This is a genomic window from Actinosynnema sp. NPDC004786 (assembly GCF_053601135.1).
This window is the reverse complement of record NZ_JBSGBG010000043.1, coordinates 1-57,383: the sequence shown is the minus strand read 5'-3', so window position 1 is coordinate 57,383 and position 57,383 is coordinate 1. Positions and strand designations below refer to the sequence as shown.

Below are 57,383 nucleotides of genomic sequence, written 5' to 3'. Positions count from 1 at the left end.
CGCAGCAGCGCGGCACGTCCCCAGCGGTCGGCGGCGAAGGTGCTCGCGGTGTGGGCTTGTTCGAGGTAGTCGAGCGCGCTCACCAGGTCGCCTTGGTCGCGGTGGGCGTCGCTGATCTTGTCGAGCGCGCAGCTCTCGGCTTGGCGGTCGCCCAGGTCTCGAAGGGCCGCGACCGACAGGTCGAGCTGTTCGAGGGCGAGCCGGTGGTCGCCGAGGGCGCGGTGGGCGTCCGCGAGGTACGAGTTGGTGATGGCCCATGACCACCGGTCGCCCAGCTCGACGCAGATCGCCTGGGCCAGCCGGTAGTGCGCTGCCGCGTCCTCGTGTTCGTCTCTGGCCTGGTGCGCTCGGCCAACGCCGGTGTGGCTCCAGATCTGCCCGCTGCGGTCGTCGAGCCGCTGCCGAATCTCCAACGCCTCCGCGAAGCACGACATCGCCTCGTCGGGGCTGTGTTGCTTGAGGTGCGCGTTGCCGAGGTTGTTGAGGATCCAGCCTTGTGCGGTGAGGTCACCGTGCTCGCGTGCCGCGTCCAGGCTCGCCCGCAGCGGCACCATCCAGGTGCTCCACGGGTTGCGCCAGTAGAGGTAGTCGGTGAGCACCATCGGCAGGCCGAAGGCCACGGTGTGCGCGCCGATCGTGACCGCGTGCTGGACCGTCGCGGCGAGGTTGGCGAGCTCCGCTTCACACCATCGGAGCGCGTCGTTGGACGTCGCGAACGCGGGCGGGCCGCTCGGCTCCACGGTGACGGTCACCTGGACCTGCGGTCGGTTGGGCGACATCGCCAGGTTCGCGGCCGCGGCCGTCGCGAGGTACCACTGCAGCAGCCGCCGGGAGTGCCCGGCGGATTCCTCGGTCGGCTCGGCGGCGGCCAGCTCGGTCGCGTAGTCGCGCAGGAGGTCGTGAAAAGCGAACCGGTGGTGTCCCACCTCGTGGAGGAGGTGCACGCCGACAAGCTGGTCGAGCAGACGGGAGGCCGTGGCCGGCGCGTAGCCCGTGAGCACCGATGCCGAGTCGATGCCGAACTCCCGACCGGGGTGCAGGCTCAACAGCCGAAACATCCGTGCCGCGTCCGGTTCGAGCGCGCGGAACGACCAGGAGAACACCGCTCGCACCGCACCGTCGACATCAGCGGGCGAGAGCACGTTGAGACGCTGATCCACGGCCGACAGGTCCTCGGCCAAACCCGTCAGGGTCAGGTGCCGGCTCGCGGCGATCCGCTCGGCCGCGACGCGCACGGCCAGCGGGAGACCGCCGCACAACCGGACGATCTGCTCGGCGGCGTGCAGTTCCGCGTCGACCCGGGCGGACCCGACCACCTCGCGGAGCAACGCCAAGGCGTCGTGCTGCTCGAACGGCTCGACGCTCACGCAACGCGCCTCGTGCCGCACGGCCAGCGCGGAGAGGCGCTGCCTGCTCGTCACCAGCACCAGGCAGCCGGGAGCGGCCGGGATCAAGGACCGCACCTGCTCACCGCGCGCCGCGTTGTCCAGCACCAGCATGGTGCGGGTGCCGTCGAGCATGGACCTCAGCGCGGCGGACCGCCGTTCCAGGGTGGCGGGCATCGCCTCCGGTGAGACACCGAGGGCCTTGAGGATGTCTTCCAGCACCTCCCGGGTGTCGACCGGATCCCCGTCCGAGGAGTAGCCGCGCAGGTCGACGTAGAAGACGCCGTCGGGGAAGGCGCTCTTGATCCGGTGCGCCCACGCAACGGCCAGCGTGGTTTTCCCCACGCCCGCCTGGCCCTCCAACGCGATCACGGTCGCCGAGGCCGTCTCCGGCGGACGCCGGAGTTCACGGTCGAGCGCCTCCAAGACGGCGGCGCGGCCGACCAACCGCGGCGACGGAGGTAGTTGAGCCGGACGCGCGAACTTGTGGTGGCTGGGTCGGGCGGACGTGCGCGCGAACAGGGCGAGCAGCGTTCCGTTTGCGTTCAGGGCGAGGTCGCACGCCTTGGCGAACTCCTCCGTCGGGGGTTTCGTGCCGTTCTCGACGTTGCTGATGTGGCCGGAGCTGAAGTGGCTCAGCTCGGCGAGCCGTCGCACGGTCATCGTGCCGCGGAGCCTGCGCAACTCCTCGCCGAACGTGCGCACGGGAACCGGTGTCGCATGTCCTGTATTCGCTATTCCGTTCATTCGAATACACCTTCCCCCTTGTTCCCGCCCCTGGCCCGTCCCGACACTGAGCTTGCACCGGCGATCTTCCGGTGGTTGCTCGGAGGAGCTGAGGATATGTCCGACTTCGTGAACCGTGGGGCAGGTCGAGTGTCGGTACTCCCTGTTCAGGTGAAGATTCGACCATTCGAACGACTACTTGTGTCGGTGTGGTCACAGTTCGCACAGGAAGGCGGTGGCGATGTCCCTCGGCATGCTCTGGGCGTCGTTCGGGCTGGTCGGCGGAAGTTCCATGGTGTGGCTCGCGGCCTGGCTGAGTGGTCCCGAGTCCGTGGTTCTTCCGCAGGGCTGGAGGAGGCCGCTAACGCGAGAAGGATTCGCGGCAGGCTTCGTTCTTGGGGCTGGGACAGCCGTGCTCGCCTATCGCTTCGCCGGAACCGCGGACCTGCTCACCCTAGTGTGGTTCGTCGTGACCGGAGTGCCGCTCATGCTCATCGACTGGATTTGCCATCGGCTGCCGACCCGGCTCGTCGGCGCAATGTTCATCGGTGGAATCGTGAATCTCTCTTGCCTTGCCCTGGCTCGGGACGAGATGACCTCGTTGCTCCGGGCACTCGGGGCTGCGGCGGTGGTCTTCGGCGGCACGCTGGCAGCGGCAGTCGCCGCCCCGGCTTCGTTGGGCGGTGGCGACGTCAGGCTGCTGGGAACCGCCGCGCTGTACCTCGGCTGGATCGGCTGGGCGCACGTGGTGCGCGGCATCGTGCTCGCGCTGGTTCTGGCCGCTGCGGCGGGCGTCTTCCTGACCGCCACCGGGCGGCTGGAGGCGGGGGATCGCCTCGCGTTCGGCCCGGCGATCGTCGGGGCGACGCTCATCGTCCTCGTGCTGCCCTGATCACTTCTCATCCGGGTGGACTGCGATGTGCTTCCCGATTCGTCACCGTGACCACGACCTGAGGACGGACATGCAGATCTTCCACAGCACTGCCACGGCGCTGGTCGCCTTGATCGTGGTGACAGCATGCGGTCCGTCGGAATCCGCCTCGCCCGCGCAGTCGGGCGACCCGGCCGGTGTGGGCGGCTCTGCCCTCCCCGAGGCGTCCACACCGGCACCCAACCCGAGCTCGGAAGCCGGGAAGCGCGCGATGGACGCCTACCGTGGTATGTGGCTGAGCTTCGCCGAGGCCGCGACCACGTCGGACTGGCGGTCGCCGAAGCTGGCCGAGTACGCGACCGGTACGGCGTTGACGACGTTGAGCCGCGGGTTGTACGGCGACCACTACCGAGGCGTGGTCTCCCGCGGTCAGCCGGTCCTGAACCCCTCGGTGTCGTCGGCCGAACCGGCGCAGGCACCGACCAAGGTCGTCGTCACCGATTGCGGTGACTCGACGAACTGGACCAGCCACTACGCCGACAGCGGCCAGCCTGCGGACGAGCCTGGCGGCAGGCGGCACATCGACGCCATCGTGGAGAAGCAGGCGGACGGCACGTGGAAGGTCGTCGAGTTCGGCGTGCACGAGGTGGGGACATGCTGACGCGGACTACCACCGTTGTGGCGCTGGGGCTCCTCGCGGGTGCGGCGCCCGCCTCCGCGGAACCTTGGGGCAACGTGGCCTGTAACGAGGCACCCGCACCGGTCTGCGATCTCGCCGCTGGCAACAGCCACAGACCGGGCAGTGGAGTGCAGACCGGTAGCTCTTCGAGCAGCGAGCACACTTCAGGCGTCAGCGAGGATCCGTTCGTGGACTGCACCTACAAACCGGTGGACTACCAGGCGTCCGATGGGCAGACCCAGGAACCCGGCGGTTGGTTCATGGTGTTGTGCTCACCGGACGGCAAGGATCCGTTGTCCCACGGGCCGGTGTGGGTTGCCGAGGGCGGTACTCGGCCGTCGTCACCGGAGCAGGTGGCACAAATCGCGCGCAACCGTTTGCGCCTGCCGTCGGTGTCGATCGCGGCCAGTCCGGCCGGTGTGCAGTTGGTGAACCTGCCGACGTGGTTGTGGTTGTCGGGTGGTTGGAGCGAAGTCTCGGCGACGGCATCGGTGCCGGGTGTGTCGGTGACGGCGACCGCCAAGCCGATGTCGGTGTTCTGGTCGATGGGTGACGGCTCGACTGTGACGTGTACCGGTGCCGGAACGCCCTACAAGGCGGGAACAGACCCGAAGGTGCCGTCCCCGGACTGCGGCCACGTCTATCGCCGATCGTCGGCGAGCCAGTCCGGGCAGGCGTACCCGGTGGCGGCGACCGTGCACTGGACGGTGACCTGGTCCGGTGCGGGTCAGGGCGGGACATTCCGGGACATGACCACGACGGGCAACGCGACCTTCCGCGTGGCGGAGTCGCAGGCGCTCAACAACGGCGGCGGCTGACCAGCGCCACCGCCTCCTCGTGAGGCATCACCTCCCAGCCAACAAAGCGATGACCACCTGTTCCGCTCGCTGACGGTCCTCTGGCGACGCGGCGCACCACCCCATGCCCTTTTGGAGGTACCGACGTGAGCACCAACATCACGACCCGGCCCGACATCGACCGAGCCACGAACGCGGCCAACGGCCCCTGGATCAACGACAGGAAGAAACCTTCCGCCTCGCGGTCGCGCACCACCGGGCGCCGTCGAAGCGTGCCGTACCTGCTGCTCGGCGTGCTGCTTGTCCTGACGTGCGTGGGTGGCTTCGTGCTGATCTCGCTGAACTCCGGAGACCGGCAGGCCGTGCTCGCGCTGGCCCGCGGCGTGCCGGTCGGGCACGTGCTGACCACGCAGGATCTGCGGCAGGTCAACGTCGCGGTCGACCCCGGTGTCGCTGTCGTCGGCGCGGACCAGGTGGCCACCGTGGTCGGCAGGCCCATGGCCACCAGCCTGTCGGCCGGCGCGCTGCTGACCCCGGACGCCGTCGGCGCCGCCGCGCTCCCGGCCACTGGGCAGGCCATCGCCGCCCTCGTGCTCAAACCTGGCCAAGTCCCCAGGGAGGTCGGTCCGGGAGCGCGGGTGTCGGTGGTGTTCGTGCCCGGCCAGGCCGGAACCGCGACCAGTCCGCCCGCTGATGGCGGCATGGTCTGGCCGGCTGTGGTGACCAGCGTGACCACCCCGGCGAACGACCAGAACACCGTGGTGTCGGTGCAGCTGTCCGCGGCCGCCGCCCGTCAGGTCGCCGCGGTGCCGGCCGGTCAGTTGTCGATCGTGATGCTCTCCGCTGGAGGTCGCTGATGTTGATCTCGGTTCTGTCGCTGAAAGGCTCACCGGGCGCCACCACGCTGGCCGTGGCCTTGGCCGCCCGATGGCCCGCACCGGCGCGCGCACTCGTGGTCGAGACCGATCCTTCCGGTGGCGACCTCGGCCTGCGGTTCTCGCTCTTCTCGACCCCGGGCCTGGTCAGCCTGGCCGCCGCCGCGCGTCGGGGCGGCGACGCCGACCTGGTATGGGGACACATCCAGCAGCTTCCCGGCGGGCTGGCGGTGATCGCCGCCCCACCCGACGCCGACCAGGCATGCGCGGCGTTGGCGGCCTTGGCTCCCGACCCGCCCGGCGGGCTCGGGGTGCTGCGCGCGGCGGCCAACCAGCCGGGCACGGTGGTCATCGCCGACTGCGGGCGTGTGGACCCCGGCTCGCCCGCTTTGCCGATCGTGCGTTCCTCCGACGCGGTCGTGCTGCTGTCGCGAGCTCACGCCGACGACCTCGCGCACCTGCCGCGCCGGCTGCCCGTGGTCGGCGGTTGGAGCCCGAACCCGATGTTGCTGCTGGTCGGTGAGGGCTATGCCACCGCCGAGGTCGCCCGCGAACTCGGCGTCCCACCACTGGGGCGCGTGCCCGACGACCCGAACGGCGCGGCCGTGCTGTGCGGACGGCCGAACACGCTGCGCTGGGGTCGCAGCGGCCCCGCGCATTCGGCGCTCGGCCGGTTCGCCCACCGGGTCGCCACCGAACTCGCCACCCGCGAGCGCACACCGGCCGGCCCAGCACAGCCCCGGGCGGCCGCCGGACCGGTGAGGCAGGTCCCGCTCCTGCGCTCGGTTCCGGGTGTGACACCCGGCGCCGTCTTGTCCCACGGTGTCCGCGTCGCCCCGAGCCCAACCACCGACTACCTCGACCGGCAGGGAGGGCAGGCGTCGTGACGTACCCGACCGACCAGTACCCGGTGCCGATGCCGCTCCGCCCTTACCCACAGCCGCCAGGACCGGCCTCGTTCGGCGGCGCGGCACCTGGCCCCGACGCCGGTGTGCCGCCGCCGGGTCGGGGGCCCGACGAGGACACCGCTGACATGTCGGCCGCCACGGCACGGCTGCGGCAGCACCTGCGGGAGCGGTTGAACGCCGAGCTTCCGCGGCGGGTGGCCGATCGGCAGGACCGTACCGGGACGACCGCCAGCCGCGAGGCCCGGCGTGAGCTGGCGCGCGGCATCCTCGACGAAGGGCTGCGTGTGCACACCGAGATCGAGTTGGCCGCGGGCCGGCGGTTGCTGCCGCGCGAGGTGGAGCAGCGGGTCGTCGGGGAGGTCGTCAACGAGCTGTTCGGCATGGCCGGGCTTCAGCCGCTGCTGGACGACCCGAGCGTGGAGACGATCAACGCCAACCGCTTCGACCGGGTGTTCGTGCAGTACGACGACGGCCGCCGCGCCCCGGTCGGCCCGATCGCGGGCTCGAACGAGGAACTGACCGACCTGGTGCGGTTGCTCGCCGCCAGGGCATCGAGCCAGGAGCGGCGGTTCGACCAGGGCTCCCCGGCGGTCAACCTCCAGCTCCCCGGCGGTGAGCGGTTGTTCGCCGTGATGGGCCTGACCGCGGGCGGGGTGACGGCGCTGTCGATCCGTCGTCACGGCTACCTCACCGTCACTCTGCCCGAGCTGCGCCGCCGAGGAACCCTGGACTCCGGCTTGGAGGCGTTCCTGCGGGCGTTGGTGAAGGCCCGCAAGAACGTTTTGATCACCGGCGGAACCGGCGCGGGCAAGACCACCCTGCTGCGTGCGCTGGCCTCGGAGATGGACCCGTTGGAACGCATCGTCACCATTGAGGACACCGTCGAACTCGGCTTGGACCACGACCCGGATGTCCATGCCGACGTGACCGCCTTTCAGGCCCGCGAAGCCAACGTCGAGGGTGAGGGTGCGATCAGCCAGGGCGAGCTCGTCCGGTGGGGTCTGCGCATGTCGCCGGACCGGGTGATCGTCGGTGAGATCCGCGGGCCCGAGGTCATCCCGATGTGCAACGCCATGTCCCAGGGCAACGACGGCAGCATGGCCACACTGCACGCCTCCAGCTCCCGGATCGCCTTCACCCGCCTGGCGTCCTACGCCGCCCAGGGCGTCGAGCGGCTCCCGCTGGAGGCCACGAACCTGCTGGTCGCCTCGGCGGTGCACTTTGTGGTGCACCTGGCCCGCGCCGAGGACCGGCGCACCCGTGTCGTGTCCTCGATCCGCGAGGTCGTCGGCGCCGACGGCCCGCAGGTGATCTCCAACGAGGTCTACCGCCCCGGCCCCGACCGCCGCGCGCGCCCCGTGGCCGGAGCGCTGCGCCGCGACACCCTCGACGACCTGGTCGACGTCGGCTTCGACCCCGGCGTGCTGGAGAACCCCGAAGGCTGGTGGACGCCGTGAACGCCACCTTGAGCCCCACCACGGCCGCCGCGGCTCTGCTCGGCGTCGGCACCGGGCTCGGCCTGCTGCTGCTCGTCCTCGGCCGGCGCGGCACCGACCCCCGGCGCCGGCGCCGCACCCGGACCCGCGCCGCCCGGGCCATCGACCAGCACCGCGGCCTGCGGATCGCACTTGCCATCACCGCCGGGGTGGTGACCGGACTACTCACCGGCTGGGTCGTCGGCGCCGTCCTGGCCGGCCTCGCCGCCTGGGCACTCCCGCGGGTGCTGGGCCGCGACCCCGAGCACGCCCGCCGAGTCGCACGGATCGAGGCCATCGCCACCTGGACCGAGATGCTCCGCGACACCCTGTCGGCCGCCGCCGGGCTCGAGCAGGCCATCCTCGCCACGGCACCGCTGGCGCCGACGGCCATCCGCGGCGAGGTCGGCGAGCTCGCCGCCGGGATCGAGAACGGCGACCGGCTCGCGCCCGCCCTACGTCGCCTCGGTGAACACCTGGACGACCCGGTCGGCGACCTGGTCATCGCCGCCCTGCTGCTGGCCGCCGAACAACAGACCCGCCAGCTCGCCGACCTGCTCGGCTCGCTGGCCGACGCCGCCCGCGGGCAAGCCTCGATGCGGATGCGCGTCGAGGCCGGACGCACCCGCACCCGCACCTCGGTGCGCGTCATCGTCGGCACCACCCTGGCCTTCGCCGTCGCCGTGGTGCTGCTCAACCGCGACTACATGGACGCCTACGACAGCGCCGCCGGACAGATCGTGCTGCTGGGCATCGGAGCGCTCTTCGCCGCCGGGTTCGCGTGGCTCAACCGCATCGCCCGTGTCGCCCAGCCCGACCGCTTCCTCGCTGCCTTCGACCGGGACCCGGCGACCGGCCCGACACCGGTTCTTGTCACCGCGAGGCAGGAGTGAACCCGTGATCACCTTTATCGCCCTGGGCATCGGATCAGGGATCGGCCTGTGGGCCTTGACGGTCTACCTGTTCCCGCCACGACCGGCCCTCGGCGCGGTCCTGGCCCACGCCACCGCCGCACCCGCTCCGGCGCCCATCCTCGCCACCGACGACACCGGCTGGGCCGCGCGACTCGGCCGACCCGCGGTCGCCCCGCTGCGCGCGGTCGGGCTCCCCGGCCCACGGTTGGCCAAGGACCTGGCGGTCACCGGCCGCTCGACCTCGACCCACCTGGCGGAGAAAGCCACGCTCACCATCGTCGGCCTGCTGCTCCCGGTCCTGCCGGCCGTGGTCCTCACCGTGGCGAGACTCGGACCGGGCTTCGAGTTCCCGATCATCGCCGGACTAGTCCTGGCGGCCGTCGGGTTCGTCCTGCCGGACCTGCGGGCCCGCTCCGCCGCCGCGAAGCTGCGCACCGGGTTCCGCCACGCCCTCTCGGCCTACCTGGACCTGGTGTGGATCACCCTGGCCGGGGGAGCAGGGGTCGACAGCGCGCTGGGCGACTCGGTCACCATCGGACGAGGATGGGCGTTCGCGCAGCTCCACCGCGCTCTGGACACCGCCCGCCTCACGCGCACGACCCCGTGGGCGACGCTGCGCCGGCTGGGCGAGGAACTGGACGTCACCGAGCTCGCCGAGCTCGCGGCCTCGGTCAGCCTGGCCGGCACCGAGGGCGCCAAGGTCCGCGCTTCCCTGGCCGCCAAGGCCGGCGCACTGCGCACCCACCAGATCACCGAGGCCGAAGGCGACGCCCAAGCCGCCACCGAGCGCATGAGCCTGCCGGTGATGGCGCTGTTCCTCGGGTTCCTGGCCTTCATCGCCTACCCCGCGCTCACACAGGTCCTCAATGGACTCTGACATGGACTGTGACATCCGGCGCGGACAACGATCGAACCTGACCGACAAGGGAGGACAACACGATGCGCGCGCAAATGGAGGCATTGTGGACAGTGGTACGAGCACGGTGGGAGGAGCTGCGGCGTCAGCCGGACGCCGGGTACTCGACCGAAACCGTCCTGGTGACCGCGCTGCTGGTCGTGGCCGCGCTCGCGGTGATCGCGATCGTCATCGCGAAGGTCACCGAAAAGGCCAACGGCATCACCATGTGATCCCCATGAGCCACAAACACAACACTCGGTCACCAGCGACTCGCGCCGGACGGTGCCGGGTCCGTCGCGCGCTGCGCGGTGATCGTGGCTCGGTCAGCGCGGAACTGGTCATCGCGACACCCTTGTTGTTGCTGATGCTGCTGGCCATCGTGCAGTTCGCGCTCTGGTCACACGCCACCCACATCGCCCAGGCCGCCGCCTCGCAAGGGCTCGCCGTCGCACGATCCCAGAACGGGACCGCCGCGGCCGGCACGTCCAGCGCCCGGCAACTGCTCGACCAGCTCGCCAGCGGCCCGCTCACCGGCTCCACCGTCGCCTCCGATCGCAACGCCGCCTGGGCCTCGGTACGGGTCAGCGGCACCGCGACCCCGGTCGTGCCGTTCCTGAGCCTGCCGGTGCGCGCCGAAGCCGTCGGGCCCGTCGAACGCTTCGTCCCCGACCCGACAGGCCGGTGATCGCGATGGTCCGCCCGACGACGTCCCGTGCACCCGTCACCCGTCCACGCGGGCGTCACGACCGCACGCGCCCCGGCCGGCGGGAGTGGGTGGCCTGGTGGGGTGCCGATGACGGCTCGGTGGCCGCCGAAGTCACCATCGCCGCCCCGTTCCTGGTCATGCTGCTGGTGTTCGTCGGGGCGGTCATCCACCGAGGGGTGGACGCGCGAATCCGCATCGACGACGCCGCCCACCAGGCCGCTCGCGCCGCCAGCATCGAACGCACCCCAACGACCGCGACGACCGCGGCCCAGTCGGCCGCCGCGAGCGCCCTCTCGTCGGCGGGCGTGACGTGCGCGTCGTTGTCGGTGTCCACGTCGACCGGCGGCCTGCGTCCCGGCGGCACGGTCAGCGTGACCGTGTCCTGCACCGTCGACTTCGGCGACGCGCTCATCCTCGGCGTGCCCGGCGGCACGACCCTGTCGGCCACCTCCGTCGAACCCGTGGACCTCTGGCGCTCGACCCCCGACACCGGGGGCGAGACATGAACCGGCGAGACGGCCATGCCCGACGCAGCCGGTGGTCGACCTCGTGGTCGACGTGGTGGCGCACACGCCTGCGGCGGTGGCGCGCCGACGAGGGCGGGGTGACCGCGTTCGTCCTGGCGCTGACCGTCGGCATCCTGGCCTTGGCCGGCCTCACCCTCGACGGCGGCCTCGCGCTGGCCGCCAAAGTACGGGCCACCGGCCAGGCCGAGGCCGCCGCCCGCGCCGGCGCCCAGGCCATCGACCTCACCGCCTACCGCGGCAACGGCACCCTGCGGCTCGTGCCCGCCCAGGCGGTCGCCGACGCCCGGGCGCACCTGGCCGCCGAGGGCGCCACCGGCACGGTGACCGTCTCCGGCGACACCGTCACCGTCACCGTGACCGCCTCGCACACCACACAGCTGCTCGGCCTGGTCGGTATCGGATCGCTCCACGTGCACGGGCAGGGCAGCGCACACCCACAGCGCGGGGTGACCGCGATCGACCCATGACCACACGGTCACCTGTCGTGAACACGGCATCGCACAGAAGGGACAGCAGCATGGCAACCTCCGAGGAGATCCGCCAACGCGTCGAGAAGGCCGACACCGCCCGCAGCGCGCGGCGGGCCGCCGCCGCGCAGCAGGTCGGCGAACTCGCTCGACGCCAGGCCGAGATCGTCGCCCGGCTCGCCGAGGTCGAACGCGAGCTCGGCGAGGTGGTGGCCCGCGCCCAGGACGTCATCGACGTCGACGAGTTGGCGGCGTTCACCGACCTCAAGCCATCCGACCTCACCGGGTGGCTCGCAGGGCACAAGCCCGGCCGCGGCAGGCGAAGGAAGGCCGCGACCACCGGCGCGCAAGGTGACGTGCCCTCCTCGTCCGGATCGAGAGCACCGGCACCCGAGCAGAGGCACGGTGACGGCTCGGCCGCCGCCCGAACGGACACATCCGAGCCGCCCGTTGCCCGCGCGAGTTGATCCGTGCCCGCGTCCACGTCGCCGGTGAGGGGGCATCCACGGCACGGGGCCTCTACGCCGTCGCGTACCGGGACAGCACGCGACTACGTCCAAGCCTGTTAAGGAAACGAGCACGTCATGGCCGCAACCCCGCATCCCTCCCGCCGCACGCCGCATCGGCCACCGCGAGTTTGGACGTGGCCGGGCGCCGGGCGGGTACTGCGCGCGGTCGGGAGGCTGGTGCGCGGCGTGCTGGCGGCCACCGTGCTGGCCGCACTGCTGGCCGGGCCGCCATGGGCGTTGACGCACTTCGTCGGCCGGCCCCTGCCGCACCACCCGCCCTCCTGGGCAGAGGTCCAGGGTGTCCTGCTCGGCCCGATGACCCCCACGTTCCTGCTGGACTTCCTCGCCTGCCTGACCTGGCTGGTGTGGGCCATGTTCGCCCTCGACGTCGCCCGCTGTGCGATCGACGTCGTCCGCGACGCGCGGATGCCGGACCTGTCGGCGGCCGGACCGGTGCATCGGATCGCCGCCGCGCTCGTCGGGGCGGTCCTGATCTTTCTACTCGGCCAGCGAGCCGACCTCCCCGTCGCACCCGCGTCCTCCGCCGGGTCCGTCGGCGCCGATGTCGTCGCCGCGGCCTCGGCCTGGAATCCGGCACCCGAGCGGTCGGCGGTCCAGGTTCGTCCGGTGGTCTACACCGCGCCGCATCGGGCGGCACCCGGTGTCGCCGCCGAGCGGCCCGCCCGCGCCAAGTCCGCCGTGGTACTCGCCTACAACCCGCGAACCGGCGTCTACGACTCGCTGTGGCGGATGGCCCAACGCACCCTGGGAGACGGCAACCGCTGGCCGGAGATCTACGAGCTCAACAAGGGCAAACCACAGCCGGGCGGCGGCACCTTCACCCGGCCCAGCCTGGTGTTCCCCGGCGAGGAGATGGCCTTGCCCGACGACGCCACCGTGCCCGCGACACGTCCCGCCCAACCTCCTCCACAGCTCGTTCCGGCACCCCCGACCACCGCCACACCCCCTCCCGACAGCCCGCCGCACTCCACAACACAGCCACCTGCCACCATCCGAACTCCCCAACCCACCCAGGCGCCAGGCACCCAAGCGCCGAACGCCGGCGCCCCCGACGACCCGGCGTTCAGTTGGGGCACGGAGCTGTTCGTCGGCCTCGGCCTGGCCTCGGCGGTCAGTGCCGCCCTGGTCGCCGCGCGCCGCCACAACCGGCGCCGCTACCGGCCCGGCAGCGGCGAGCGCAGCGACCTCCCCGTCGCCCCGGTGGTCTACCGGCTGCGGCTGGCACACCTGCGCACCGACCACGAGGACCTTGAGCCCGACCTCGACGGCGACGACGAACCGGACCTCGACCGGCCGGGCGAGCGACCGCGGCGGGCACCGGAGCCGCGGGTCGTGCCCGGTGCTGACGACAACGTCCTCGACGACCGGACAGCAGTCCTGCCGGTCGGTGTGCGGGACGGCCGCGAGATCGCCCTCGACCTGGCCGCCGCGCGCGGACTCGGCCTGCTCGGTGCGGGCGCCACGACCGCAGTGCGCGCGCTGCTCGTCACCGCCCTGGCCACCCGAGAAGGGCAGGCCAGAGTGGTCGTCCCAGCCGGCGACCTCGAGGCGTTGCTGGCCCGGTCGCCGGCGAGGGCACCGCTTCCGACGAGCCTGCACGTGACCGACGACCTCGACGCCGCCCTGGACGTGCTCGAAGCCGAGACCCTGGTGCGCCTCGGCCAACACCGGTCCACCGGCCGCTCGCGGGGGCCGGTTGTGCTGGTGGCCCGCGCACCCGAACGGCAGTCCCGACGGCTGCAAGCGGTGTTGGACAACGGCTCGACCGTCGGCGTGACCGGACTGCTGCTGGGCCAGTGGAGCACCGGAGTGACCGCCTACGTCCGCGACGACGGCACCATCTCCACCACCAACCCCGGACTCGGCGAACCCCTGCGCGGCGCGCACGTGTTCCGGCTGGGCGACGATCACCTCGCCGACCTGCTGGACCTGCTGCGTCACGCCGACCCCGGCGACGAGCCCGAGCTCACCGGGACCGCCCTCGACGACCAGCGTCCGGCCGGCGTGGCGCGTCCCCGCGTCGTCGTGGACGCTCCCGGTCCCGTCACCGCCGAGCCTCCGGACACCGTGGCGGACCACGGCGCGAGCCCTGACGATCGCCGACCCGCGGGCAGCGAGAACACACGCGCCGGGAGCACCGTCCAGGCGCCGGTCGCCGACTCCGACCTGGAGGTACGGGCAGCGTCCAGCGATGACGGCCGGCGAAGCGACGGTGAGCTGGAGATCCTTCGACCGGAGCCCGCCCCGGCGACATCACTCGATCCTCGGCTACGCCCCGTCCAACCCGTTCCCTCCGACGACGACCCGGCAACCCAGGACGCCGGTGAAGCCCACCGACACGGCTTGTCGGCGGGGAACGAATCACAGGGCCCCGCCGAGTCGCGCAAGGCATCGTCCGCGCCGTTGCGCGTCAGCGTGCTCGGGCCGCCGCGGATGTGGTGGCGTCCCGCGTCGGCAACACCCGACGGCGAGACCTTCAAGATGGCCGAGCGCGAGATCACCTCGGCGTTCCAGCCGCGCCTGCGCGAACTGCTGGTCTTCCTCGCGCTGCACCCCGACGGCGCAACCCGGGAGGCGCTCATCGCCGCCCTGTGGGCCACGAGCCCACCGGAGCGGACCACCAACGCGATGAACACCGCGCTCTCGCGTCTACGCCGCTCCTTGGCCGCCGCAACGAGCAACGCGTTGTCGGACCTCGTGGTGGTCGGTGAGGGCCGCTACCGGCTGGACGCCGGCCTCGTGCGGGTCGACTACCACCACTTCGCCGCGGCCGTGGCAGCACGCCGCTCCGCCGTCACCGACACCGATCGCGTCGCGGCGTACCGGCGAATCGTCGACAGCTACACCGGCCCTCTGGCCGACGGACTTTCCACCGACTGGATCGAGACCGCCCGCGAGGCCATCCGCCGCGACGCCATCGACGCCGTCGCCGCCCTGGCCCGAGCCCTCGTCAAGGACGACCCGCAACAGACGCTGGACCTGCTCGAGATCGCGCGGGCGTTCGACCCGCACAACGAACTGATCTACCGCGACATCATGCGCCTGCAGGAACGCCTCGGACAGCTCGACGCCATCCCACGCACCCTGACCCTGCTCACCACACGACTCGCCGAAGTCGACGACCGGCCCACGCACCAGGCCGTCGACCTGGCCGACCGGCTACGTCGTCGCCACGATGCCCCCGGCGAACCGGGACGAGCCGACCGCGGGCACAGTCGATCGGGATGAACCCCGCCGGCGGCCTCGTGCGCGGCGTCGGGTCACCCGACGGCGCCACCGGCACGAAGGCGACGGTCGGAAGCGTGAAATCGACCGGCCCCGGCCGGGAAGTCGAGATTGACGACGTCATCGAGAATGGACGTCTCCAAGCCACTTCGACGGCTGTGCCCCCGCGCCTGCGAGAGCGATTCCGGATGCGCACGAGTCCACTCGATCAGAAGGCTCTGCCGGTCTCAACACCTCCGCGACCGCCGGGGGCAACGAGTATGCGGCTCCCCGAGAAAGACCCATCGCAACTCTCGCGAACGATGAGACCCGCTCGCGCATTCTTTTTCAGTGTGCGCGACAGAATGCTATCGTGCAGGACGGCGTGCTTGTCCGTCCAATCCTCGTCGATGAATACGAGTTGACCGTGGAAAGAACCTCTACGACGCAGCGGGCTGCCCCGGGGTGCCACCAGGATGGCGGATGCCCTCTTGTCCTTGCCCCCGAAAAGGCTTCTCATGTCATACAGTCCACGAAGGGGCCCTTCCGTCTCGACCCGTCACCGCGATTCCCCATGCTCACCGTCCGAGCCCTCTCTGCCGGCCCCGCTCGTCACGTCCTGCGACAGGCCCTTCACCGAGGCTGCCGTCGCGGCAATCGTGCCCGCTCGGCGCGATGGCTCCTTCATCCTCCGTCTCTCCTGGCGACGAGTATCGAGCTTCCACGCGCTACGTCGAACGGCCGAAGTCGCCCAGGCATTCTCGCTCAGCCCAACTCCGACGAAATGTCACTTTGTGTAATCAAGGTGGGGATCGACAGCGCGCATGGTCACTTCCGTTGGGGGTTCACACGGGGGATCACATTGGGGCTCAGGTTGGGGATCCTGCTAGAGCGCCACCCCCTCCGGCCCGCAAAGACACCGGTCAGAGGCTCCGTAGGGGATCCGCTGGTATCCCAGACTCGCTTGGCCACAAGCCGGTGAACACATCGGGGCGGACTGGTGGTCGGCTGCCCGCCGTCCCGGCTCCGCGGTCGCCCCTGTCTTCCTGCTTCTTTCCTTCTGCTTCAATTCCTTCCTTCTTGATGTCCTTCGACTTCTTCCTTTTCATTTCTCACGCGTGCCGCCGGTTTTCGTTTTACCGTTCGACTCCCTCGGCTTTGTTGCTCGGTGACCTAGGGAAACGTGACTGGTTTTCAGTCGGAAGCGTGTGGGCGCGTATCGGGGATTCCGAAATGGTGACGTCGGGGCCGATCGAAAAGAGTCTTGAAAATGTGCCGCCAAAGCTGTTGCGCGCCGCGCGGTGTGGAGTCATAATTGAATTGTCGCCGGGGAACCGGAAGCCGCACCGAATACCACGCCCGGCGTGAGCCATGTCGAAACGGGGAGCCCAATATGTGTTACGCCGACACCGTGACGAATGACGATGGAACCGCCACCGCGTTTTGCTGCTGCGGATGGTCGACCGACCACGCCACCCCGGACGCGGCGGACGCCGACGCCGCACAGCACCAGAACGACGCCGACGCCGCCGAGTTCCCGTTCGCCGCCTGACCGCCCCGACAACCGAAAGGAACGCCGTGATGACCACGCCCACGCCATCCGATTCGACATCCGCCGACGTTGTGCGACTGGCTGGCCGAATGCGGCTTCGTCAGTGGTGCGAGTGGGCGCGTGTATCGCCATCCGGTGACGGATGCCCGCGTTGTGATCGACCGTGCCGATCCGTTGGACCTCACCGTGCACGCGTACGCCGGGGCGTGGCGCGCACGGCTGACACGGGTGCCGTTCCCGGTGATCGTGGCGACTGTCGCCGCCGCCCTCGGTCGACGGGACGGTTCCCGATGACCACGCCCACGCCGTCCGTCCCGGCACCCGCCGGCACCGTGCCGAGCACTCCGGCGGGTGCGTCGGCGTCGCGGTTGCGCAGCGGTGAGCTGCGCGCGATGGTCGCCAAGGTCCTCGCCGACGATGCAAGCAAACACTTCACCCCACGCGACATCGCGCGCACGCTGAACCGGTCGTCCGGGGCGGTGGGCAACGCGTGCAAGGTGTTGGCGGACCGGGGCGAGGCGGAACTGCGCTCGACCGCGCCGCTGGCATACCGGGCGACCGTCACCACGGAATCCGTCGCCGCGTCCGTGATCATCCCCGCATCGCCCCGGACACCCCGCCCAAAGCCATCCGCCCCGCCGCCGACCACCGCGCCCGCGAGCACCACCGCGCGCGCAGGGGCGGCCGGTCCGGCATCGGGGGAGGTCGGATCGGCGGACACGGTGACCGGTTCCGTGATGCGCCCGAACGGGATGGAGTACCACCCGCGCCTGGTGGCGGGTACCTCGTTGCCGGACGTGACCGCGTTGCGGCGGTTGCGCGACGCCGGGGTCGCCGCGCTGCTGTACGGACCGCCCGGAACCGGCAAGACGTCGGTGGTCGAGGCGGCGTTCCCGGACTGCGTCACGGTGCAGGGCGACGGGGACACCGTGGTCGCCGACCTGGTGGGCGACTACACCAAAACCCCGGACGGCGAGTTCGTGTTCGTGCACGGTCCGCTGGTCCGCGCGATGCGCGACGGTGTGCCGTTGTTCGTCGACGACGCGACGCTGATCCCGCCGACCGTGCTCGCCGTGGTCTACCCCGCGATGGACGGACGCCGACAGATCGTGATCAAGGCCAACGGCGGCGAGGTCGTGCAGGCCGCGCCGGGGTTCTACGTGGTCGCAGGGCACAACCCCGGCGTGCACGGCGCGGTGCTCAGCGACGCCCTCGCGTCCCGGTTCTCCGTACAGGTCGTGGTGTCGTCCGACTACGACCTCGCCGACCAGTTGGGCGTGGACGGCAAGGCGGTGCGCGTGGCGCGCAACCTCGCCACCCGGCAGGCGAAGGGCGAGGTCGGGTGGGCGCCACAACTGCGCGAGTTGTTGGCTTTCAAGAAGATCACCGCCGTGCTGGGCTCCGACGCCGCCGCCGCGAACCTGGTGGGCATCGCGCCCGAGGAGGACCGGGACACCGTCGCCGCCGTCGTGCGCGACGTCTTCGGGCGCCCCGTCGCCCCGCTCGCCCTCGGTGCCCGCGTCACCCCCGCCAAACGGTGAACCCCGCCACCCCGCCGACCCGCGAACCGTCGTGAAAGGACCCGCAACCGTGAACAGCCACTTCACCGCCGACCCGACCGCCACCGGTGCCGCCGTGTTCCCCGCCCGCCCCGAATGGCTGACCCTGTCCGCCGCCTTCGCCGACGAGGTGCCCGTGATCGCCGACCGCTACGACCTCGTGGTCAGCGTCGCCCCCGGCGCGGGCGGGGGCGCCCCGGCGTGTTTCTACCCCGCCCGCGCGCTGATCGAGGTCGACGGCGACCACCTCGGCGTGGACCCGGCCACCGCGGACCCCTCGAACCTGTCCGACCGGTCGCGCTACGCCCCGGCGTGGGGTGCGCTGACCCACGAGTGCGGACACGCCCGCCACACCGCCTGGGCGCCCCCGGACGACGCCCCGCCCGGCGTGGTCGCCGCCGCCATGCTGCTGGAAGAGCCCCGCATGGAAGCCGCACAGGTCCGCCGCCGCCCGGACGACCGGCACTGGTTGCGGGCGTGCGTGCGCGGCATCGTCGCCGCCGACCTGCACCTGTTCGCCGACCCCGCCACCGCCCCGCACATGACCCGCGCGGACGCCGCCCGGTCCGCCGCCCTGCTGTTGGGACGCGCGGACGGCGGGGTGCTCACCCGCGCCGAGGTCGCCCCGGTCGCGCGGGTGGTGCGGGACGTGCTCGGAGAGGAGCCACTGGACAAGCTGCGGGCGTTGTGGCGCACGGCGTTGCGCACCGCCGACGACGACGGCAAGACCATGCTCGACCTCGGACGGCAGTGGTGCGAGATCCTCGGCACGGACCCAGACACCGACCCCGACACCCCCGCCGACCCCGGCGCGGCACCCGACCCGTCCGGCACCCCCGACCCGTCCGGCGGCACCTCCGGCAGCGGTAACGACAACGCCCCCGCCGACCCGTCACCGTTGGCGGACGCGATCACCGCCGTACTCAACGGGGTGGCGGCGAAGGTGGCACGGGAGAACGCACCCGAGGACCCCGCCGCCGTCACCGCCGCGAAAAAGGCGAAGGCAGACGCCGCCGAGAAGGCGGCGCAGAAGGCGACGCGGCGGGTGTTCGCCGCCGGCGGTCCCCGGACCGGGACAACCCGGCTCGCGGGCACCCGCCCGCCCATTCCGCAGGAGCGCACCGCCGCGCGGGTACTGGCGCGCGCGTTGGACACCGCCGGGATCCGCGAACGGGTGGCGGTCAAGTCCGCCTCGGAGGTGCCACCGGGGCGGTTGCGGATGCGCGGGGTGCGCGCCGCCGAAGCGCAACGCGCCGCCGGCGCGACGGTCACCGCGCAACCGTTCACCCGCGTCACACGCACCCCGGTGCCGACCCCGCCGCTGCGGCTCGGGGTGGCGTGCGACGTGTCCGGCTCCATGCGGTGGGCGTGCGCCCACGTGGCCTCCGCGGCGTGGATCCTGGCCGACGCCGCACACCACACCAGGGTGCCCGCCGAGACCGCGAGCGTGATCTTCGGACGGCACGTCCGCCCGCTGACCCGCCCCGGCAAGTGCCCCGCCGAGGTCACCGAGTTCGCCTCCAGCGACAACTGGGAGGACATCCCCACCGCCATCGACGCCCTCGACGGCGCCCTCGGACTGTCCCGCCCCGGCGCGGCGCGGCTGTTGGTGGTGGTCTCCGACGGCCAGTTCCGCGACCAGCCCCGCCGCGACGGACAACGCAAACTCGACCGACTGCGCGCCACCGGGTGCGCGGTGCTGTGGCTGACCACCAGCAACCACGACACCCCGCTGGACGGCGCGAGCGTCCGCCGAATCGAGGTCCACGACCCGGACACCACCACGCGCCCGAACGGCACGGTGATCGCTTCGTGCACCTGCGGATGGTCCACACCCGCCACCAAGCCGGCACGGGCAGCCGCGCTGGTTCAGCACCACCGCGACACCATCCCACCCATCACCGCGACGGCGCAGATCATCGGACGCGCCGCCACCGCAGCCCTACGCGCCGCCCGCTGAACCCGCCCGGCCCCACCGCCACCACACCGACCACACCACACGAGGTGACCACGATGACCGACACGACCGCACTCGCGACCGTGGGTGCCGCGATCGCCGCCCTGTCCGTCCACGAACCGACCACACTCCTGCGGGTCGCCACCCAACCCGGCTACCCGATGGAACACCTCCTCGCCCGGGTGGTGCGCACCCCCGACGACGCCGAGGGCGACGGCGCCCCGCCCACCGAACCACCCGTGGTGTGGCTCGGCGTGGGCGAGCAGGTCGGTCACCTGCCCGAGTCCGCCGCCGACGCCCTCGGATGGTCGCGATGACCATCGAGGGGTCCGGACTGGCCGAGCGGGCGGTGCACGCCGCTCGCACCCACCGCGCCGCCGACCCTGACGGATTCCACCGCCGCCACGACAATCCCGAGGCATGGAACCGGTGGGCACGTCGCGCCCGCGTCGCCCGCACCATCGCCGCCGCCCTGCAGGTGCCCGTGGACACCGTGCTCGTCATCGACGACCCCCACCGCACCTACCCCACCCGAACCGGCGAGGTCCCCGGCGACCTGATCACCGTCACCGACCCCGCCACCGGGCACGCATGGCGGTTCCTCCCCGACCACACCACCCCCGGCCAGTCATGGCTGCTGCTCCACCGCTGCCCCGACTGTTCCACCGAGGCCCCCGTCACCCGTGTCGCCACCCTGGCAGACCTCGGCGACCACCTCGACCCCGACCACGACACCCAACCCGCCTGGGCAAACCTGAGGGCGTCCGACCACCAGCCGGGTTGCGCCGAACTGCCTCCGGCCAGCGAGACCACAGCGCGAGAACGCCCGAGAAGGGCGGCGGGCTGAGCCCAATGTCGAGCAAGACCGGACTTCTGCTGCGGGCGCGGCCATGACGCCGAACGGCTCGGCCGCGGCCACCAGACCACCAACCACCGCCGAGCACAGCCTTCACCAACCCCCCACTGAGGAGACCAGCGATGACACCGCACGACGCCCCCGAGATCGAGATCGTCACACGCCGCTTCACCGACAACGGCTGCGAGGTGACCGCGATCGTCGCCGACCCGGCCGACGCCCAACAAACGCTGTACGGCACCGTCACCCGCGACGGCAGGCTCGTCGGCAGCTACTATTGCGCCGACCGCGCCCGCCAGTCCGACTGGCGCATCGTCACCGCACTCGGCCTGCCCCTCACCCATGACCGTCACGTTGTGCGCCTGGACTCCGAGAGTCACGCCGTCCAACTACTGACCACCGTCCTCACCGCTCGCGACAGTTTCGAGGCCGAACAACGGTTCCTGACGTTCATCCGCACTCCGCAGTAAACAGCGAGACCTAACAACGAGCACGGACAAGCCGTTAGCTTTCGGATCACGCGCTCGGTCATGGCCGCCGGGGAAGTAGGGGTGTCGCGGGCATGACGGCAGGGGACCGGTCTCTGGCACCCGGGCTTGGCCTGCTCGGCCGGTCGGTGTGGTGTTCGCGGCCGTGTTCTTCTCAGCGACCGGGTGGTCGATGTCCGGGGGGTTCGGCTGCACCGCGTTCAGTGCGTGGTCGTGGTCCAGCCGGCGGCCGCGTGCGCCTCGGCGTGGTCGACGTCGGGTGGCCACGGGCCGGCCTGCGTGCTGGTCGTGTCCGGCCGCGAGGTGCACCTCGGTCTCGCGCAAGGTAGGCGTCACTGCCTGTCAGCCGGCGTGGTCGAGGTTGTCGAGTTGGTGTTCGACGTGGTCGGCGTCGGCGTCGCGGCCTTGTTCCCGGTACAGCTGCAGCGCCTCCCGCCACACCGTGCGGGCCTGCTCGTGCCGGCCGAGGGCGGCGTGGGAATGGCCCACGCCGTCTAGGTTGTCCGCGACCGTGTAGGCGTGGCCGAGGTCGCGGTTCAGGGTGAGGGCCTGGTGGTAGTGGTTGAGGGCTTGGTGGTGGTCGCCGGTGTGGTGGGCGATGTAGCCCAGGCTGTCCAGGGTGGCCGCCTCACCGCCGGGGTCGTGGTGGTGTCGGTGCAGGGTGAGGGCGGCCTGGCAGTGTTCGCGGGCGGTGTCGAACCGGCCCAGGCGGGCGGCGTACCAGCCCACCTGGTTGAGCGCGTTGGCTTCCCACACCGGCTGGTCGAGGGCGCGAATGAGGTCGAGGGCGTGGTGGGCGTGCTCGAGGGCCTGCCGGTCGTCCCCCCGTCGTTCCCAGGCGATCGCGAGCACCTGGTGGGTGTGGGCCTGTTCGGTGGGGTCGTGGTGGCGTACGGCCAGGTCGAGGGCCTGCTCCAGGTGGGTGGTGGCTTGTTCGTGCAGGCCCAGCAGGGAACAGGCGCGGCCGAGGTGCCGGTGGGCGCGGCTGTGGGTGGTGGAGTCGGGTAGGTAATCGGAGGCCTCCAGTGCGGCCCGCCACGTGGTGACTGCAGCGTGCAGGTGTCCCCGTCGGAGGTGGAAGACGGTCAGGTTCCAGGCCAGGTGCCAGACGGTGTGGTGGTGGCCGAGGGTGGCGGCGGTGCGTTGGGTGGCCAGCAGGGTGGCGTGCTCGGCTTCCAGCCAGGCCAGCGCCGCGGCGGTGTCGGGCAGCGGGTGCGGGTGCACGCTGGCGGCGGGCGGCTCGGGTCGCACGAGCGCGCGGTGGGGGTCCAGGAGGCGGTCGGCGGTGTGGGCGGTGTGCAGGTGGAAGTCCCCCATCCGGGTCAGGGCCGCTTCCCGCACGTGCTCGGGCAGGGTGGTGTGGGCGGTGTTCCTGGCGTAGCGGCGGACCAGGTCGTGCATGGCGTAGCGGCCGCCCGGTCGCCGTTCCAGTAGTGAGGCGTTCTCCAGCCCGTTCAGCGTCCTGCGGGCGGTGCGGTCGGGCAGGCTGGTGAGGGCGGAGGTGGCGGGTGGGGTGGTGTCGGGGCCGGGGGCGATGCCCAGCAGGGCGAACACGGTGCGCTGGGTGTCGGTGAGGTGGCGCAGGGACCAGGACAGCACGGTGGGCAGGCTGGCGGCGGGGTCGGTGTCGTGGTCGAGGGCCTCCAGGCCGAGGTCGCGCAGCTCGGCGGCGGTCTCGGCCAACGCGACGTCGGGGTGGGGCTCGGCGGTGCGGGCGGTGATCGACAGCGCGAGCGGGTGGCCCCCGCACAGCCGGATCACCTCGTCCACGGCGTCGGGTTCGGCGGCGACGCGGTCGGCGCCCAGGCGGGCGGCCAGCAGGCCGCGGGCCTCCTCGTGGGTCAGGGCGCCGAGGGGCAGGTGGCGGGCGCCGTGCCGGTCGATCAGCGAGGCCAGCCGGTGACGGCCGGTGACCAGCACCGTGCAGGACGGCGAGCCGGGCAGCAGGGGTGCGACCTGGTCGCTGGTGGCGGCGTTGTCCAGCACGATGAGCATCCGCCGCCCGGCGACCAGGCTGCGGTAGAGCGCGGCCTGGGCGTCGAGGTCGGTGGAGATGCGGTTCGCCTCGACGCCCAAGGCGTCGAGGAACCCGCGCACCGCCACCGCCGGCTCCACCGGCTCGCCGGTGGGACTGAACCCGCGCAGGTCCACGAACAACTGCCCGTCGGGGAACCGCTCCAGCCGGCGGTGTGCCCAGGCCAGCGCGAGCCAGGTCTTGCCGATGCCGCCAGCCCCGCCGATCGCCGAGACCAGCACCGTCGCGCCCTGCCCACCGCCCGCCGGGTCGGCGGGCGTTGTGGTGGCGGTCAGCACGCGGTCCAGCCGGGCCAGCTCCTCCGCCCGCCCGGCGAACAGGGCCGGTGCGGCGGGCAGCTGCCGCGGCACCACCGGCGCGGGCGGCAGCGGCGCGGCGTGCAGCGTCACGTCGCCGTGCACCGCACCGGCCTGCACCGCTACGCCCACGGTCCCCGACATCGTGTTGCGGACCTGCGTCGGGCCGTCGTCGCCCGCCCTGGGCGGCGGGTCGTCCTCCAGGGGATCGTTCTCCGCAGGGTCGTCGGGCTGCCGCAGCTCGGGTGTCACCACCGCGGGCACCTCCCGGTCCGGTCGCCGGCTGATGGCGCACAGCGTGGCACCGCCCCGCCGCTGCGCCGGCCGGCGTCGGCGGAATTCACCCGACCGGCATCGGCCCACCCGCATAACGACGGCTCCGCCGGCCCGGACGCCGAGCCCCTGGCCCTTTCGTCACTGACAGGCGATCGACGCCCTGCCCCTGACATTCCGGGTGGTGCTGGTGCGCTTGGTGGCCGTGCTGGTGGTGCCGTGCTGGTGGTGCTTGGCCGCCGCGCGTAGCGGTCCGGTGGCTTGGCGACCACGGCCGCTGCGCATCGGCGGCGTCGCGTTGTGCGGCGTCCAGCCGCGGTTGCCGGTCGGTCAGCCACGCTGGCTGGCCCCTTCCCGGTCGGCGAATACCCAGGGACGTCGTGGGACGATCAGCGGTGTGACGGGCTGCCGTTCCGCCCGCTTCAGGAGAACTCGTAGTCGGCGAAGGGGTGTCCGGCGGCGTCGTTCCATTCCCGGGAGCCACGGGCACCCGCGGGCCAGCGGGGGTACAGCGCGTTCGGTCCGCCAGCGTCGGCCGGTCGCAGGGTGGCCCGAGCCCAGAACTCCTCCAGCGGGTACTCGGCGCCGTACTCGCTGACGATCGTCATGCCGGGCCGTTCCAGGAAGGACCGCCAGGCGTCGGCGTTGGTCAGGCCCATTGCGGGGTGGGCACGGAACAGGAACTGCGTCCGCGCGGCGTCCTGGCCGATGTGCAGGCCCTCGGCATCCGGCGCGTCGTGCGGGGTCCGGAGGTAGAAGTTGATCGACATGACGTCCGTCCTCTTCGAGGTGATAGGTCGGTCCTGGTCTGCGTCCGGCGCAGCGGGGCTCCTTCCCTGTTCCGCCACGCGGCCACGATGAAGTCGTCGCGCCCGAGGCGGATTTCCTACGCGTTGGGGAGTTTGGGCACCTCGGAGTCGTATTCCCCGGTCCGGGCCAGCAGTGTGGCCAGGCTCGGTGTGTTGCGGCCTATCGCCCGCGCGGCCTCGACGGCGATGGTGTTGGCGGTGATCGACCCGCTGGCGTGTGTCTGCCCGATCCGGTCGACCATGCTGTTCAGACGCCGCAGCGCTGCGGCGAGCTGCTCGTACTCCGCGGCCGCCTCCTCGAGTGCCGCGCGGATCTGCTTGGCGTACTGCTCGCGCTCGTCGATGCTCATGATCTCCTTCTCGGGTGATGTGGTCCGGGTTCGTGTCGAGGTGAGGCGTCCTTGCCCGCGGGCACCGTGTTCTTCTCCGTGCTGGGCAGCGTGGTCACGGTGGTGCCAGCCTGCCATTCGTAGAACCGGCTGTGGCCGGCGACGATCCGGTCGTCCCACGGCGGGAACACCGTGCCGGCCAGGCTCTGCACCGCGCCGACGAACGCCGCGACCGCTGCCTCGATCCGGTTGGCGTGGATGTTGGCGCACAGCCCCGGAGGGTCACGGATCCCGAACGACAGCTTCAGCAGACGCGGCGTGTCCACAGCAACCCCTCAGATCCGCCATTTCAGCGGAAATTACCAGATTCGCGGAGATCGCACGTTTATAGCGGTGGCGCGTGGTGCCTGACCTGGTGTGGTCGGCCGTCGGTTACCTTACGTATTGCTACCACATCGATGGCCGGTTGCTGCTCGATGGCCTGCGCGCCCGGTCGGCGTGTCGGACGTCCTCGGCGAGAGCGATGCGTGTCGTGCCGGTTCGTGCGCTTGGTCGACGTGGTGTTGGGCGTGGTGGGTGGGTCTGGCGTCGCCCTACGCCCATCGTGGTCGGTGTGCTGCCGAACTCGCCTCGGCCACTGCGTCCTGGTGGTCGACGCGCTTCCGCCCGGTGCAGACCCGCCGCGTCCGCGCTCTCGGCCACCGACGCCGTGCTGCGGACCGCGTCGAATTACGTATTCGCTGTGGGCGCTGTCGTGCCCGTGGGTCTGTCGGCGTCGGGAAGGTGCACGGAGGCCGCCGGTGGCAAAGCTAGTTGACGCGCCGGCCCGCTGCGCCGCCACCGGTGTTCCGGGGGACCGCCCGCCTCCGTGCACAGCGCACATTAACACTCGTGTCGTGTCCGCATTATTCGGGTCGCGTCGGAGCATGCGATACGGTGCAGAGGTGCATCCATTCGAGAAAGAATTGCGGCGCACCCTCGCGCGCGTCGAACGATGGGTCGATCGCCCGCACCATCCGGTTCCGCTGCTCGACCGGGTGAGAATTGAATACGCTTTGGCCTCGTGGTGGGCCTCCGGCGACGGTTCCGACACGGACATGGCGGTAGAGTTCGTTCGTGCCGCCGCCGTGGCGGTCGATCCCGGCGAGCGGCGGTCGGCGCTGCTGGATGCGGCGCACCATCTCTGGGCGAGTCTGGACGGTCACGGGTTCGTCAGTTCCGACGAACATGTGCTGGCGGAATTGGAGATAATCTCGACAGCTGACGCCTTCCGGCGGGATTTGGGGCAACCATTGTCGGACATTGTGCCGGACGACCTGCCAAGTCCGGAGTGACGCCAACGCCGATAGAGTGCAGGCTCACGGTGCAGTCGGCTGGCAGGGGTACCCACCGCGGGTCCGGTGGAGCCGGGGTCACGGATAGGCCGCAAGGTGGCCCGGCCGATGGCCGGACCACCTTGCGGCAAGGTCAACACCGGCGCGGCGGTGAAGTGATGTACACGCGACCGGCCGCGCTGACGACATGGCTGTCGCAGCGCAACATCGGTGGTCCGGGAACGTACACAACGGCTGGAGGGCACGGTGCCGGGAATTGTGAATGTCGCTGTCCATCCGCATTCTCACTAGTACTTCAGTATTGACTGAATTCGGTTGGTGAAGCTTCGGTTCATGCGACGACAGGTCAGTGTTGCCGGAGCGTCTTCAAGTGGGCAGCCAAGGCGACCGAACCGCGGAGGAGCTGGTCCAGGCGCGCCCTGCGACCCGAGTCGATTGGATCCGGGTGTGTCGGATCAGGTGAGCTTCAGTGCGTCGCCGATCCGGGATGCGGATGCCCACGGGTCGGCACAGGCCAGCGAGACCTCGGTCAGCGGCTCGCAGTGCAGAGTCGAGCCTGGGTACGGCTTTGGTTGACGAACACGGCTCGCCATCGGCCCGTATGAGGGCGACCAAGCGGATTAGGGCGGACCAGCGCTGGGACTATCTGACCGGCGGCACCGTCCCGTATGTGTGGCCTGGGGATGGGCCGCGGAGAAGCCGTCGATGGCTCTGGCCGAGCCGTCGACGGCTGGTTGAGGGGCACTCCCGTCGGAGGTCTCGGGGTTAGAGCTGTGTGATCAGTTCCCGGCTGTGTCGTGCCAGTTCGGGTAGGGCTTGTGGGTCGATGCCGTTGCGTAGTGCGGTGCCGAGCAGTTCGCTGAGGCGGTGCCCGGGGTGGCTGCGCTCGGCGTGGCCGATCGCGGCGGCGGCGAGGTCGAAGTCTCCTCGCAGGCAGGCGTAGGCGGCCAGGAGCGCGGCGGGTTCGGCTCGTTCGGGCGCGGGGCTGGTCCTGATCAGTTCGGTCCACAGGGCCTCGGCGTGGTGGGCGTGCTCGCTGATGGCGAAGGACAGGCAGGCGTCGCGGACCAGCGGGTTGGTCAGCGCGAACGCCAGGTGGGCGATCTCGCGGTCGGTCAACGGCTGCGTGCGGTCGCCGGCGCGGAGTACGTGTTCGTGCAACAGGTCGAAGCGGCTGCGGCGAGGGCTGGGTTGTCCGGGAGCGTTGGGGTGGTCCTCGGCGGTGGGGTCGGTTCGCCGGTGTAGGTCGTCGAGCAGTTCGACCCGTCGCGCGAGGACGTCTTCGGGGTCGGGAATCAGGGCTGTCGGGATGGCCGTGCCGACCGTGGTGCGGTCGGTGACGACCCAGACGCGGTGTCCGTCGAAGGTGTAGACCCAGTCGGCGTGGCGGGAGTCCGGCCACGGCCATGGCCACCCGTCCGACGGCGGATGGCTCAGACCGTCGTCCCGGTCTGCCCACACGTCGAGCAGGTCGGCCACGGCCGAGGCGAAGGTGTCCGGGTCGGTCGCCTCCAACATCTTTCGTCCGATGTCGATCGTGCGCAGTGAGCCCGGGTCGGCGTGGCCTTGGACGGCTCCGAGCCATCGGGATTCGGTGCTGTGCTGGTCGTAGAAGTCCGCGATGGCAGGGTCGTGCGGTGTGGGGGTGAGGGTTGCGTGATCGGCGGCCGTGGCGTCCGCCGGGCGGCAGGTGCGCATGGTGGTGCTCCCGTTATGTCGTCGGGGTGTGAGTGACGTAAGACGGGTGGTGATCCCGCCCGGGTCCTTCAACTGTTCGTGGTGGAGTCGTCGGAGGCCGGGGCGAGCGCGTACCTTTTGGGCTTGTCGCTGGTGCGCACGGCGTAGCCGCCGTCGACCATCTTTTCCAGCGCGTTGTGCACCGCACCGGCCGACCGGGTCAGTGCCTTGCCGATCACGTTCGGGGTGAAGTCCTGGTCGGGGTGCTCTCGTAGGTAGTCCTCGACCATCCCGCGCAACGCCCCCGGTGCCAGTCGCTCGCCCTTCGGCTGCGCATCCACCTGTGGGTCACCCGACGCGGTGGGCTGGTCGTCGGTGGGTGTGTCGTTTTCCGGAGCGGGCTGAGCGGAGGTGGGTTGGTCACCAACCGGTCCTTGGGCCACGGCTTGTTCTTCGTCGGTGTGCCGGTCCTCGGTCGTGATCGACCAGCGGTCGGCGGGGCGCGACCCGCCGTCGGCGATCCCGGCGGTGCGGGCGACGAGGCCGTCCTTCTCCCAGCGGGCGAGGATCTTCGGCGCGGTGGACTTGCCGATTCCGGCGGCGGTCGACAGCGCGACAGCGGTGCTGGCGGGGTGGTCGAGCAGGGCCTGCCACAGCTTTTCCTCGGTTTCGGTGCGTGGTTTGCCGGGATTGGGGACGGCTTGCAGCGTCGGGTTGGCGTTGGTGGACATGACTGCCTCGCAGGAAGTGATGTGTGGGTGAGTGGTCATGCCCCGGCCGGAGCGTGTGCGGCCCCCGGTGCGCATCCGGTGGTTTCGGGCCACACGACTATGGACGCTTCCTTGCCGCCATGAAGTCAAGCGGGAATAGCCGGATCGATCCTCTGCCCCAGGTAGACGCCCCACAAGATGGCAAACCGTTAACCCACAAGGGTTCACTTCGTCGCCGGTCGCACATTGCGCGTTGACACCGCGGCGGTCACGAAGCGTCCATACAGGTCGGCCGTTCGGCCCTGGATGACCCAAACCCGAGGGGACACAAAAATTATGACCACCGACACCACCTCACCGACGCCCCCTGACCCCGACCCGCACGCTGCCGTCGCCGGGCTGGGCGACGACACCGCGGCGACTCCGCCTGAACCGTTCCCCGTCACGTCACAGGACGACGACGAGGCGACGATGTTGTGGCAGGAAGGGCTTCCGCCCGATGCGGTGATCCTCGCCCCGTCGGTCGCCGCCACGCCGATGCGGCAACCCGAGAACACGTGGGGATTGCTCGTGCTGGCAGCGGATGTCCTGGGTGCAACCGACCCCGATCGGGAAGGCGAAGTCGCGCTGTTCGCCGGGTGTTGGCTGCCCGACCGGCCGCAGGCCGCAATGTGCGAGGGCGATCTCGTTCTCGTGTTGACCGCACCCGACAGCGAGTCGCCGGACGACGAGGTGGACGTGGAAATGCTGCTCGCCCACGGCAACCGGTGGATGCGTGTCGGCGAGTGGGAAGGGATGGACACGCGCTGGCCCTGGACCGTCGCGGTGACCGCAGCGGCGATCATGGAATTGCACGTCGAAGCGACCGAGGCCGCACCGGTCCCGACAGGCGCGACAGCCGGTCGACCCCTGCGGGGTTGGGGCGGCAACGGCGGCCTCGTGGACCTGCTCGCCGCCGGCCTGATCCACGCGGGTGAGGAGTTCGTCTGGGACCGTCCGGCGCGCGGTGCCCGACACACCGCCCGCATCCGCTCCGACGGCACCCTGGTCATCGCCGACGGCCGCGCCTACGTCAACCCCTCCGGCCCGATGACCGCGCTCGGCGACAAGCCGCAGAACGGCTGGAAGGCGTGGAAACGAACCTCGGACGGACGCACTCTCGGTGACCTGCGCGCCGAACTGCGCGTCGGCCGAGGACAGACGATCCAACCACGCCGCCGGCGGTGACCCCCTGTCCGACGGCCGGGCCACCCATGTCGACGTGCACGGTCGGCCGGCCGGCCCGCCCCTGGGAAGGCATACCGTGGACGGATTCCTACGCACCCCGGACAGCGCGATGGTGCGGGGCGCGAAGGCCGGAGACGGCCCCGGCCACACCTTGGAAGCCATCGCAGTGCGCATCTCTCACGACATCACCGAGGCACGTAAGCGAGGCGATCTTCCGCCGTACACCCGCACGGTCGTGACCGTGCTCCCGTGGCAGCGGATGCTGCACATCCGCGTCGAGGGCTTCGACACCGTCCCCGCACCTGCGACGAGCCGCGCGGTGATCACCATGTTGTTCGAGCTCGTCAGCGCCCACAACATCATCCCGCTCGATCCGGTCGCGTGGCCGACGTTCGTCCAGCAGGTGGTGCTGGTCGATCAGTACGGCCAACCGTTCGCCGCGATCGTCGGCGCGGGCGTGGGCGAGGTGGAACCCGTTACGCCGCGATAGGGGCCGCCGGGCGGGTCGCGCCGGCGTAGTCGTCGCCGTTGTACCGGTAGTGGTCGATCCGCACCGGTTGCCCGAAGGTCGGGGCGTTGATCATCAGTCCGCCGCCGATGTAGAGGCCGACGTGGTGGATGTTGCCGGGTGTGCCGTAGAAGACGAGGTCACCGGGCAGCAGTGGGTGCCTGGCCGGGACGCGCGGGCCCGCGTCGAACTGGGTCTGGGCGGTGCGGGGCAGGGTCACTCCGGCGGCGGCGTAGGCGGCCGTGGTCAGGCCCGAGCAGTCGAAGCCCGCGTCGCCGTCGTCAGGCCCGTTGCCGCCCCACACGTAGGGCAGACCCCGCATCCCGCAGGCGTAGTTGATCGCCGCGAGGGTGACGGCGTTGGGGGCCTGGATGGCGTTGCAGTCGCCGTTGCCGACACTGGCCGCGGCCGCCTCGGCGTACTTGGTGGCCTGTTCGAGGACCATGTCGACGTACCAGTCGGCGTGGTTGTAGGCGAAGATCGCCGCCCGGAGCTCGCCTCGGCGGACGCCTTCGTCGCAGAGCAGGAAGGCCGCGGCGTGGACGGCGTCGTGCGGGTTGTACCGCGAGGGCGGGCTGGCCCCGCCGGGCGGGATTCGGTGTGCGGCGATGACGCCGTCGAAGGTCGGTTGGAGGAACTGCATCGGCCCGCCGGCCCCGGCGACGTTCTCGCCTTCGGTCACGCCGGGTGCTGCGAGGCGGCCGTGGTCGGTCTCGACCTTGCCGATCGCCGCGAGCACGGTCCAGTCCAGGCCGGGACACGCCGTGGCCGCGGTGACGTAGAGCAGGCAGTAGTCGGCCGGGATGTCGATGATCGGTTCCGTGCAGGTGATGGTGGTGTTCGAGGAGCTGCCGAACAGTGCCCCCATCACGGCATTCATGCTTTGGCCGATCATGACGGGGATGAGCAGCAACAAGGCCGCCGCTCCGATGGCGATCCTGGCCAGCACGCTGTCACCACCTTCCCCGCCGGCCCGCCCTGCGTGGCACCCGTGGGCCGGTCGCGGTGGGCGGCATCGGCGAGGGCGGAGGCGACATCGGCTGCGGCGAGTCGGCCCCCTCGGAGGTCTCCTCGGTGGGCGTGACCGGTGGCGGTACGTGCGGCCAGGCATCAGGCAAACGCGACAGCGCTCGTCGGGACGCTCCGGTCGGGGCGTCGAGCGGCAGCCAGACTTCGTCGGCCGGGCTCGGCCGGACGGCCTCGGGGTCGAGCAGCTCGGCCGCCGCGGTCGCGATGGGCACGCAGCGCCGGTCGTCGAGGTCGCGCCACGCCTTCGCGAGCAGCGGGCGGGCGGCGGCCTCGCGCCGCGAGGTCGGCAGCCACACCAACAGCGGCGTGGTGATGCCGGTGGCTTGGGCGAGGGCGGCGTAGCCGGCGAGTTTCCCGGCGAGCTTGGCCAGCGCCTCGGTGCCGAAGTCGTACTCGAGGAACCACTCGACCTGCCGGTCACCGTGTTGGTCGTGGTGTCGCCAGCGGCCGTAGCCGTCGGGTTTGACCAGATCGCCGAAGTGGCGGGCGCAGCGGATCTCCGACCACCACGCCGCCAGCTCGACCTGTTCGCCCGGGTGGGGGTGGCGGGCACGGTCGACCAGGGCGGTGAACCACTCGTTGACGCCGACGATGTGAGCCAGGCGCAGGCTGTGGGCGACGCCGAAGACCCGATCGTGCCGGTAGCCGAGGTCCTTGATGTCGCGGCCGTCCTCGGCGGCGAGCACGGCCGCACCGGCGGGTGCCAGGACGTAGTGCATGGGTGCGGTGCCGAGGGTGACGAAGGGCTGGAACCGGTCGACGACACCCCACAGGTAGAGCTCACGCAGCCGCATTCGGCCTGATCGGAAGCTGGGGAAGGCCAGCGCGGTGATCTGGTGGGCGGTGAGGACCTTGTGCTCCCAGAGCATCCGGGCGATCCACTTGTCGCGCGGGGTCAGCCGCCACGCCAGCACGGCTTGGTGCTCGGCGGTGTTCGCGGCACGCGGGGTGGGTCGGGTCGGCTTGTGGCCGCGCAGAGCGCGCTGGCGGGTGGGGTTGGTGATCATGACGGGTGCCTCCGGCGGGTGGGCAGTGCGAAACCGCGCCGGCGCGAAGCGCGCCGGGGTGTGATGGCGGGTGGAAGAGCGGGCGAGGGTGAGGTCAGCCGTTGCGGCGGGGGTCGGCGCTACGCGGGTGGGCGACGGGCTCGTTCCGGTTCGCGGGTCGGGAACTGTCCGACGAGCCGCGAGGCGGCCGGGTGCGGGTGGTTGCGGGCCCGTCGGTGACGGTTTCGGTCGCGCGAGTCCGCGCTGCGCGGCGTGCGATGCCGCGGATTTCCCGTGCCCGTCCGGAGACGGCGGGCGGGAGGGGTTGGGTGAGCACGGTGAACGGCTGCGCTTGCTCGCCGCCCAGCACCAGGCGCACGGCGGCGTGATAGACGCCGAGGTGGGCGAGGTCGTGGTCGGACAGTCGCGGTGCGGTGTGGCGGGACAGTTCGCGCGAGTCCTCGGGGCCGGTGTTGAAGAAGATCTTCGACCGGGCGTTGGTCGAGATGCCCTCCCGCAGTTCGCGGGGGAGCTGGCCGAGGTGCTGGTGGGCCAGGGTCATGCTGACGCGGAACCCGCGGGCCTCGGCGAGCATGTCCTCGATCGGGTAGGGCAGGTTGAGGAAGTTGTGGCACTCGTCGATGACCAGGCTCGCGTCCCGGCGTTGCCGCTGCGGTGTGCGGGCCCGCCCGGTGGTGGCCTGCCATGTCCGGGCGACCACCAGTGATCCGACCAGTCGGATGGTCTCCTCGCCCAGTGAGCCTTTGGGGATGCGCACCAGGCAGATCCCGCCGTCGAGGATTCGACCCATGTCCACGGTGGAGTGTCCGCCTGCGATCGCGTCGCGGACGAACGGCCGCAACAGGAACGCCCTGAGTTTGTTCATGAGCGGGCTGATGACCTGGGAGCGGGAGGAGTCGGTGAGTTCCTCGTACCAGGACCAGAATCCGCGCAGCACGGGGTCGGTGATCCCGGCGGTGACCCGGCTGCGGAACGCCTCGTCGGCCAGCAGCTTGGGCAGGTCCGCCAAGGTGGCGACGCCTTCCTGGGCGCGCAGGGTGAGGCAGGCGGCGCGCATGACGTCGTCGGTGCGCGGTCCCCAGAACGCCGAGTAGACCCGCCGGAACACCGACACGAGGTTGTCCACCGTCAGGTCGGTCTCGCCGCCGTCCAAGGGGTTGAGGCACGGCGGCCGGGCCTTGCTGTCGGCGTCGAAGAGCACGACTCGATCGGCTGCCGAGCGCGGAAGGCGGGACAGGACGTCGGTGACGAGGTCGCCTTTGGGATCGATGAGCACGATCCCGCGCCCCGCCTCGGCGTCGGCCAGGATCATGTTGCCGAGCAGGGTCGACTTGCCGGAGCCGGTGGCGCCGATGACGTGCAGGTGGTGGCGGGCGTCGGGGACGCGTAGGGCGACGGGGCGCTGGTGGCCGGTGTCGGTGACCCCGATCGGCTTGGCCTCGGGTCCCGGCGTGGCGATGCCCGGCGGGGGTGCGATGGCGCGGGCTCCGGCGCGTTGGATGCCGGGGATGGCCTCGTCGGTGGGCAGGTGCGCGATCGCGGCCAGCTCGGGCACCGAGAGCAGGTCGCCCCGTCCCAGACGACGGGAGGCGATCACCTGACCGGGGCGGCGGACGCGGTGGCGGGTGTAGTGGTTGTGCTCGGTGTAGGAGGCGAACGACGCCGCCAGTGCGTGTGCCCGGCCTCGGGCGACATCCCGCACCCGGCGGAGCTCACCCTTGTCAGCGTCGGCGGGCAGAAGGGTCGCCACGGCGTAGCGGACGACCGTCTCGAACTGGCTGCCGCGTTGCTTGCCCACGATCGCACGGTTCTGCGCCGCGTACTCCAGCGAGGTCTGCGGATCGCTGTGCAGGGCCCCGGTCGTCGTCCGCACCGCAGCCGTACGCCGGGAGCGGCTGTCGGTGCCGGGGGTGATTACGTCGAGCAGGCGGCCGACCAGACGGGTCGAGCCGCCGGTGTGGACTCGCTGGGCGGCGCGGCGCGCCTTCTGGACGCGGCGGCCGGTGACCGGGCGGGCCAGCACCTGCACGCAGGCGTACTCCTCGCGGCCGAGCCCGACCGGAGCACCGATCAGGGCGCGGATCGGGTCGGCGTCGAAGTCGCTGCGGATCGGCAACGCCTCCGGGCGCGCCAGCCGCAGCTCGCCGCCGACCACCAGCCGCCGCTGCCCCTCGTTCGGTGTCGGCAGCGGTGGTTCGGCAGGGCCGACGCGGGTGTGCGCGCCGGGCCAGGCGGCCTCCACGGCGCGTTCGACCAGGCCGGGCGGGATGACACCGGGCACCCACCACCGGATCGCCACCCCGGCCTCGGAGAACAGGTACTCGCACGCCACGTGCGGCTGGCCGGTGAACGCCCGCCGCCACCCGGGCCGCAGCAGCCCGACCAGGTTGGACCACAACGCGGCCCCGCCCGCGGGATCCACCGTGGGCGGGGCGAGCACCGTGACCTGACGGGCGTCGGCCAGCAGCAGCTCGTGGCAGCGCCGTGCCCACCACCGCCGGCCTAGCACGATCCCGGTGACGAGCATCGCGAGGACGGGGACCGCGACCGGGCACCAGTCCAGGGCGAGGTCACGCAGCCGATCCAGGAGCGCGAGTAGGGCACCGCCGGGGTCGCGCAGGTAGTCCTCCAGCCACCCGGCGGCGACAGGGGCCGTCGAGTGCGTGGGCGCGGTGGCGAGGAGCGGTGTCGTCGGTGGCTGGTCGAGGGCAGGCGGTACCCACGTCGGTGTTCGGTACGGCATGGACGAATCCCTTCACGGGAGAGGTGCGGAGGAAGTGGTGGTGTGCGCGGCTCAGGCGGCGTCGAGATGGACCTGGTCGTGGCCGAAGTCGGTGTCGGAGCCGAACTCGTCTCCGTCGAAGCCCAGGTCGACGAACGTGGCCTCGCCGTCGTCGACCGGCCCGCCGGTGTCGCTTGTGTCGTTGTAGGCGGCGAGTTCGGCCGGGTTGCTGGTGACCAGGTAGTGCTCGGTCGGCGAGGCGATGCTCTGGAACGCCACCCGCTGCGTCCCTGCCGACAGCAAGCCCTGTCCGCGGTCGGCGGCGAGCAGGAACGCGCGCTCCCCGGCGGAGAGGTCGAAGGTCCGGGTGATCTCGTCGATGGCCTGCGACGCCTGCCGCAGCAGGATCTGGGTCGCCGCGTTCGCCACGACCGCCTTGCCCAGGTCGCTGCCGAGCACGTCGGCGGTGTCCTGGGTCGCCACCGTCAACCCGGCCCAGTGCTTGCGACTGGCCTTGGCCATCCGGAACAGGAATTCGGCGCCGGAGGGCTGCTTCATCAGCAGCCACGCCTCGTCGACCACGACCAGGCGCGGGCGGCGGATGGCCGGGTTGGACACCCGCCGCCAGACCGCGTCCAGGGTGAGCAGTGTGCCGATGCCCTTGAGCTCGTCGGGCAGGTCGCGCAGGCTGAACACCACCAGGTGCCCTTCGGGGTTGACGCTGCTGGGCCCGTCGAACAGGGAAGAGAACGCGCCCTCTACGAACGGGTGCAACCGGGCGGCCAGCTCGCCCGCGGCCCGGTCGCCGGCCTGCCCGGCACCGGCGAGCTGGTCGCGCAAGACCCGTAGCTTCGGTGACGGGCGGGTCCAGGTGCGCGCGTCGGCGGTGATCCCGACGCTCTGGTAGGTCGCGGCGATCGCCCGGTCCAACGCCGCCCGCTCCGTCGCCTCTAGTGCTCCACCGACGAGGACGGCGATAACGGTGTGCAGGAACAGCGACCGACGCACGAGCGCGTCCTTGGGAGCGGTGCGGTGACCGTCGGGTCGGGTGGCGATGGGCAGGTCGAAGGGGTTGAGACGGACGCCTCGTGCGCCGAGGTGGACGTAGGTGCCGCCGACCGCGGCGGCGAGGCGGGCGTACTCGTCTTCGGGGTCGACGACGGCGATCTCGATGCCCCGGTACAGCGATCGCAGCAGTTCCAGCTTGACCAAGTAGGACTTGCCCGCGCCGGACCGGCCGAGGATCACCGCGTTGTGGTTGTGCATCCCGTCGCCGAACCGGTCCCAGTGCACCAAGCCCTGGGAGCCGACGTTGTAGCCGTAGAGCACCCCGGAGGGTGCCGCGACCGAGGTGGGGTCGGGGGCGGGCAGGTCGGGGCTGGTGAACGGGAACGCCGCGGCCAACGCCGAGGTGTCGAACGTGCGGCGCATCCCGATGAGGTCCAGGCCCATCGGCAGCGTCGACACCCAGCCCTGCAACGACCGGTAGGTGGTGTGCTTCGCGTCCAGCAGCAGCGAGGCGCACAGCGATCGCAGCGCGGCCACCTCGTCGGCCAGCGCCTTCTGCGAGGTGGCGTGGACGGTCAGGTACAGCCCGACCCGGAACAGCTTGCCCTCGCCGCGGGCCACCCTGGAGGACAGGTCGTAGGCGTCCTCGGTGGCGGCCTCGACGTGCGGGTCGAACAGGCGGCCGTGCTCGGCGGTGTGCCGCCGCCCGGCCTCCAGCCTCGCCAGCTGCTTGCGCAGCCGGGAGGCGGCGGTGGCCGGGTCGATCGGCTCGACGTGCAGCGACACGTCGAGCCGGCCGGGGTAGGTGAGCAACGGCGCGAGCCAGCCGGGGTGCACCTCGCGCGGGAAGCCGACCACCGCGAAGGACGCCACCCATTCACCGCCGACCTCCACGTGCCGCGCGGCGACCGACAGCGCGTCGGGAGTGAACGCGGCCGCTCCGGAGAACGCCCCCGTCGGGGCGACCCGGCTGTGGTCGCCTCGGGTACGGGAGACCATCAGGACCATCCCCTCTCGTCCTCGTGGCCCCAGCCGTCGACGTCGTCGATGGGGTCCGAGCCGGGCGTGGTGATGACCTCGTCCGCCCCGGCCAGCCCGGCGGACGGGGGGAGCAGGCTGTCGGGGTTGCACGCCGAGGCCAGCACCGCCGTGGCCTGCCCGGCATCCAGCGGAGTAACCACGATTCCGGCCGGGGCGAGCAGGTCGATCGCCTCGCCGAGGCGGCGCACCAGGCGCGACTCCGCCGCCCGCCGCACTCCCGCAGCAGCCTCGCCTCCCGTTCGCTTGCGGCGCATGCCCGCCATCGCACCGAGTACTGCCAGCGGACCGGGGCCGCTGGGACCGTCGGTCGGGACGGAGCCGTCGAACCGTTCGCGCAACACGAGCAGCACCTGGCGGCGCAGCAGGTCGGACTGTCGGCCGAGCTGGACGAGGTAGTCGGCGTGCTCGACGGCGGCGGCCTCCAGCGCGGGGTGGGGCAGCCCGCCCGCGCGGTCGCGCAGCTCGGCGATCTGGGCGGTCAGGTCGAGCCGTTCGGTGCGCACCAGCACCTGCACGGGGGCGGTCAGCGAGTGCAGGTAGCGGCCGAACGAGGCGACCAGCGCTTCCTGCTCGGTCGGGGTCCGCAGCGCGAAGTTCATCGTCGAGGCGACCGCGACCACCGCCAACCCGTCACCGCCCAGGTCCACCACGCCGGTCTCGGTGACCGCCTCGGCCGGCAGCCGCAGCGCCGAGGGTGACACGTGCTCGGGTCGCTCGACGCGGCCCCTGCCGCCGGTGGTCCGGTCTGCGGTCGGGGTGAGCCACGCGGGTGCCGGTCGCACGCCCTCCGGGGCGGCGACGCGGTGGCGCGGGGCCAGGCGCTGTCGGATGGCGGCGAGCAGCAGCGTGTCCAGCGGCATCCCGTCGCGCTTGCCCAACGCGAGCATCGCCACCGCCGCGCCGACCGGGACGGCGAAGGCCGCGAACACCGGGATCGGCAGGAACGCGCGGGTGGCCGCCCAGATCAGGTAGAGCACCGTCGCGGTGGCGGCGAGGACGGCCAGTTGGCGTGCGGTCAGCGGGCCGAGCACGCGGTCGTGCATGTCGACATCGGCCGGGATACGGACGGGGTGACTCACCGCTGCTCACCTCCCGGACGCGCCGGCCGCCCAGGGCGTGCGGGAGGGACCGGAGGAACACCACTTCGCGCCGGCGGACCACCGGGCGGTGGCGGTGGCGTGGCGGGCGGACCCGGTGCCCGGAACAGCACGGGTGCGGGTGTGTGGGTCCTGGTGCGTCGGCCGTGTGCACCGGGCGGTGGCGGCGAGGCCGGTCGGAACACCGGTGCCTCGGCACGTCCGGCCGGCCGGCCCGGTGCGACGGCAGCCTCGTCGGTGGGAGGGCGGAACCGTAGCTCGGGTGGAACGGGCGCGGCGCGCGTCGGGGGTGGAGCGGACCGGGGACGGTAGTCCTCTCCCGGTGTGCGGAACACGGGTGCCGCGACGGTGCCGATCGGTGGCTGAACGGGTTCCGACGAGTCGTCGGTGGCGGGAGAGGCGGCGCGGAACACGGGTGTGGTGGTGCTGCCCGCGGGACTCCAGCCGGCCAGGTCGTGCGTCGGTGTCTGGGGTGAGGGCTGGAGGAACCGCAGGTGCTGTTGACCGGACACCGTGCGCCGCCGCGCGACTTCCCGGGCATGGTGGGTGTGCAGGCGACGTCCGATCGCCTCGGGGCTGAACACGCCGCCGATGCCGCCCCACTCCCGCACCGGCGCGGGCCACACCGGGTCACGCCCTCGCGGCGTGCGGGCACCGTGCCCCGCACCCCCTGCTGTGGACGCGGCGCGGGCACCTGTCCCTCGACCGCCGAGCAGACCCATCGCCTTGCCGAAGACGAACGCGCGTGCCATCCCGGCAACGAACGACCGGCGTCCGCCGCCGACCTGGACCTGTCGCAGCACCCAGCCCGGGATCTTCACCAGAATCCACACCAGCGCGATCAGGACGACCAGGTTGACCAGCCCGTCGGCGGTGGGTGCGCCGAAGAAGCGGAAACCGCCCGGTTCGAGAAACACCTTCAGCGCGCAGATCAGCGTGAGGCTCTGGCCGACCTGGATGCCCAGCACCCCGGCCCCGGCACGCCAGAACCAGTACGCCAATCCTTCGGTCTGGGGGAGACCGTGGCACATCAGCGGCAGCGGCGCCCCTGCCAGCAGGATCACCGTGAGCGCGACCCGGACGATGTAGCCGACCAGCAGCGCGACCAGCAGGACGGTGAGCGCCACCGACAGTGCCCCGGCGAACAGCCCACCGGTGACCAGTGAGTTGGCCACGATACCGACGAACAGCTCGGTGACCGCCTTGCCCGAGGTCTGCGGATCGAGCCCGTCACCGAGCACCGCCATGGTCGCGGCGTTGGCCAGGCGGATGGCGTGATCGCCCACGATCAGGCTAAGGTTGGCGGCCAGGAACCCGACCACGAGGCGTGGCGCGATCTCACGTGCCGAGTAGCGGGCCTGTACGGACTCGTGCCCCATCAGCACGATCCCGGCCAGCATTACCAGTAGCGAGTAGACCGCCACCACGAACAGCCGTGACTGCTCCCAGATCTCCCCGACACGGGGAAGGTCGGCCAGTGTCGGCGTGGACAGCAGGCTGCTGCCCACCCAGCTCAACAAGACGTTCAGCGACTCGCCGACCAGCAGGTGCAGAAATCCCGCGATGCCCTCTCCGATGCACGCGCCTGGGTTGAGAATCCCGCAGTCGGACTCCGCCGGGCGCGCCGGTGCGGTGACCGTCGGCGTGCCGACGGGTTGCGACGAGGTCGTCGGTGCGGGCAGGCACTGCGGCGGCGAAGGCCGGCCCGGCGGGGGAGTGAGGCACGGGTTCGGCGGCGCTGTCGTGGACGGCACCGTCGTTGGCGGCGATGCCGTCGACGAGCCCGTCGTGCTCGGCGAACACGGCACAGGGAACGGCCCCGGGCCGGCACACGGATCGGCGGGCTGCGCGGATGCCGACAGCACGGTGCAGGCCAGCGCCGTGACCACACCGGCGAGCACCACCCACACGGTGCGATGTCGCCATCGGCCCGCCCGCCCGGCGGTGGCGGCGCCGATCGGTGGCGATGCAGGCTCGGGTTCGGATGAGGGCACGTTCGGCTGGTGCCGGTGCGGCGCAGTGGGTGCGGCGGCCATGGTCAGGCCCCCACGATTCCCTGGAGCACGGTGACGACCAGCGGGGCGAGCGCGGCCAGGCCGTAACCGATCCCGGCCGACTTGAACGCCTGCTTGGCCTTCTCCTGCTCACCGGGGTCACCGGCGCCGAACACCCGACGCACACCACCCACCGTGAGGAACACCGTCGCCAGCCCGGCGAGGATGCCCATCAACCAGTTGCGGATGTTGTCGAGGACCTCGTCCACGGTGCCCGCGATCGCGAGCACCACGGTGTCCGCCTGGGCGACCGCCCCCGGGGCGAGCAGCACCAGCAGAACCATCGTGGCGAGCACGGGCACCCGACGAAACGCGCGCCCCCGAACCGCAGGAGAGGTCGGAGGGATCGCGGCCCACCGGCCGCGCGGGCCGGGGTCGGGGCAGGTGGCCGGACGGAGGTGTGAGCTGGTTGCGCGGTGGCCCGGTGCGGGACTGTCGACGTGTCGGTTGTCGACGTGGCGAGGAAGGACAGGGGTATAGGTCAGGCGCATCGCGACGCTCCGGGAGTCGAACCCGACGGCCGCTGCGGCGGCTCGGGCGAGGAGGTGGTGGGCGCGGGGGAGGCCGAGCTCCTCCCGCACCCGTGAACTCCGGAAAATCCGTCCTGCGGGGACACACGATCCCGCGATTTCCGCGGCGCGCGCTTCCGCAAGGCCGTCACGGTGCGCGACGAACCGGCGGTGCCGGTCGTGCGCCGGGCGGCGGTGGTGATGACCGTCGAGTCGACCGCCCGGGTCGCCGGATCGTCCTGGCCCGCGCCGGCGTGCGCGGTGTCGGCGGTGTCGTCGAGCAGGTAGGCGACGAGGCGGTGCTCGGCGCGCCGGCGCGCTTTCTTCACCGCCTCGTAGGACAGGTCGCGCACCGCCGCGGCGTCGGCCAGGGGCACGCCCTCCAGGCGGGTGGAGCCGATGAGTTCGGCCTCGACGGCGGTGATGGCGCCCTCGGCGACCGCGCGGGCCAGGACGAAGTCCGGGTGCCCCCACGGGGGTGGCGGCATGGTCGAGCGGAACCCCGGACTGAACGGCACCGGCCGGTCGAGTGCCTCGCGCACGGCCGCGTGGCCGGCGCGGTAGGCCGCCCACCGCAACCGCAACATGATGCGCGGCCGACGCAGGTCCACCACTCCGAGTTCGGCGACGAACCCGGCGAGCACGGCGGCGTGGATGTCACGGGGATCGCCGGCGAACTTCGCCGACAGCGTGGCGACGATGGAGATCAGCGCGGGCAACGCGACACCGACCGCACCGACGGTCCAGGTGCCGCCCTCGGTACGGGCGAGCAGGACCACATGCGCCCACACCGCGTCCCGCAGCGCCTGCGGGCAACGGCGGTGCAGCAGCCGGTCGCGCAGCTCGTCCAGCGGCACCCGCCGCGCCGGCAGGCCGGGGAACAACCGGCCGTCGACACCCACCGGGTGCGGGCCGACGACCAACCACTCGAACGCCGACCGGACGGCGTCCAACGGCATGTCACCACGCTCGAAACCCGAACGCGGAACGACGTCATACGAAGTCATGGAACAGCTCCCGAAACGAGTCGAAAACAACGACTCGCCCAGGACGCCACAGCGGGTAGTACCAAACACTTACCGAACTGGTACCGGACTAGTACCGCAAAAGTACCGGCGACCTTCCGCAGGAGCCTCGCCGATCACTCGAAGATCCACTTTCATGGTGGGCGTGATCATCGACTCTGTGTATTCAAGATCCTCGACAGCGCGGCGGTAATACCCTCCAACTGCACTTTGTCGAGGCCGGTACTAGTTCGATACCAGTCCGGTCATAGCGGTGTCCGGAGGCAGCGGCGCGGAAGCGACGAGTCGGGCCAGGCGACGACTCCGTGTCGAAAACCCACCGCCACCGTCTCGCGCGAAATCCGTCGACCCTCCTGGCATGCGCGAACGTAGGCGTAAGCCTTCGTCAGTTTCAACAGGGCGTGGAGTCATCCGGAAAAGAGGCTCGCCGAATGTCCCCGGAGGGCCTGTATTTCGGAGTTCTCGGGTGTCGTCACGTCCTGCATCGACAGGGCACGCCAGCCTCAGCGAGGGGGATCCCGTGACCCGATCCGAGCACTCCGACAGCCACCCATCCCGACGGCGCACCAACGCCAGTTCACCCCGCCCCGGCGGGCGGCGGGGCGAGGACCGTCGTCCCTGGCCGACCGCCCCGACCACCACCCGCGTCAGCCTCGCCAAGCCCACCAGGGACACCACCCGTTCCCGCTCGCGCGGCTCGGCCTCCACACCCACCCCGGCCACTGTCTGGACCGCCGCACACCCGATCGACCTCGACGCCACGTGGCCAGCGGCGCTCGTGGAGCGGATCGTCACGTCGTTCAGCCAGCCCGCCGCACAGGTCGTCCTGCTCACCTGGCCCACCACCGACGAGGAACCACCGGGAACCGTTCCGGCGGCGATCGACGGCGTCATCGACCACGCGCCGCGCACCGACCCGAACCGCGAACTGGCCGACGCCGTGCGCACGATCGAACACCTTGACCGGGCCGTGCGCGTCGAGCACGCCCCGACCGACCCGACCGTGACCCGCTCGGCCTCCCGCCCCTTCTGGGCGGACTTCGTCAACGACTCCGGCCTGGCTTCCGCAGCCGCCCCGGCTAAACCGGCGGTCGCCATCGAAGCCACCGCGCAGCACGACCGGTCGACGACCGCCGGCAGCGCGGACCTGGTCATCACCAGCCTGCCTCCACACCATTCCGATGTCCGCGCTGCAGACCTCGTCGCGCCGCAGGCGGCACGCCTGTTGCGAGCAGGCGGCATCCTCGTAGTGCTCACGCACTGTGACTGGATGACCGGTGAGTTGACCGATCCGACCGGTGCCGTGGTGACCGCCGGGCAGAACGCCGACCTGCTCTACCTCCAGCACATCGTCGCCGTCCACGCACCCGTCCGCGACGGCCGCCTCGACCTTGCCGACACGCCACCCGACCACCGCTGTGATGGCACGTCGGACCACTCCGACAGCGACGACGCACAGGGCCGTGCGCGGCACCGCGCGCTGGTGCGCGGACTGCCCGCACCCCATCGGCGCATCCACTCCGACGTCCTCGTCTTCGCCCAGCCGCACGACCACCGACCTCCGACGGACGTTCCCGTGCGGAAGGAAGACGTCCGATGAGCGCGCCGCGCACCTTCGACTCGGCCCGACCCGGTCCGTCCCGCCAGGAAGGCACGCCCGTGACGCGTCATCACGCCACCCGGACCTCCGCCGACACCGACGCGAACGCCCCGGCCGGTACCACCGACGCGATCGACGACGAGTCGACCCGGCACGTCCCGCGCACGCTCACCGACGCGCTCGACGCACCGCCCACCGCTGTGGACGACCCTGTGGATACGACGCCGGGCGACGGGCCGCGCGGCGACCGGTCCGAGCCGCCCGCGGTCTCGGTGTGGGCCACCGCGCAGAACGACGCGAAGACCCAGCGCAAGAACACCTACGTCCCGGGGTCGGCCGCGCATCCGGCCAAGATGCTGCCCGAGGTCGTCCGGCACGCCGTCGCCCATTACACCCGGCCCGGCGAGCTGGTGCTCGACCCGATGTGCGGCATCGGCACCACCCTCGTCGAAGCCGTCCGCCTGGGCCGCCGCGCCGTCGGCGTCGAGTACGAACCGCACTGGGTCGAGGTTGCCAACGCGAATCTCGACCTCGCACGGGAGCAGGGCCTCGACCACGACGCGCGGGTGTTCCACGGCGACGCCCGGCAGCTCGTGACGCTGCTGCCGCCCGAGTACGTCGGGCAGGCGGCGCTGGTGGTGACCTCCCCGCCCTACGGCCCGTCGACCCACGGTCGGGTGTCGGTCGCACCCGGAGCCGGGGTGCATAAGTACCACCATCGCTACGGCAACACCCTCGACCGCGGCAACCTCGCCAACATCGGCCACCACCGACTGCTGGCCGGGTTCACCCGCATCCTCACCGCCCTACGGACCTTCCTGAAGCCGGGCGGGCACATCGCCGTCACCATCCGCCCGTGGCGCGAGCACGCCGAGCTGATCGACCTGCCCTCCCAGATCCTCGCCTGCGGTCGTACCGCCGGGCTGATCCCGGTGGAGCGCAACGTCGTGCTGCTGGCCCGGGTCGCCGCCACCGATCTGGTGGCCCGCGGCAGCTTCTTCCAGCGCGACTTCATCCGCAAGCAGCGCGAGGCCGGGCTGCCGCTGCACCTGATCGCCCACGAGGACGTCCTCGTCTTCCGCACCGCCCTGCACAAGCCCGCCGCCGGGCCCGCCGCGACCGTAACCGACCTCGGGCGGTTCCGGACGACGCGGTCCGCCGACCACCGCGGTGACGGTCCCGCGCACGAAAGCCGGGCGGCATGACCCGGCACCGTTCACCCCGCTCGCCCCGTGCGCGAGCCGCACGTCCGCTCGCTTCCGCCTCGGCTCCGGCGAAGCCGCCGGGGCCGAGGCGAGACCTCTCACGCGCCGAAACCGGTCCGATCGTGGGGTCGCTGTGCACCGGATACGGCGGCCTGGACCTCGGCGTGCTGGCCGCGCTCGGCGGCGGCCGCATCGCCTGGGTCGCCGACCCCGATCCGCACATCGAACGCATCCTCGCCGCCCGGATGCCGGGCGTGCCCAACCTCGGCGACCTGCGGCACATCGACTGGACCGCGATCGAGCCCGTCGACGTGCTCGTCGTCGGGTTCCCGTGCCAGGACATCTCCGCCGCTGGCAAACGCGCGGGCATCGAGAAGGGAGGCCGCAGTGGACTCTGGGCCGACATCGTGGCGGGCCTTCGCCTACTACGACCGGCGCTCGTCGTCGTGGAGAACGTCGCCGCGCTGCGCTGGCGCAACGGCGGACTCCACCGTGTACTCGGCGACCTGGCCGAAGCGGGGTACGACGCGGCATGGCGTAGCGTCCGCGCCTCCGACGTCGGAGCCGCCCACCGCCGGGAACGGGTGTTCCTGCTCGCCTGGCTCCGCGTGCCCCGACACGGCCGGCCAAGCGGGGAAGGCGGCGACGCCGACCGCGCGCGACGGCTCGTCGGACGGCACCGCAGCCGCGGACGGCTGGGATGGCCCGACACCGCCTGCCCAGCCTCGTTTGCTGCCCACGCCGCGGGCGTCGGACACCGGCACGGTGGGCCGCAAGGCCGGGCGAGGGTTCCGGCCGCCGCTGTCGCAACAGGTGCTTTCCCTGACTCCACCGCGGGCGCTGCTTCCGACCCCGCGTGCCACGGACGGCACGAAGGGCTGCCCGGCGCAACGGGGCTCCAAGGGCGATCTGATGCTGCCCTCGGCGGTCCTCCGGCTGCTCCGACCTACCGCAGACCGCGCGGGAGGCGCCATTTCGTAGTGGTGCCCGATCCGACCTGCGGCCCCGTCGACGAGCCGACTGTCTGGTCGTCGTCCGCGCTCGTGGACTGGGGTGTCTACGAAGCGGCGATCCGTCGCTGGGAGGCAGTGCTCGGTCGCCCGGCACCGCACCCGACCCAACCCGGCACACACGGCCGCCCGGTGCTCGCGCCCGCCTTCGTCGAACACCTCATGGGCCTACCCGCCGGGTGGGTCACCGACCTCGGTCTGCCCCGCACCGCGCAGCTGCGGGCGCTGGGTAACGGCGTGGTCCCCAGGCAGGCCGCCCACGCGGTGTCGCTGTTGCTGGACGACCTCGCCCAGTTTCTCCACGCCGACCGCCGGCCGCGGGCCGGCGAGGAGGTGCCTGCGGCATGACCGCGCGAATTCCGGCGGTGCCCGATCGCGGGCCCGCCCTGCGACTGCTGTCCCTTGGGGCCGGAGTGCAGAGCACCACTGTGCTCCTGCTCGCCTGCGAAGGCGAGATCTCGCGCTTCGACTACGCGCTGTTCGCCGACACCGGCTGGGAACCCCGCGCCGTCTACGCCAACCTGCAACGACTGGCCACGTACGCCGAGCGCAAGGGCATCCCGGTACGCCGGGTCTCGGCGGGAGACATCCGCGCCGACGCCCTCGACCCCAAGCACCGGTTCGTCTCGATGCCGCTGCACACCCTCAACCCCGACGGCTCTCGAGGGCTCGCTCGGAGGCAATGCACCTCTGAATACAAGATCATTCCGCTGAAGAAGGCCGCCCGCGAACTGCTGGGCTATCCGCATCCCCTCCGGGTGCCGCGCGGGGTGTACGCCGAGCAGGCCATCGGCATCAGCGTCGACGAGATCGGCCGCGCCAAGGATTCCGGGCTGCGGTTCCTGCGCAACGTCTTCCCGCTGCTCGACCTCGGCTTCGACCGAGCCCGCTGCGTCGACTTCCTCGCCGAACGCGGCTTCGGCAACACGGTCAAGTCCGCCTGCGTCGGATGCCCGTTCCACGGCAACGCGGGCTGGCGCTGGATACGCGACCACGACCCGGACGGCTGGGCGGAAGCCGTCGAGTTCGACCACGCCATCCGCCACGGCTACCCCCACGCCACCACGCAGGGCCAGCAGTTGCGCGGACAGTACTTCCTGCACCGTTCCTGCCTCCCGCTGGACCAGGTCGACCTCGACGCCCCCGCGCGAACCCGACGCCACCTACGGCTGATCACAACGAAATCGGACAGCGCGGAGGACGGCGACCCGGACGGCTGTTCCCCGTGGTCGTGCCGCTCCGGCGAACCGGCCGCCACCCCGGCGGCAACGACCGCCGGGCAGCGTGTGGCATGAGCGCCGCCACGAGCTCTGCGGCCGATCGTGCGCGGCCGCCGGGCGTGTCGTCCGCGACGAGGCGTCGCCCGGTGCTCGCGGCAACGACCATGGCCGGATACCTGCTGTCGGTGATCGCCGCCAACGTCGCCTCGGTCACCTGGCCGCCGATCCTCGTCGCCGGGCTCCTCGTACCGGCGGGCACCCTGGCGGCAGGCGTGAGCCTGACCGGCCGGGACCTGCTGCACGACGTCCTCGGCGTACGCGGGGTGGCCGTCGGCATCGTGGCCGCGGCCGGTTTGTCCGCCGTGTTGGCGACGCCGCGGATCGCGGTGGCCTGCGTTGTGGCGTTCACCGCCTCGGAGATCCTCGACACCCTCGTCTACGCGCGGCTGCGCCCACGTACCCGACTGGGCGCGGTCGCAGCGTCGAACCTGGCCGGTCTCGTGGTCGACAGCGTGCTGTTCGTTCCGCTGGCCTTCGGCGACCTCACCGCCATTCCCGGACAGATCGCGGGCAAGACGGCCGCCACCGTCCTCACCCTGGCCCTCCTGCACGGCACCGGCATCGCCCGACGAACGGCGACGTCGTGAAGTTCTACCTGGGCACCCACCAACCGTCCTGGCTGGCCCTCGACCTCGGCGTGCCGATGCTGGTCAGCCACCGACGCCTGGCCGACCGCCGAAGCCTGCCGCGCGCCAGCGGCCCCTGGGCACTGGACTCGGGCGGATTCACCGAACTGTCCCTGCACGGCCGCTGGCGCACCGACCCCGCCGCCTACGCCACCGCGGTCCGCCGCTACGTCACCGAGATCGGGAACCTCGACTGGGCCGCACCCCAGGACTGGATGACCGAGAACCACGTCTTCGCCCGCACCGGACTCAGCCTGCGCACCCACCAACACCGCACCGTCGCCAACTACCTGCGGCTGCGTGACCTCGCCCCCGACCTCCGATCATCCCCGTCCTGCAGGGCCAGTCCGTCGACGACTACTACCGCTGCGCCGACCTGTACGAACGACACGGAATCGACCTCGCCGCGCTGCCCCTGGTCGGCGTCGGCAGCGTCTGCCGCCGACAACACACCGCCGACGTCGAACGCATCATGCGCTCCCTGGCCGACCGGGCACTGCGCCTGCACGGCTTCGGCGTCAAGCTCACCGGCCTCGCTCGCTACGCCGACGCCATACCAGCTCGGACTCGGCGTCCTGGAGCCTGACCGGCCGCTACACCCCCGGCTGCACACCAAGCCACCGCAGCGAATCCAACTGCCTCCGCTTCGCACTCACATGGCACGACCGGGTCCTGCAGTCCCTCACACGCGACCCGAACCGACACCACCACCGCCCGCAACCCCCGCGAGGACACCATGAAACCCGCACGACGAGTCCCCGGCCGCCTGCGTCCCTCCACCCCGCCACCAGCCGGCCCGCCGACCGCAGACCCGCCGGCCATTCGCCCACCCCGACCTCCGGCACCGGAACAGGATCCGATCGAACCCGACCTCCCCGTCGCAGATTCGCGGCCGGAGACCACTGACCCCGGTGACACCGCGCCGATCCTCTACACACCCGAACAAGCCGCCGCCATGCTCCAGGTCCGCCCCTCATGGCTGCGCCGCCGCGCCGCAGCCCGCGCCGTCCCCTGCCGCTTCCTCGGCAAACACCTCCGCTTCGCCAGACAGGACATCGAGGACATCGCCTCCGCCAGTCGCCAGGCACCCGCCGGCACCGTCACCCGATACGGGAAACCACCACGACACGCTTGATCGTCTCCTGCGGACAATGCATCCATATGTCCGTCAACAATCCGCATCGAAACGCCTCGAAGGATCACATCAATGGCCTACGCGGAAAAGTCGGGCAACAACACCTGGCGTGTCCGATACCTGCGCGACGACGGCACCCTCGGCTCCCTCTCCGGATTTGCCAGCAAAAACGACGCGGAAGACGAGGCGCGCCGGATCAACCGGGAGAACAACGGCGGACACACCGTCGACCCGGCCGCCGGCCGAATGCCGTTCGGCGACTGGGTCGAACCGTGGTTCGGCTCCATCGACGTCGCCCCCACCACCCTCGCCCAGTACCGCAGCCTCGCCCGCAACCACATCGTCCCCCGCTGGGGCACCGTTCCGTTCGACAAACTCGGCAACCTGGCCGCACACACCTGGGCCGCCCAACTCCGCTCCGCCGGACTGGCCCACAGCACCGTCAAGACAATCATGAAACTGCTCAACATGATGCTCGCCGACGCCGCCGACGAAGGCATCATCCCAGCCAACCCCATCCGCCCCCGACGCCGAGGCCGACGCCGCCACCACCGCGCCCGCGAAATCCTTTGGGCCACCCCCGAACAGGTCTTGCGCATCGCCCTGCAAGCCGCGACGCTCGTCGGCGACTGGGCCGGCGTCCTGTTGATCAGCGCCGCCTACACCGGCGCACGCTGGGGCGAACTCGCCGGCCTACGACGCTTCAACACCCACCTCGACGACGGCTGCTTCGTCATCGACCCCGACATCGGCGCCCTGCACGAAGTCGACCGAACCCTCGAACTCGGACCACCCAAGACCGCCGAGTCCGCCCGCACCATCACCCTCCCACCGTTCCTGATCGACCTGTGGCGTACCCACCTCGACACCCACGACCACCCGCACGTCTTCGTCACCGCCGAACGCCAGCTGCTCCGCCGCTCCAACTTCTCCCGCCGCGCCATGCGCCCCGCCGCCGACGGCAACCACCACCGCACCGACCCACCCATCCGCGTCCACCCGGTCAAACGCGGACTGACCTTCCACGGACTGCGCCACAGCCACAACACCTGGATGATCGCCGACGGCATCCCCGACGTCGCCCGCGCCCGCCGACTCGGCCACAAACTCCCCGACAAGATCCAACAAATCTACGACCACGTCGCACCCGAAATCGAAATCAAACTGCTCGATCACCTCCAGCAGCGCTGGACCAGCGCACTACACGAAATCATCCAGGACGTCACCAATATGCCGGGCGTCGACCCGATCACACGGGCACTGCTCCGGCCCGCCGTATAGCGGCACACAGTCGCCTCCGCGCTACACGCGGGAAACGGCCCTCGGTACCGGGGTCACGGTCGGGGAAAACGAATACCACGCACACCGAGGGCCGTCCCGTCCCACTCAAATCGACAGCCCGTCGGACTCGACGTCCACATCGGCGAAGGCGTGCCCGACGTTCGGGGCGGCCGCCCCGAACGAGCCGACCGTGCCGGAGTGCCGTCCGCAGTCCCGCACCGAACCGCGGCCGAACGAAGGCACCATGCTGCGAGGCGGCTCCTCCGGCGCCCCATCGCTCATGGCACCGGCCCGGCTTGAGCCGTTCCCGCACCTGCCTAGCCCTCGGTCGCGGCCGCGGGGGGCGCTGTTCTGTCGGTGGGGCGGCCTACCCTGCGTTGAAGGACCGGGCAGGACTGGCTATGCGGAATGCGGAGCTGCGTCATGACGACTCGCGTGCACTACGTACCCGAACAACGCGACATGGACCTGTCGGACCTCTCGTCCGCCGACTACCAGTTGATCACCGCGCTGCACCGGCAGATCTCCAAGGGTGATCGCGTCCTGCTGTGCCTGCAGGACGCGCTGCCCGGTCGCGACGAGCTCCTCATCCGCGTGCGCGACGGGAAGTACATCGCGGCGCACTTCCCCGGTGACGCGCACGACGGCCATGTCATCGCGGTGGAAAGCGATGAGCACAAGCGGCAGAAGGAGTACTGGTACCGCGCCGCCCGCGACGCCGGGTACGACGCGTGCACCGAACTGACCACCGACACGGGGTCGATTCTCGACGTCGCCATCCGCGGACCGCGCCCCACCGGCATCGAGGTACAGCGCTCACGGATCGCCGTCACCACGGCCGTCAACCGGACCATCCGGTCGCATCGCGCCGGATGGCTGCCGGTGTGGTTCGCCGATGCCGATCGGAGTCCGAAGTGGCTCCACAGGGTTCCGTCAGTGGGCTGCAACCGGATCTCCTGGGACAACCTGCCGCCCCGGCGGGCGGCCACCGCGACCGGACTGCGCAAGATCCGTGCCGCCCGCTGCACCATCACGGAATTCGACCACTGCCCCGCCAACGGACGAGGGCACTGCGGCAGGCACCACCCCAAACCTGTTCCCTGGCCGACGCTGACCGTTGACGACGTCGCCGAACTGATACCCAACGAGCAGGCCGTCCCGCTGGCCTTCACCTCCCAGCGCGTCTATCTCGTTCCGCCCGAGGGCGCCGCGCTGTTCCGCCAGTTGACCGGCACCACCGGCGACTACCAGCCCGCCCAACAGCCCCAACCACGCCACCCCAGGACGGCAGAGTCACGCGGCTGCGACTACCCCAAGCACGAAGAAGCCGCGGTGATACAGCGTCCGCCCTGGCCGCGATGCCGCTGCGGCAACGAGATGTACCTCCTTCAACCCGGCAGGGAACTGTGTGAACGCTGTCGGTCGACCACACTCGCCCCCCTGTGACAGCACCGTTGGCCGGGACGGGTCCGATGGTGAACAGCCGACTCACCTCTACGGATGGGTCGTCATCGGCTACCCGGCGGTCACGACCGCCCGAGGCGGTACGGACTCCGGATCCCGGGTCGGGGCGTCCCCCCAGCCGGATGCGCCGAGAAGGCTGTTGTTGCGGCGGCGGATGCTGGCGGGGACGGTGGTGTTGTAGACGGCGATGAAGTCGATCTCGTCTTCGGTGACGTCGGCTTCGTCGTAGGTGTGCAGGACGGTGAACCAGACGTTGAGCAGGCCGCTGAAGTGGACGGTGAGCCAGGTGAGTTCGACGAGCATGCCGGTGGCGTAGGCGTTGTGATAGGCGGGTGTGTCGGTGCCGGGGTACTGGTCGAGGCCGTGGGCGGCGATGGCGGCGGGTGCGTGGTCGAGCAGGACCTGGTGGGTGTGGTGTACGTGGTCGTCGGTGACGGCGTGGGGGTGGGCCTGGGTGGCGGCGGCCAGTCGGAGGCAGGCCAGGTGCAGGTCGGTGTAGGGCGGGGCGTCGGGGTGGTCGAAGGTGGGGTTGCCGTGGCCGTCGACCAGGCGCAGGAGCATGGCCTCGGCCTGGCGGGCGCGGGTGTCGGGGTCCGGGTGGGGGAGGTGTTCGGAGAGGGTGTTGTAGCCGATGACGGTGTGATGGGTCATGGAGTAGCGGCTGCGGTTGAGCAGGCTGACGGTGTTGATGACGAGTTCTTTGGTGACGCGGTCGAGGAAGCCCGAGGTGGGATAGCGGACGGTGCCGCCTTGGGTGGTGTCGGGGTTGGGGATGTCGGTGAGCTCGCCGGTGTCGAAGATGATCGAGTTGGCGTAGGGGACTTCGGTGATGGCCAGGGTGGGATGGTGGGCCATGGTGCGGAAGAGGTTGCTGGGGATGCCCCAGGTGGCGATGCTGAGGTCGTAGGCGGCTTCGACGTCGGGGTTCATCCAAGCGCGGGGCAGTGGTGGGACGCGGGTGCCGGTGGTGGGGATGACGAGTTCGTCGGCCATGCGGGGTTCCGCCCTTCTCAGTGACGGGGTGGTCGTCTGGGGCGGTGGGGACCGGGTTCCCGTCGACGCCGACGCGTCTACCGGGTGTGTGGCTGGTGGATGTGCAGTCGGACGATCTGGGGGTCGTGGTCGCTGACCTGGTCGTGGAACTCGGTGTTGACGTGGACGATGTCGTAGTCGTGGTCGGTGTGGGTCAGGCGCGGGCTGAGCAGGATGTGGTCGATGACCTGGCCGTTGCCCTGGTAGATGTAGGTGTAGCGCTCGTGTTCGGGCAGGGTGGTGGGCAGGTCCAGCAGCCCGAGGTCGGTCAGGGTGCGCACCGGCGGCGAATACTCGGTGTCGTTGAAGTCGCCGGCCAGCAGCAGCCGGGCGTCCGGGTCGCGGGCGAGCAGGTCGCGGGCGAAGTCGGCCAGGACCGCGGTCTGCCCGCCGCGTTGGACGCGGCTGGGCGTGCGGGCCGGTTGATGGCGGCCGAAGATGGGGTCGTCGCCGCGCTGCGAGCTGAGGTGGTTGGCCACGACGATCAGTCGGGTGCCGCGAAAGTCGAACTCGCCGGCCAGTGACTTGCGGGTGTGGGCGAAGGCGGGGTGGCCGGGGTCGATGCGGCCGGGGCTGATGCTCAGGCCGCCGTCGGGGGCGACGTGGACGCCGGTGGTGGCGTCGCCACCGGGCCGGTCGACGAAGGACAGGCCGATGTCGGTGCGGAACAGGAACCCCACGCGGATGTTGCCGCCGGGGGCGCCGCCGTCGGCGCCGTCGAGCGGGTCGATCTGCCGGTGGTCGTAGCGGGGGCCGCCCGCGGCGACGATGGCGTCGATCAGGGTCTGCCAGGTGCGGGCGGCGGTGGTGGTGCCGGTGTCGGCGGGCCCGTCGTCGTCCTGGATCTCCTCGACGATGACAATGCCCGGGGATGCGAGGTTGGTGTGGATGGTGCGGGCCAGTTCCGCGACCTTGCCGGCGGGGGAGACGGCGGAGAGGTTCTCCACGTTGAACGTGGCCACCGACAGCTCCCCCTCGCCCGCGGGGGTGGCGGTCTGGCGTTGGAGTCCGGCGGGGGTGCGGGTCAGCGGTGTGGTGGCGGGGATCTCGTAGGCGCCGTAGCGGTAGTCCAGGACCCCGCGGGCGGTGGAGAGCCGGTCGCCGACGTCGATGTCGTCGGGCACCGCGCCGGGCGTGATCGCGCTGGTGAGGATGAGGCGTTCGGGGTTGCGGTCGTGTTCGCGGGCGGGCAGGGCGCTGCGGGCGCTGAGGGCGGTGACGGCCGCGCCCCGGTCGGCGACGACGGTGACCCGGTCGACACCACCCGAGCCTGCGAGGGTGGGCGACACCGCGACGGGGGCCTGCACGGCGACGTACATGCCCTCCAGGGACTCGTAGAAGTCCAGCCCCTGGGTGGCGGGGTCGAAGACACCGCCAGCGGTTTCGACGTCACCGGTGGTGTTGTCCTTGACCACCGCGTCGGGCGGGACCCGGCCGCCTGCGCCGATCAGGGTCGGTTCGGGCAGCCCGTGTCGTCCCAGCCGGTCCACCGTGGCGGGGCCGTCGATCCGGGTGACGGACAGGTTGGTGTTCTCGGCGGTGTCGCCGCCGCCGCGGTGCTCCTGCACGGTGCCGGAGACCAGGACGTGGTCACCGGGCCGCAGGTCGGTGTCCTCGGCGACGACCTGGACCGCTTCGGAGGTGGCCGGATCTCCGTCCGGGCTGGTCGACTGCAGCCAGAACAGTTTGCGTCGCGGGTCGGTGGCCACGACCACGCCCCGCACGTTGGTCACCGCCTGCCCGACCAACGGCGAGCGGTGTCCGGCGCCCTGCACGTCGTGCACCTCCACCTGCCCGGCGATGAACGACCCGGTCGGAACAGCCCATGCGGTCGACGGCCACAGCAGCGCCGCCGCCACGCCGAGGACGAGGGCCTTGCCGTGTCGTGAGCGGGTCGTAATCACGGTGCCCCCTTCGGGGTGAGCGAGTCGGGTGATCGGCGTGGTGCGACGACCTGGTCCGGTAGGACCCCGAACGGCCAGGCCACGTCCGCGGGCCTGCCCTCCAGCACGATCTCCCCGTCCGGGGCGGTGAGGGAGCGTGCCGCGCCCGCCGGAGCGGCGTCGGCGCGAGTGGCGGGTTCGACGACCTCGTAGCCGGGGTGGGTCTCGTGCTCGGTGTCGGCGAGCGAGAGCTGGCGGCCGTCGAAGAACCCTGCCATCTCCTCGCCCAGGCCGTAGGCGGTGTCGCGGCGGCGGGCCTGGTTGAGCCGGTGGTGGATGTTCCACTCGTCGTGGGCGCCCAGGCTGAACGACGTGCTCGCCCTGGTGCCGTAGTAGACCAGGAACGCCCGACGGCGCGCTTCGTAGACGAGCGCGTCCCCGGGCCGTGTCGGGTCCAACAGGCGGCGGGTGCCGCCGTCCTCGACCGTGGCGAAGTCGAGCAGGAACTGCCGGTCGGTGCTGTAACGGCGGGCGAAGTAGCCGTCGATGCGGTCGGTGAGCGAGTCGCCGCCGCTGCGGCGGGCGAAGAACTCCCGCGCGTCATTCGGGCCCAGGAAGTAGTAGGCGTCGAACGCGCCGCCGAGTTTGCGGTCCTTGCGGGCGGGGTCGGCCAGGTAGTCGTCCTCGATCAACACCCGCGACCACATCCGCATGTAGTCCCCGCCGGTGGGTTGGGCCTGCCGCAGCAGTCCTTCCAGGGTGAGGCCGGGGTACTTGTGCTGCAACGCCTGGATGTGGCGGGTGATCAGACCGGTGCCCTGCCGGGACTCCAGCTGGTAGTCGGCGGGGTTGAGGAAGAAGAACCGTTCGCCCCACTCGTCGGTGAGCCGCCGGGCGGTGTAGTGGGCGATGTCGACGTTGGTCGCGAAATGGCCGCCGCCGCGGGAGCTGATCGGGCAGCTCAGGTAGACGACCGCCCGGCCCTCGGCGTGCGCGCGGGCCAGGTCGGACTTGATCAGCGCGGTATGGAGCTCGAACACGTCGAACCACGCGCCGGTGTGCCAGGTGAACTTCATGATCGGCCGCTCGGGCACGGGATACCCGGTCTCGGTATCCGCCGCGCCCAGGTCGCTCGACGCGATCGGCCGGCCATCGGCGACGGCGGGGCTGCCGGTGGTGCTGTGGGTGTCGGTCATGGTGATCGCCTTCCGTGTCCGGGGTCAGTACGGCTCGAGCTGGCCGTACTCGTCGGCCCAGTACACGGTGGTGATGTCGGGGAAGTTCTCCTGCAACCTGGTGACGGCCTTGTCGATGCCCTCCAGGCCCTTCATCTTCTTCGGCAACCACACGTAGCCGCCCTGCTCGGGCGGCACCAGCCCCTGCACCAGCTGCCGCATCATCACCTGGTCACGCCGCGACGCCACCGGATCGTCCTGGCCGGGCGGCTGGGACGGGTCGCGCCGGATCGCCGACGCCCCGCCGCGGGTGGACACCTGGTCGGTGCCGGGCACCAGCCGCCAGATCTGCTGGGCCTGGTAACTCTGCAGCGACCCGGCCAGATTGGCCTCCACACCGCGGTAATGGCAGTAGTCCACGAAGAACCGGATGTCCTCCACCGACAGAATGCCCTTGCGGACCAACGCCTCCGCACCGATCCCGGTCACGTCGAACCGGTTGAAGTCCACGATCGACGGCGCGGTCGCGTCCGTGGGCTCGACGGGCTCGGTGGTGTCGACCAGGCCGACCCGCGCCACCTTGAACAGGATGCTGGTGTCGAGCATGATCCCGTCGGCCCCGGAGTCCGCGGTGGCGTCGACCATCTTCTTGATCGCCTCGCGGTCGGTCCGCTCCGCAGGCGTCAGCCCGAACTCCGAGTGCGGGAACGGATCGTTGATCTTCACCTTGGTGGTGTCCGACCACGAGGGCAGCACCGCCGCCGCGACGAGCTCCTCCAGCGTGGGCCGGTGGTCGAACAACGGTTTGCCGTCGGCGTCGGTCAGGTACTGGTAGAAGTCCAGCAGGTCGATCATGTCGTCGACCGGCGAGGCCAGCGTGGTGGGGGAGAACTCACGCAGCGCCACCAGCTCCCGCAACACCAACGGGTTGTGCTTGCGTTCCCGCCACAGCCGCAGGTCCTGGGCAAACAGCACCGACATGACCTGGGAGTGGCTGAACTGCTCGGTGCGGTTGAGCGTGGTCACGACCTCGCCCAGCACCTCCCGCAGGATCGGCAGGTACATGCCGTCCAACCCCACCTTGATGATGTTGCACGGGTGCACCCTCGTGCCCATCGACACCGCCACGCCCAACGCCGCCTGCGACGCCTTGCCCGCGATCTCGTACGGCGACTTCTCCACCGCGTGCCCGGTGTCGGTCCGCCGGAACAACAACTGGTCCTCACCGATGTTGGTGCTCAACTGCACCTCGTGATCACGCGTGTAGTTCAACACCGCGTCCGAGATCGTCATGATCGCCTGCGGCTTGATATTGCCCAACGCGCTGCGCGGATCCTCACTGTCCACGATCCGCGCACCACCCAACACCGCCTCCCTCGCCTCCTGCGGACTGAACACACTCACCAGCAACTTCCTGTTGTGCTGCCGATCGACCACACCACCGGCCACCGCATCCGTCACGGGAAACACACCCTTCTGCTCCATCCGGGCAATTCGACACGATGCAAGCAACACATCACCGCGCCGCCAAATGGGCCCTGACCCTTGATGTTGGACACCAGACACACTTGGATCCTGACGATCCGGGTGGACAGGAGTCCCGTTCAGATGGTGATGAAGCACTACCC

52 protein-coding genes and 1 pseudogene (1 of these 53 running past the window's edge) are annotated in these 57,383 nt (G+C 71.3%); 32 read left to right on the top strand and 21 right to left on the bottom strand.

Annotated elements, in window-relative coordinates:
• On the bottom strand, positions 1–2,132 hold the 5' portion of the coding sequence (locus ACWEFJ_RS30780; protein WP_449715874.1) for a tetratricopeptide repeat protein. Its footprint begins 172 nt before the window's first position; only the first 2,132 of its 2,304 coding nucleotides appear in the window; the start codon lies at positions 2,130–2,132; its stop codon lies beyond the left edge, outside the window.
• Positions 2,133–2,346: 214 nt separating this feature from the next.
• Between ACWEFJ_RS30780 and ACWEFJ_RS30775 the strand changes: the two genes are divergently transcribed.
• From ACWEFJ_RS30775 to ACWEFJ_RS30705, 15 genes are all read left to right on the top strand, one after another.
• Positions 2,347–3,003 (top strand): prepilin peptidase, encoded by a 657-nt coding sequence (locus tag ACWEFJ_RS30775; RefSeq protein WP_449715873.1) that lies wholly within the window; start codon positions 2,347–2,349, stop codon positions 3,001–3,003.
• A gap of 250 nt (positions 3,004–3,253) precedes the next feature.
• Positions 3,254–3,643, top strand: a complete 390-nt coding sequence (locus ACWEFJ_RS30770; RefSeq protein WP_449715872.1) for a hypothetical protein — start codon at positions 3,254–3,256, stop codon at positions 3,641–3,643.
• A gap of 206 nt (positions 3,644–3,849) precedes the next feature.
• Entirely contained in the window at positions 3,850–4,479 is a 630-nt protein-coding gene (locus ACWEFJ_RS30765; RefSeq protein WP_449715871.1) for a hypothetical protein, read from the top strand.
• A 125-nt stretch (positions 4,480–4,604) separates the two neighbouring features.
• Complete coding sequence (locus ACWEFJ_RS30760) at positions 4,605–5,315, top strand: SAF domain-containing protein (RefSeq protein WP_449715870.1); 711 nt, start codon at positions 4,605–4,607, stop codon at positions 5,313–5,315.
• A complete protein-coding gene (locus ACWEFJ_RS30755) occupies positions 5,315–6,220 on the top strand; it encodes a chromosome partitioning protein (protein WP_449715869.1) in 906 nt (301 codons plus the stop codon). The genes ACWEFJ_RS30760 and ACWEFJ_RS30755 overlap by 1 nt, the downstream gene beginning before the upstream one ends.
• Before the next feature lie 146 nt (positions 6,221–6,366).
• The gene (locus ACWEFJ_RS30750) at positions 6,367–7,698 is read left to right on the top strand and encodes a CpaF family protein (RefSeq protein ID WP_449715868.1); all 1,332 of its coding nucleotides are present in this window, start codon (positions 6,367–6,369) and stop codon (positions 7,696–7,698) included.
• Entirely contained in the window at positions 7,686–8,609 is a 924-nt protein-coding gene (locus ACWEFJ_RS30745; protein ID WP_449715867.1) for a type II secretion system F family protein, read from the top strand. Before ACWEFJ_RS30750 ends, ACWEFJ_RS30745 begins: the two co-directional genes overlap by 13 nt.
• Positions 8,610–8,613: 4 nt before the next feature.
• On the top strand, positions 8,614–9,507 hold the full coding sequence (locus ACWEFJ_RS30740; protein ID WP_449715866.1) for a secretion system protein: 894 nt from the start codon (positions 8,614–8,616) through the stop codon (positions 9,505–9,507).
• Between the two features lie 92 nt (positions 9,508–9,599).
• On the top strand, positions 9,600–9,758 hold the full coding sequence (locus tag ACWEFJ_RS30735; RefSeq protein WP_449715865.1) for a hypothetical protein: 159 nt from the start codon (positions 9,600–9,602) through the stop codon (positions 9,756–9,758).
• A gap of 5 nt (positions 9,759–9,763) precedes the next feature.
• Positions 9,764–10,213, top strand: coding sequence for a TadE/TadG family type IV pilus assembly protein (locus ACWEFJ_RS30730; RefSeq protein ID WP_449715864.1), 450 nt, complete (start codon positions 9,764–9,766; stop codon positions 10,211–10,213).
• Between the two features lie 119 nt (positions 10,214–10,332).
• The gene (locus tag ACWEFJ_RS30725; protein WP_449715863.1) at positions 10,333–10,740 is read left to right on the top strand and encodes a pilus assembly protein TadE; all 408 of its coding nucleotides are present in this window, start codon (positions 10,333–10,335) and stop codon (positions 10,738–10,740) included.
• A 98-nt stretch (positions 10,741–10,838) separates the two neighbouring features.
• Positions 10,839–11,228, top strand: a complete 390-nt coding sequence (locus ACWEFJ_RS30720) for a hypothetical protein (protein ID WP_449715862.1) — start codon at positions 10,839–10,841, stop codon at positions 11,226–11,228.
• A gap of 17 nt (positions 11,229–11,245) precedes the next feature.
• Positions 11,246–11,695, top strand: a complete 450-nt coding sequence (locus tag ACWEFJ_RS30715; RefSeq protein ID WP_449715861.1) for a hypothetical protein — start codon at positions 11,246–11,248, stop codon at positions 11,693–11,695.
• A gap of 219 nt (positions 11,696–11,914) precedes the next feature.
• Entirely contained in the window at positions 11,915–14,986 is a 3,072-nt protein-coding gene (locus ACWEFJ_RS30710) for a BTAD domain-containing putative transcriptional regulator (protein WP_449715860.1), read from the top strand.
• Between the two features lie 1,369 nt (positions 14,987–16,355).
• Entirely contained in the window at positions 16,356–16,514 is a 159-nt protein-coding gene (locus ACWEFJ_RS30705) for a hypothetical protein (RefSeq protein ID WP_449715859.1), read from the top strand.
• A 181-nt stretch (positions 16,515–16,695) separates the two neighbouring features.
• Here ACWEFJ_RS30705 and ACWEFJ_RS30700 read toward each other — a convergent pair whose 3' ends face one another.
• The gene (locus tag ACWEFJ_RS30700) at positions 16,696–17,235 is read right to left on the bottom strand and encodes a hypothetical protein (protein ID WP_449715858.1); all 540 of its coding nucleotides are present in this window, start codon (positions 17,233–17,235) and stop codon (positions 16,696–16,698) included.
• A 1-nt stretch (position 17,236) separates the two neighbouring features.
• On the opposite strand from ACWEFJ_RS30700, the gene ACWEFJ_RS30695 reads away from it, so the two are divergent.
• From ACWEFJ_RS30695 to ACWEFJ_RS30675, 5 genes are all read left to right on the top strand, one after another.
• The gene (locus ACWEFJ_RS30695) at positions 17,237–18,055 is read left to right on the top strand and encodes an AAA family ATPase (protein WP_449715857.1); all 819 of its coding nucleotides are present in this window, start codon (positions 17,237–17,239) and stop codon (positions 18,053–18,055) included.
• Between the two features lie 49 nt (positions 18,056–18,104).
• Positions 18,105–20,033 carry a vWA domain-containing protein gene (locus tag ACWEFJ_RS30690; protein ID WP_449715856.1) on the top strand — a complete coding sequence of 643 codons (1,929 nt, stop codon included), beginning with the start codon at positions 18,105–18,107 and terminating at the stop codon, positions 20,031–20,033.
• 53 nt (positions 20,034–20,086) lie between these two features.
• On the top strand, positions 20,087–20,347 hold the full coding sequence (locus ACWEFJ_RS30685) for a hypothetical protein (RefSeq protein ID WP_449715855.1): 261 nt from the start codon (positions 20,087–20,089) through the stop codon (positions 20,345–20,347).
• Positions 20,344–20,877 (top strand): hypothetical protein, encoded by a 534-nt coding sequence (locus ACWEFJ_RS30680; protein WP_449715854.1) that lies wholly within the window; start codon positions 20,344–20,346, stop codon positions 20,875–20,877. Before ACWEFJ_RS30685 ends, ACWEFJ_RS30680 begins: the two co-directional genes overlap by 4 nt.
• A 131-nt stretch (positions 20,878–21,008) precedes the next feature.
• A complete protein-coding gene (locus ACWEFJ_RS30675; RefSeq protein WP_449715853.1) occupies positions 21,009–21,356 on the top strand; it encodes a hypothetical protein in 348 nt (115 codons plus the stop codon).
• A gap of 360 nt (positions 21,357–21,716) precedes the next feature.
• Here ACWEFJ_RS30675 and ACWEFJ_RS30670 read toward each other — a convergent pair whose 3' ends face one another.
• From ACWEFJ_RS30670 to ACWEFJ_RS30655, 4 genes are all read right to left on the bottom strand, one after another.
• Entirely contained in the window at positions 21,717–23,960 is a 2,244-nt protein-coding gene (locus ACWEFJ_RS30670) for an ATP-binding protein (protein WP_449715852.1), read from the bottom strand.
• A 440-nt stretch (positions 23,961–24,400) separates the two neighbouring features.
• Positions 24,401–24,748, bottom strand: a complete 348-nt coding sequence (locus ACWEFJ_RS30665; protein ID WP_378091965.1) for a hypothetical protein — start codon at positions 24,746–24,748, stop codon at positions 24,401–24,403.
• A 116-nt stretch (positions 24,749–24,864) separates the two neighbouring features.
• Entirely contained in the window at positions 24,865–25,137 is a 273-nt protein-coding gene (locus tag ACWEFJ_RS30660; protein ID WP_449715851.1) for a hypothetical protein, read from the bottom strand.
• Positions 25,134–25,442 carry a hypothetical protein gene (locus ACWEFJ_RS30655; RefSeq protein ID WP_449715850.1) on the bottom strand — a complete coding sequence of 103 codons (309 nt, stop codon included), beginning with the start codon at positions 25,440–25,442 and terminating at the stop codon, positions 25,134–25,136. The genes ACWEFJ_RS30660 and ACWEFJ_RS30655 overlap by 4 nt, the downstream gene beginning before the upstream one ends.
• A gap of 618 nt (positions 25,443–26,060) precedes the next feature.
• Between ACWEFJ_RS30655 and ACWEFJ_RS30650 the strand changes: the two genes are divergently transcribed.
• Positions 26,061–26,450: a hypothetical protein gene (locus ACWEFJ_RS30650; RefSeq protein ID WP_449715849.1), complete on the top strand. Its 390-nt coding sequence runs from the start codon at positions 26,061–26,063 to the stop codon at positions 26,448–26,450.
• Positions 26,451–27,215: 765 nt separating this feature from the next.
• Here the strand turns inward: ACWEFJ_RS30650 and ACWEFJ_RS30645 are convergent.
• Together ACWEFJ_RS30645 and ACWEFJ_RS30640 are read right to left on the bottom strand one after the other, a co-directional pair.
• Positions 27,216–28,148 (bottom strand): DUF4192 domain-containing protein, encoded by a 933-nt coding sequence (locus ACWEFJ_RS30645; RefSeq protein ID WP_449715848.1) that lies wholly within the window; start codon positions 28,146–28,148, stop codon positions 27,216–27,218.
• A gap of 68 nt (positions 28,149–28,216) precedes the next feature.
• Complete coding sequence (locus ACWEFJ_RS30640; RefSeq protein ID WP_449715847.1) at positions 28,217–28,858, bottom strand: MarR family transcriptional regulator; 642 nt, start codon at positions 28,856–28,858, stop codon at positions 28,217–28,219.
• 315 nt (positions 28,859–29,173) lie between these two features.
• Between ACWEFJ_RS30640 and ACWEFJ_RS30635 the strand changes: the two genes are divergently transcribed.
• Together ACWEFJ_RS30635 and ACWEFJ_RS30630 are read left to right on the top strand one after the other, a co-directional pair.
• A complete protein-coding gene (locus tag ACWEFJ_RS30635; RefSeq protein WP_449715846.1) occupies positions 29,174–30,064 on the top strand; it encodes a restriction system modified-DNA reader domain-containing protein in 891 nt (296 codons plus the stop codon).
• A gap of 76 nt (positions 30,065–30,140) precedes the next feature.
• Entirely contained in the window at positions 30,141–30,554 is a 414-nt protein-coding gene (locus ACWEFJ_RS30630) for a hypothetical protein (RefSeq protein WP_449715845.1), read from the top strand.
• On the opposite strand, the gene ACWEFJ_RS30625 is transcribed toward ACWEFJ_RS30630, so the two are convergent.
• The 8 genes from ACWEFJ_RS30625 to ACWEFJ_RS30590 form a co-directional block, all read right to left on the bottom strand.
• The gene (locus ACWEFJ_RS30625; RefSeq protein WP_449715844.1) at positions 30,541–31,521 is read right to left on the bottom strand and encodes a C40 family peptidase; all 981 of its coding nucleotides are present in this window, start codon (positions 31,519–31,521) and stop codon (positions 30,541–30,543) included. The genes ACWEFJ_RS30630 and ACWEFJ_RS30625 overlap by 14 nt on opposite strands.
• A gap of 4 nt (positions 31,522–31,525) precedes the next feature.
• On the bottom strand, positions 31,526–32,608 hold the full coding sequence (locus ACWEFJ_RS30620; RefSeq protein WP_449715843.1) for a replication-relaxation family protein: 1,083 nt from the start codon (positions 32,606–32,608) through the stop codon (positions 31,526–31,528).
• A gap of 94 nt (positions 32,609–32,702) precedes the next feature.
• Entirely contained in the window at positions 32,703–35,351 is a 2,649-nt protein-coding gene (locus tag ACWEFJ_RS30615) for a helicase HerA domain-containing protein (RefSeq protein WP_449715842.1), read from the bottom strand.
• 51 nt (positions 35,352–35,402) lie between these two features.
• Complete coding sequence (locus ACWEFJ_RS30610) at positions 35,403–37,337, bottom strand: VirB4 family type IV secretion system protein (protein ID WP_449715841.1); 1,935 nt, start codon at positions 37,335–37,337, stop codon at positions 35,403–35,405.
• Complete coding sequence (locus ACWEFJ_RS30605; protein WP_449715840.1) at positions 37,337–38,458, bottom strand: PrgI family protein; 1,122 nt, start codon at positions 38,456–38,458, stop codon at positions 37,337–37,339. The genes ACWEFJ_RS30610 and ACWEFJ_RS30605 overlap by 1 nt, the downstream gene beginning before the upstream one ends.
• Entirely contained in the window at positions 38,455–40,377 is a 1,923-nt protein-coding gene (locus ACWEFJ_RS30600; RefSeq protein WP_449715839.1) for a hypothetical protein, read from the bottom strand. The genes ACWEFJ_RS30605 and ACWEFJ_RS30600 overlap by 4 nt, the downstream gene beginning before the upstream one ends.
• A 137-nt stretch (positions 40,378–40,514) precedes the next feature.
• Complete coding sequence (locus ACWEFJ_RS30595; RefSeq protein WP_449715838.1) at positions 40,515–40,814, bottom strand: pilin; 300 nt, start codon at positions 40,812–40,814, stop codon at positions 40,515–40,517.
• A gap of 197 nt (positions 40,815–41,011) precedes the next feature.
• The gene (locus ACWEFJ_RS30590) at positions 41,012–41,998 is read right to left on the bottom strand and encodes a hypothetical protein (RefSeq protein ID WP_449715837.1); all 987 of its coding nucleotides are present in this window, start codon (positions 41,996–41,998) and stop codon (positions 41,012–41,014) included.
• Between the two features lie 586 nt (positions 41,999–42,584).
• On the opposite strand from ACWEFJ_RS30590, the gene ACWEFJ_RS30585 reads away from it, so the two are divergent.
• The 8 genes and pseudogenes from ACWEFJ_RS30585 (at position 42,585) to ACWEFJ_RS30550 (ending at position 50,201) form a co-directional block, all read left to right on the top strand.
• A complete protein-coding gene (locus ACWEFJ_RS30585) occupies positions 42,585–43,664 on the top strand; it encodes a hypothetical protein (protein ID WP_449715836.1) in 1,080 nt (359 codons plus the stop codon).
• Entirely contained in the window at positions 43,661–44,869 is a 1,209-nt protein-coding gene (locus tag ACWEFJ_RS30580) for a TRM11 family SAM-dependent methyltransferase (RefSeq protein ID WP_449715835.1), read from the top strand. The genes ACWEFJ_RS30585 and ACWEFJ_RS30580 overlap by 4 nt, the downstream gene beginning before the upstream one ends.
• A gap of 122 nt (positions 44,870–44,991) precedes the next feature.
• Positions 44,992–46,227, top strand: a complete 1,236-nt coding sequence (locus tag ACWEFJ_RS30575; RefSeq protein ID WP_449715834.1) for a DNA cytosine methyltransferase — start codon at positions 44,992–44,994, stop codon at positions 46,225–46,227.
• Entirely contained in the window at positions 46,224–47,174 is a 951-nt protein-coding gene (locus ACWEFJ_RS30570) for a hypothetical protein (RefSeq protein ID WP_449715833.1), read from the top strand. The genes ACWEFJ_RS30575 and ACWEFJ_RS30570 overlap by 4 nt, the downstream gene beginning before the upstream one ends.
• Complete coding sequence (locus ACWEFJ_RS30565) at positions 47,171–47,746, top strand: VUT family protein (protein ID WP_449715832.1); 576 nt, start codon at positions 47,171–47,173, stop codon at positions 47,744–47,746. The genes ACWEFJ_RS30570 and ACWEFJ_RS30565 overlap by 4 nt, the downstream gene beginning before the upstream one ends.
• Positions 47,747–47,802: 56 nt before the next feature.
• A pseudogene (locus ACWEFJ_RS30560) lies at positions 47,803–48,371 on the top strand (deazapurine DNA modification protein DpdA family protein).
• 150 nt (positions 48,372–48,521) lie between these two features.
• A complete protein-coding gene (locus ACWEFJ_RS30555) occupies positions 48,522–48,920 on the top strand; it encodes a helix-turn-helix domain-containing protein (protein WP_449715831.1) in 399 nt (132 codons plus the stop codon).
• 72 nt (positions 48,921–48,992) lie between these two features.
• Positions 48,993–50,201: a tyrosine-type recombinase/integrase gene (locus tag ACWEFJ_RS30550; RefSeq protein WP_449715830.1), complete on the top strand. Its 1,209-nt coding sequence runs from the start codon at positions 48,993–48,995 to the stop codon at positions 50,199–50,201.
• Positions 50,202–50,306: 105 nt separating this feature from the next.
• On the opposite strand, the gene ACWEFJ_RS30545 is transcribed toward ACWEFJ_RS30550, so the two are convergent.
• Positions 50,307–50,447: a hypothetical protein gene (locus ACWEFJ_RS30545; protein WP_449715829.1), complete on the bottom strand. Its 141-nt coding sequence runs from the start codon at positions 50,445–50,447 to the stop codon at positions 50,307–50,309.
• Positions 50,448–50,624: 177 nt separating this feature from the next.
• Here ACWEFJ_RS30545 and ACWEFJ_RS30540 point away from each other — a divergent pair, with 177 nt between their 5' ends.
• Positions 50,625–51,647, top strand: a complete 1,023-nt coding sequence (locus ACWEFJ_RS30540; RefSeq protein WP_449715828.1) for a hypothetical protein — start codon at positions 50,625–50,627, stop codon at positions 51,645–51,647.
• Between the two features lie 69 nt (positions 51,648–51,716).
• On the opposite strand, the gene ACWEFJ_RS30535 is transcribed toward ACWEFJ_RS30540, so the two are convergent.
• The 4 genes from ACWEFJ_RS30535 to ACWEFJ_RS30520 form a co-directional block, all read right to left on the bottom strand.
• A complete protein-coding gene (locus ACWEFJ_RS30535) occupies positions 51,717–52,595 on the bottom strand; it encodes a hypothetical protein (protein ID WP_449715827.1) in 879 nt (292 codons plus the stop codon).
• Between the two features lie 140 nt (positions 52,596–52,735).
• Positions 52,736–54,601: an endonuclease/exonuclease/phosphatase family protein gene (locus ACWEFJ_RS30530; protein WP_449715826.1), complete on the bottom strand. Its 1,866-nt coding sequence runs from the start codon at positions 54,599–54,601 to the stop codon at positions 52,736–52,738.
• Positions 54,598–55,776 carry a hypothetical protein gene (locus ACWEFJ_RS30525; RefSeq protein WP_449715825.1) on the bottom strand — a complete coding sequence of 393 codons (1,179 nt, stop codon included), beginning with the start codon at positions 55,774–55,776 and terminating at the stop codon, positions 54,598–54,600. Before ACWEFJ_RS30525 ends, ACWEFJ_RS30530 begins: the two co-directional genes overlap by 4 nt.
• Before the next feature lie 24 nt (positions 55,777–55,800).
• Positions 55,801–57,240, bottom strand: a complete 1,440-nt coding sequence (locus ACWEFJ_RS30520) for a (5-formylfuran-3-yl)methyl phosphate synthase (RefSeq protein ID WP_449715824.1) — start codon at positions 57,238–57,240, stop codon at positions 55,801–55,803.
• Between the last annotated feature and the right edge of the window lie 143 nt (positions 57,241–57,383).

Bases quoted from the DNA above. Each gene is read 5' to 3' on its own strand.
- ACWEFJ_RS30770 (WP_449715872.1), top strand. From the start codon at position 3,254: ATGGACGCCTACCGTGGTATGTGGCTGAGCTTCGCCGAGGCCGCGACC.
- ACWEFJ_RS30755 (WP_449715869.1), top strand. From the start codon at position 5,315: ATGTTGATCTCGGTTCTGTCGCTGAAAGGCTCACCGGGCGCCACCACG.
- ACWEFJ_RS30750 (WP_449715868.1), top strand. From the start codon at position 6,367: ATGTCGGCCGCCACGGCACGGCTGCGGCAGCACCTGCGGGAGCGGTTG.
- ACWEFJ_RS30730 (WP_449715864.1), top strand. From the start codon at position 9,764: ATGAGCCACAAACACAACACTCGGTCACCAGCGACTCGCGCCGGACGG.
- ACWEFJ_RS30705 (WP_449715859.1), top strand. From the start codon at position 16,356: ATGTGTTACGCCGACACCGTGACGAATGACGATGGAACCGCCACCGCG.
- ACWEFJ_RS30685 (WP_449715855.1), top strand. From the start codon at position 20,087: ATGACCGACACGACCGCACTCGCGACCGTGGGTGCCGCGATCGCCGCC.
- ACWEFJ_RS30680 (WP_449715854.1), top strand. From the start codon at position 20,344: ATGACCATCGAGGGGTCCGGACTGGCCGAGCGGGCGGTGCACGCCGCT.
- ACWEFJ_RS30675 (WP_449715853.1), top strand. From the start codon at position 21,009: ATGACACCGCACGACGCCCCCGAGATCGAGATCGTCACACGCCGCTTC.
- ACWEFJ_RS30665 (WP_378091965.1), bottom strand. From the start codon at position 24,748: ATGTCGATCAACTTCTACCTCCGGACCCCGCACGACGCGCCGGATGCC.
- ACWEFJ_RS30660 (WP_449715851.1), bottom strand. From the start codon at position 25,137: ATGAGCATCGACGAGCGCGAGCAGTACGCCAAGCAGATCCGCGCGGCA.
- ACWEFJ_RS30645 (WP_449715848.1), bottom strand. From the start codon at position 28,148: ATGCGCACCTGCCGCCCGGCGGACGCCACGGCCGCCGATCACGCAACC.
- ACWEFJ_RS30640 (WP_449715847.1), bottom strand. From the start codon at position 28,858: ATGTCCACCAACGCCAACCCGACGCTGCAAGCCGTCCCCAATCCCGGC.
- ACWEFJ_RS30635 (WP_449715846.1), top strand. From the start codon at position 29,174: ATGACCACCGACACCACCTCACCGACGCCCCCTGACCCCGACCCGCAC.
- ACWEFJ_RS30620 (WP_449715843.1), bottom strand. From the start codon at position 32,608: ATGATCACCAACCCCACCCGCCAGCGCGCTCTGCGCGGCCACAAGCCG.
- ACWEFJ_RS30615 (WP_449715842.1), bottom strand. From the start codon at position 35,351: ATGCCGTACCGAACACCGACGTGGGTACCGCCTGCCCTCGACCAGCCA.
- ACWEFJ_RS30610 (WP_449715841.1), bottom strand. From the start codon at position 37,337: ATGGTCTCCCGTACCCGAGGCGACCACAGCCGGGTCGCCCCGACGGGG.
- ACWEFJ_RS30595 (WP_449715838.1), bottom strand. From the start codon at position 40,814: ATGGTTCTGCTGGTGCTGCTCGCCCCGGGGGCGGTCGCCCAGGCGGAC.
- ACWEFJ_RS30590 (WP_449715837.1), bottom strand. From the start codon at position 41,998: ATGCCGTTGGACGCCGTCCGGTCGGCGTTCGAGTGGTTGGTCGTCGGC.
- ACWEFJ_RS30580 (WP_449715835.1), top strand. From the start codon at position 43,661: ATGAGCGCGCCGCGCACCTTCGACTCGGCCCGACCCGGTCCGTCCCGC.
- ACWEFJ_RS30570 (WP_449715833.1), top strand. From the start codon at position 46,224: ATGACCGCGCGAATTCCGGCGGTGCCCGATCGCGGGCCCGCCCTGCGA.
- ACWEFJ_RS30565 (WP_449715832.1), top strand. From the start codon at position 47,171: ATGAGCGCCGCCACGAGCTCTGCGGCCGATCGTGCGCGGCCGCCGGGC.
- ACWEFJ_RS30555 (WP_449715831.1), top strand. From the start codon at position 48,522: ATGAAACCCGCACGACGAGTCCCCGGCCGCCTGCGTCCCTCCACCCCG.
- ACWEFJ_RS30550 (WP_449715830.1), top strand. From the start codon at position 48,993: ATGGCCTACGCGGAAAAGTCGGGCAACAACACCTGGCGTGTCCGATAC.
- ACWEFJ_RS30545 (WP_449715829.1), bottom strand. From the start codon at position 50,447: ATGGTGCCTTCGTTCGGCCGCGGTTCGGTGCGGGACTGCGGACGGCAC.
- ACWEFJ_RS30540 (WP_449715828.1), top strand. From the start codon at position 50,625: ATGACGACTCGCGTGCACTACGTACCCGAACAACGCGACATGGACCTG.
- ACWEFJ_RS30535 (WP_449715827.1), bottom strand. From the start codon at position 52,595: ATGAACCCCGACGTCGAAGCCGCCTACGACCTCAGCATCGCCACCTGG.
- ACWEFJ_RS30525 (WP_449715825.1), bottom strand. From the start codon at position 55,776: ATGACCGACACCCACAGCACCACCGGCAGCCCCGCCGTCGCCGATGGC.
- ACWEFJ_RS30520 (WP_449715824.1), bottom strand. From the start codon at position 57,240: ATGGAGCAGAAGGGTGTGTTTCCCGTGACGGATGCGGTGGCCGGTGGT.